This is a genomic window from Shimwellia pseudoproteus (genome assembly GCF_016415625.1).
Classification (GTDB): domain Bacteria; phylum Pseudomonadota; class Gammaproteobacteria; order Enterobacterales; family Enterobacteriaceae; genus Shimwellia; species Shimwellia pseudoproteus.
Genome location: NZ_WBXP01000025.1, coordinates 1 through 57,331 on the forward strand (window position 1 = coordinate 1; position 57,331 = coordinate 57,331).

Consider the following 57,331-nt stretch of genomic DNA (forward strand, 5'->3'; position numbering starts at 1 on the left):
TTGAACTTTTGCTTTGTCACAGGATGTCGCTACAGGGTCAGGAGTGTGGTGATCTGATCCTAATTTCGGCTAAAAGTTCGATTTATTCAACAAAGCCCTAATGACCCATTACCAGACCAGGAGAAAAAGAATAACAATGAAGACAAAATAGTTGTTACCGCCAAAACCCAGACACTTCAGGCGCCGGGCGTTTCAATTATCGATAGCCAAGCAATAAAAGAGCGCCCGATTCAACGTGATGTCTCAGAAATTATTCGTACCATGCCAGGCGTTAACCTTACAGGGAATTCTAACAGCGGCCAGAGGGGGAATAACCGCCAGATAGATATTCGCGGTATGGGGCCGGAAAATACCCTGATTATGGTTGACGGTATGCCGGTGACCAGCCGTAACTCCGTGCGCTACGGCTGGAGCGATGAACGCGATACCCGGGGTGACTCCAACTGGGTACCGCCGGAACTGATTGAGCGTATTGAAGTTATCCGTGGTCCGGCCGCCGCAGTGTACGGAAACGGTGCCATGGGTGGCGTGGTTAATATTATTACGAAAAAAGCCACTAAAGACTGGCACGGCAGCTTCAATACGTTTTTCAACCAGCCAGAACATAAATCTGAGGGCGCAACCCAACGCTATAACGCCAGTTTAATGGGTGCCCTGACGGATACACTCAGCCTGCGGATGTACGGCAACTGGAATAAAACCCAGGCCGACGCGCGGGATATTAATGAAAACCACACAATTCCCCGGATTGGGCCATACGCGGGATCTTATCCGGCTGGCCGTGAAGGCTTTATTAATAAAGATTTTAACTCCGTGTTACGCTGGGAATTTTTACCAAACCAGGCCCTTGAACTGAATGCTGGCTATAGTCGCCAGGGCAATCTGTACTCCGGTGATACGCAAAATACCAATAGCAATGCGCTGGTTAATAAATATTACGGTAAAGAAACTAACGTACTGTATCGCCAGACATTAAGCCTCAAATATACCGGGGCGTGGGATAACGGTGTCACCACCGATAACTATATTCAGTTTGAAAAAACCCGTAACCGGCGGCTTAACGAAGGACTATCCGGCGGTATTTCCGGGATATTTAGCCCCGCCAATGAAGGTTTCTCCACCATTACGCTCTATGATACCAATACCCATTCCGAGGTTAATATCCCGCTGAATTTATGGGTTAATCAAACCCTGACCCTCGGTGCGGAATTTAATCACCAGGCAATGAAGGACCCGGTATCAAATACCGAATCCACCAAAGCGAATGGCAGTATTAACGGGCTCACCGATGGCAAACGCAGCGAATACAGTTCGGCCGATATTTACGGCATTTTCGCTGAGGACAATATTGAGCTGACGGATAGCACCCAGCTGACACCCAGCATCCGTTTCAACCACCAGAGTTACACCGGCAGTAACTGGAGCCCCGGGCTGAACCTTTCCCAGGAGCTGGGGAATGATTTCACCCTGAAGCTGGGTATCGCACGCGCATGGAAAGCGCCCAACCTCTATCAAACCAACCCCAATTACCTGCTGATGAGTAAAGGCCAGGGCTGCTATAACGGCGAGCGCTGCTATTTACAGGGCAATCGGGATCTGAGTGCTGAAACCAGCGTCAATAAAGAGGTGGGGATTGAATATAACCATGATGACCTGCAGGCCGGTCTGACCTGGTATCGCAACGACTACCACAACAAAATTGAGAGCGGCTATAACATCGTCGGCCAGAGCACTCTCGGTGCCAATATCTACAAATGGGAAAATGTGCCCAAAGTCGTGGTGCAGGGGCTGGAGGGAACACTGAACTTCCCCATCACCGACGCGATAAAAATGAAAAATAACTTCACTTATATTATTGAGAATAAAAATAAAACAACCGGCGATTATTTATCCATCATTCCTAAATACACCATTAACTCAACCCTCGATTGGCAGGCGAGTAGTCAGCTTTCGGTACAGGGCACCCTGACCTGGTATGGCGCTCAAAAACCCAAAAAATATAACTACAAAGGCGAACGGACTTCGGGTACGGAAACCCGCCAGGTATCGCCTTATACCCTGGTCGGCGTCAGCGCGACGTACGACATAAATAAAAATATGTATATCACCTCTGGCATCAGCAACCTGTTCGATAAACGTCACTTCAGAGAGGGCAATGCTCAGAGCACTGGTAATGATAAAACCGGCGCTTATCTGTGGGGCGCAGGTGCCAACACCTACAACGAACCAGGACGCACGTACTACATGGATATCGGTTTACGGTTCTGACACCGGCAAACGTGGGCTGGTTCACAAAATCAGCCCGCCTTACGGCCACCAGTGTCATGACCACAAACCGACAGAAAACCGATCGCCGCCTCACGGCTCAGTGTGCGGCGTGAATTTTCAACATCATTATTCGTCAGGTGTAGAGGTATTTCCCATGCGAATTCTCTTTGTCGGACCGCCATTATATGGCTTGTTATACCCCGTCCTCTCTTTAGCCCAGGCATTTCGCGTTAACGGCCACGAAGTGGTGGTCGCCAGCACGGATAAATTTGCGCAAAAGGCCGCCCAGGCCGGTTTGGTCACCTTCGATGCCGCACCAGGTTTCGATTCTGAGGCCGACTATCGCCGGCGCGAAGCGCTACGTAAAAAGAATAATGCCGGGACCAAAATGGGGCATTTTTCATTCTTCAGTGACGAAATGGCTGATCGGCTGGTGGCGTTCACCGCCCAGTGGCACCCGGACCTGATTGTCTACCCACCGCTTGGGGTCATTGGCCCACTTTTGGCAGCAAAATTTGATATCCCCGTGGTAATGCAGTCGGTCGGATTCGCTCACAAACCCTGGCATATCAAAGGGGTGACGCGATCCCTTGCCGATGCCTACGCCCGCCACGGTGTTGTTGAACCGCCGCGTGATTTGGCCTGGATAGACGTAACGCCACCCAGTATGAGTATCCTGGAAAATGACGGTGAACCGGTTATCTCCATGCAGTACGTTCCCTACAACGGTGGCGCCGTCTGGCAAAGCTGGTGGGATCGCACGCCGGGGCGCCGGCGCCTGCTGGTCAGCCTTGGCACCCTGAAGCCGATGGTCGATGGCCTCGATCTTATCTCCTGGGTGATGGACTCCGCCGACGAGGTGGATGCCGAGATTATCCTCCATCTTTCGGACAATGCTCGCGACGATTTACATGACCTGCCGCCTAACGTCCGGCTAGTGGACTGGATCCCCATGGGCGTATTCCTCAACGGGGCGGATGGGTTTATTCATCACGGCGGCGCGGGCAATACCCTGACCGCGCTGCACGCCGGAATACCGCAAATCGTGTTTGGCCAGGGGGCGGATCGCCCGGTCAACGCCCAGGCCGTTGTCGATCGCGGCTGCGGGATCATTCCCGGCGAGCAAGGCTTAACCACCGGAATGATTAACGATTTTCTCAATACGCCTTCGTTTGGCGCTGCCGCGGCCGACGTCGCCGCCGAAATGGCCGCGCAGGATAGCCCGTCAACGGTTGCTTCGACTATCATCACCCAACTGACCCAAAAATACTCATGACTCTCCAGCCGCTTCGTTTTGTCCATCTGATTAGCCCGGGCCTCTGGCCCGGGAATACGCTCCCCGTCCTCACAGCTTACCGCAGGGAGGCATCCTGATGTCCGTGAAAAAAACGCCTTCCCCGTCGGCATCGTGGATGCTCCGCCTTGCCAGCGTATGCTGGGAGCGTAAAGCCTTAAGTCTCGTGGTGCTGCTGTCTTCAGTGGCCACGATTATTCTGGCGGCATTAGCGCCACTGCTGACCCGACAGGCGGTTAATGACGCGCTGGCGGGCTCTCCGGCAAAGCTACCGTGGTTTGCCGGCGGCCTGCTGCTCATTGGGCTGTTTGATTTTATCGGTAACTACCTGCGCCGCGGTTACGCCGGTGAACTGTCGCTGTGGGTTCAGCACACCCTGCGCCAGCGGGTTTTCGACAGCATCCAGAAGCTGGACGGCGCCGGGCAGGATGAACTGCGAACCGGGCAAGTTATCTCGCGGACCAATAGCGATCTGCAACAGATGCACACCCTGCTGCAAATGTGCCCGGTGCCGCTGGCCATTCTCACCTATTACGTGGTGGGCCTGGCCGTGATGCTGTGGATGTCGCCGCCGATGACACTTATTGTGGTCGCGGTGCTGGTTAGCCTCGCCGTGACCGGCCTTAAAGCCCGCCGACGCGTTTTTGCCCAGTCGGGAATGGCCACCGATCGGCTCGCGCAGTTAACCGAGCATATGCGCGAAGTGCTGCATCTGATTTCCATTGTTAAATCCTGCTCGGCGGAACTGCGCGAAGTAAAGTGGTTAGATAGCCAGTCGCGCCATATGATCCGTGTGCGGATCGGCGCGGCAGTCGCCCAGGCAATGCCCGGGGCGACGATGCTGGCGCTCCCGGTGCTCGGGCAGATAGTGCTCCTGTGCTTCGGTGGCTGGTCCGTAATGAACGGACGTATCGATTTGGGGACTTTTATTGCCTTTGCTGGCTTTCTCGCCATGTTGACCGGGCCTACCCGGGTGCTGGCCTCCTTTATTATCATCGCCCAGCGGACCCGGGCATCGGTAGAGCGGGTGTTCACGCTGATCGACACCCGCGCACAGATGCAGGATGGCACCCAGCCGATTGATGGCCGCATGGTGGGGCTGACACTGGAAAATGTCGGGTTCAGTTACAGTGGCAGCAGCACCCAGGTGCTGAACGATGTCTCCTTCTCGATTAACGCAGGCGAAACGCTGGCGGTAGTGGGGGCCTCCGGATCCGGTAAATCCACCCTGTTGATGCTGCTGGCACGGTTCTATGATCCCAGTACCGGCAGCCTGTGGCTAAACACCGGGCATGGACGCCAGGATATCCGCTCACTCAGGCTGAGCGAGCTGCGCCGTGCTGTGGGGGTGGTGTTTGAAGACGCGTTTCTGTTTGCCGGTACCGTTGCGGAAAATATCGCCTATGGCCACCCGGGTGCAACGGAAGAGGATATTCAGCGCGCCGCTGACGCCGCCGGGGCCACAGGGTTCATTAGCGCCCTGCCCGAGGGGTTCAAGACCCGTCTCACCGAACGTGGCACTAACCTTTCGGGCGGCCAGCGCCAGCGCATCACCCTGGCCCGGGCACTGCTTACCGCCCCTGAACTGCTGATTCTGGACGATACAACATCGGCTGTAGACGCGGGAACGGAAGCGGAAATTAATGCCGCCTTAAGCCAATATGCGGACCAGCAACATATGCTGCTGGTCATCGCCCGCCGCCGCGCAACACTGCAGCTGGCCAGTAAAATCGTGGTACTGGAAAAAGGGCGGGTTATCGATATCGGTACTCAGGAAGAGCTGGAGGAACGCTGCCCGGCGTTTCGCGCGCTGACAGCCGGCGGCGGGGATTTATTGCTGACGCCCGATGACCCCCTCGTGTCGCTGTGGCCAGCACAAACATCCCCGGCTCACGACAGCAAAGACGAGTCGCTGATGGCAAACCGGGGTATTACCCGGTGGATGAGCCATATTGCGGAAAACGCCGTGCGCATGGCGCTATCCGGTAAAGGCCAGCGGGTACAGTCACTGCTGGCACCGGTCGCCTGGATTTTTGCAGTCGCGACCTTACTTATCGCCATTGACTCCGCCGCCAGCGTCGGCGTACTCATCCTTTTACAGCGGGGTATCGATGCCGGCGTGGTGGCGGGGGATCTGTCAACCATCGGCTTGTGTGCCCTGCTTGCCCTGGGGCTGGTGATCATCAGCTGGTGCTGCTATTCAACCCAGACCGTGGTCGCCACCCTGGGCGCAGAGACCGTACAGCATACGGTGCGGCTGAGAAGTTTTGGGCACCTGCTGCGGCTCAACCTGCCCTACCACGAACAGAACGTGGACTCTCGTCTTACCCGGATGACGGTCGACGTGGATTCACTCGCGAAGTTCCTGCAAAACGGTCTGGCCAGCTCGGTCACCAGCTTAATCACCATGCTGGCGATTGCTATCACCATGTTCTGGTTCGATACAACGCTCGCGCTGGTGGCGCTAAGCGCCTTGCCGGTGGTCGTCCTGGCCACCTGGTTCTACCGCCGCTTGAGTTCACCGGCCTATGCCCAGGCGCGCATTGAGATTGGCAAAGTTAACAGTACATTGCAGGAAAAAGTGTCGGGGATGCGGGTCGTACAGTCCCACGGGCAACAGGATAAAGAGTCCGCGCGGCTCAGCGCCCTGTCGGATCGCTTCCGGGCGACACGGGTCCGGGCGCAGAAATACCTCGCCGTCTATATGCCTTTTCTGACCTTTTGCACCGAAGCATCTTACGCCCTGGTGCTGTTGGTCGGGGCCTGGCGTGTAGCTGAAGGCGAGATGACCGCCGGTGTGCTGGCGGCATTTCTGTTACTGCTGGGCCAATTTTATGGGCCGCTACAGCAGTTATCCGCGATGGTCGATGCCTACCAGCAAGCCTCGGCGAGCGGTATGCACATCAACCAACTGCTGGCCACTGAAGGCGCAGAAGAGGTCACGCCATCGCCGCCGGATGAGGTTATTCCCGTCAGGGGCGATATTACATTGCGGGATATTTCTTACCGCTACCCCGGGAGCGACAAGCTGGCGCTGGATAAACTCAATCTGACCCTCCAGGAAGGTGCGGTTATCGCCATCGTGGGGCCGAGCGGCGCAGGCAAATCTACCCTCATCAAGTTGATTGCCGGGCTTTACGTCCCCGCCAGCGGCGAAATCTACGCCGGGGATCAGCCTGTCGGGATGATGCCGCTGGCCGACTATCGCCCCCAGGTGGGGCTGGTGGAGCAGGATGTCGCGCTGTTTAGCGGCGATATCGCAGAAAACATCCGCTATTCGCGACCGGAAAGTAGTGATGAAGCGGTGGAAAACGCGGCGCGCCAGGTCGGGCTATTGCCTCTTATCCGCACCCTCCCCCAGGGGTTCCGCACGCCGGTCAACAACGGCGGCACCGGCTTATCCGCAGGCCAGCGTCAGCTTATTGCCCTCGCCCGCGCCCAGCTGGCGAATGCGCAGATATTGCTGCTGGATGAAGCCACCTCACGGCTGGATCGCACCTCAGAAGAGACGCTGATGGCCTCACTGATCGACGGGGCCCGAACCCGGGGGCATACTGCCGTGGTGGTTGCCCACCGGCTGACCACGGCCTGCCGCTGTGATGCGATAGCAGTACTGGATCGGGGGAATATTGCCGAGCTCGGCACCCATGAGGCGCTGCTGGCAGCGGGCGGAATTTACGCCCGCCTGTGGCATGACAGTGTGGGAGAGCCGCTGTTGGCATCGTCCTGACAATGACCCAACCGCGCCACGGCGCGGTGATACATAATACTAATTGGTGGAATGGCTAATGAATAATATCTCAGGCGTACCGGCTGACCAGGCCGCGCATCTTCTGCAACAGCTCAAGATGCCTGCCACCCTGGATATCGCGCAGTTCTGGCATGAGGCGGCCACAGCCAGCTTCCCGCTTATCACACCGGTAGCGAACGATAGCGATCTGCGGGAGGTTACCTTTCTGTGGCGCACAAAGGGCGCACCACAGGCGGTCTATCTGCATTTAAATCGCGTGACCGATAAAAATAACGTGGCGCAAGGCATGATGACCCCCCTGCCACTGCACGATATCTGGATACTGACCCTGCGGCTACCGGCCAGCTATTGCGGCTCTTATACCTTTACTGAAATTCCCGCGACCGCCTCCGCGGCGTCGATTTCTCTGCTGGGGACAAGGGACAGCGCCCTGCCCGGCCAGCCCGATCCGCTTAATACCTCGCCGCAGATGGCATCCAGAGACGATCTCCGCCACTCAGTTCTGGCGCTGGATCGCGCCCCCTCTCAGGCCGAGTGGGCCGATGCTCCCGATAGCTATCATGGGGTGCAGATAATCACCCGGCACGTTCTCGCAGGTAAAGAGCGCCTGGTGCGCCTCTACCTGCCCAATGTCCCGCCCAGTACGCCGCTGGGTTTGCTGGTGCAACCCGATGCTGAAAGATGGTTTGGTAGCCTCGGCCTGCCGCGCGCGATGGATAACGCCATTGCCAGCGGACGGATTACGCCGATGGCCGTGCTGGGAATTGACAACATAAACACCGCCGACCGCATTGAAACTCTCGGGGCGCGCAGTGAGCTGGTGCTGGATATCGCCGAACGGCTGGTGCCTGATATCAGGAAAACCCATGCGGATAGACAGTGGGCAGATCGCACACGCACGGTAATGGCCGGGCAAAGCCTCGGTGGCCTGACGGCACTGATGGCGGCCCGATATGCGCCGCACATCTTCGGCGGCGTTATTTCCCAGTCAGCGTCGATGTGGTCGGTGCCGGACAAAAGCCGCCGCCCGGCCGATTTCACCGTCGGGGAGCGTTCGTGGATCACCGAACATATCCTCGCCGCCCCGCCAAAAACCGTACGGGTGAGACTCAATATCGGCGCCCTGGAAGGCGCGATGGTGCCGCATACTGAGCGGTTACATCAACGCCTGCTTACCGCCGGTGTAGACAGTCAATTGGCCATCTATACCGGTGGCCATGATTATGCCTGGTGGCGCGGCGCCCTGCTGGACAGCCTGGCAACGCTTTAACCAGGATCTGCCCACGCCGGTAAAAAGCCCGCGATAATGCGGGCCTGACGGCGATGGCGATAACAAATGATACCTTTTATAAGGTTATTTATTTTTCTGAATAATAAAAAATAAAATAGCGCATTGTTCATATCGATATGTAATAGATTTACAGAGTATGTACACAGGCAATAAATTGTTACGCCACGCTATGGATTATCGTTCCTGTCGCTTGCTTAGATAAACAAATCGTACCCGCATCGCTGTTTTTATTCGATATTACTTGCTTTATTCGCCGTTAAATCCTTTTCATACAGGCGATAGCGTTTATAACTAATTGCCCCTATACGCGCTAAAATCTTACGCATACCGACGTTAGATTCCAATATCCACGACATCTCTAAGGCTTCAATTTTTCGTCTGGCGAAGGCAGCACGTAATGCTTCAATCAGCAATAACGCAATGACCGGGCCGGTACGGCTAAATTGATACTCTTCGCGGACGCCCATAAGCGGTACCCGGGTGGTATGTACGCCGCTGACTTTCAGGCGCCACAACAATTTTGCCCAGCCGAACGGCAACACTTTCCCATTAATATCCGCAATAGCTTCATTGATATTCGGCATACCGACAATAAACGCAATGGGATTACCGTCAACTTCAGCGATATATATCATATCGTCTGGTACGAGGAACTTTAGCTGATCCCCCATAATGGCAAATTCGTTTTCGGTAAACGGCACAAATCCCCAGTTATGTTGCCAGCCTGAGTTAAATATTTGCCGTAAAACCTGCATTTCCTCGTTGAATTTCTTACGATCTAAACGCCTGATAGTGACATTCTTACTCACCTGAGCCATAAGCCTGGTCAGTGAGGGAGAGAAGTGTACTTCATCAATGCGCATCCAGTAGGCCAGTAAATCGATGCCTTTCGAATAGCCTTGTTTTTCCATCGCCGCGGCGTAATAAGGCTTCCCGTGGGGCATCATTGTGGAAGGTGGCGTATCAAAACCCTCGATAAGCAATCCGCTTTCCTGATTGATATTCAGGCCGAAAGGCCCGGTAATTTTTAATGCTCCTTTTGATGTTAACCACGCCTCTGCCGCAGCAAATAAAGCACTAAAGACCTCAGGATCATCAATGGCATCAATCGTCCCAAAATGCCCGGTATCTGTGCCGTAACGTTCACGGTGCAAAATATCTATTTGTGCGGTTATTCGGCCTACGACTTTTCCCGCTTTCTTAGCAATCCATGCTTGCCATTCAATATGTTCTGTTGCTGGATTTTTCTCAGAAAAATGTTCTTTACGTTCAAGATATAACGGTTCGATCCAGCTAGAATCAGATTGATATAACGATGAAGTAAAAGCGAGGAAATCTTTCATTTCTTGTTTGCTTGTTACTTTTTCAACTTGAATCATAAAGACCTTAATTTTGAATAAAATAGCAGGACAACACTTATTGCTAAGCGTGTTTGTCTGGAGGGGTGGGCGCTTTCACCCAGGGCTCATTGGGTCATCATACTCTTTTTCTGACAACACCGATGAGGTATATCTGCTGTATCACGGTAATAGACATTTATTGCATATTGTACCTGTGACGCATTTCGAATAGATAACAGAGTGCAATGACAAACTTACCCTGGCGATGTTTCACTTATTAGACGGGAAATATTAATTTTAAGTCACATTAACCATCGCTTCGCTATTAGCGATAACACAAGTGATATCAGTCTATTTATAGTAGATACAGGCCAACCATGCGCTTTACTGCGCCTTTATAATAGCCCATAAAAAAAGCCCGCAGTCATGCGGGCTGGTGGATTTTTGTAACAACAGACGACATGACTTACATCGTCATTTGTTTTTCTTGATGTGCTTCATCAGGCGCTGACGTTTACGGATCTGGTTCGGTGTCAGGGTGTTACGTTTGTTAGCAAACGGGTTCTCCCCCTCTTTGAACTGAATACGGATCGGCGTCCCCATAACTTCCAGTGATTTACGGAAATAGTTCATCAGATAACGCTTATAAGAATCCGGCAGATCTTTAACCTGATTACCGTGAATCACCACGATCGGCGGGTTATAACCACCGGCATGGGCGTATTTCAGTTTCACACGGCGGCCACGCACCAGCGGCGGCTGATGGTCTTCTGTCGCCATGTTCATGATGCGGGTCAGCATCGCGGTGCTTACCCGGCGGGTCGCGCTGTCGTAGGCCTCGCGGATAGATTCAAACAGGTTACCCACACCGCTACCGTGCAGTGCAGAAATAAAGTGCACCCGGGCAAAATCAATAAAGCCAAGACGGTAATCGAGGGTTTCTTTCACCTGCTCTTTATCTTCCTGAGTCAGCCCGTCCCACTTGTTGACCACAATAACCAGTGAGCGGCCGCTATTGAGGATAAAGCCCAGCAGCGACAGGTCCTGATCGGAGATCCCTTCACGGGCATCGATAACCAGTAATACCACGTTGGCATCTTCGATAGCCTGTAGCGTTTTAATGACCGAGAATTTTTCCACCGTGTCGGTAATTTTGCCGCGTTTACGCACCCCGGCGGTGTCGATAAGTACGTACTCACGCTCATCGCGCTCCATCGGGATGTAGATACTGTCGCGGGTGGTGCCGGGCATATCGTAAACCACCACGCGATCTTCGCCGAGGATACGGTTAGTTAGTGTGGACTTACCTACGTTCGGCCGCCCGACAATTGCCAGCTTAATCGGCAGATCCTGGGGGTTAAATGTCTCGTCTTCCAGCGGCTCGCCTTCCGGGGTTTCGCCGTTTTCCGCCGCAACCTGTGCCCAGTATTCGGCGTCTTCATCCACCTCTTCCGGCGGGCTGGCTTCGTCCATCCACGGCATCAGCACGTGTTCAAGCAGCGAGGTCACCCCACGGCCATGGGAGGCCGCAATCGGGTGAATATCCCCCAGACCCAGCGACCAGAAATCGGACATCGCCTGGTCAGGATCAAGGCCGTCGGTTTTGTTCGCCACCAGGAAGGTGGGTTTTTCACGGGAACGCAGATGTTTTGCAATCGCGGTATCCGCCGGCATCAGGCCGGAACGGGCATCCACCATAAACAGCACCACATCAGCTTCTTCAATGGCCAGCAGCGACTGCTCTGCCATGCGGGTCTCCACCCCTTCTTCGGTACCGTCAATCCCGCCGGTATCGATACAGATAAACTCACGCCCTTCAACTTCCGCACGACCATATTTACGATCGCGAGTCAGCCCCGGGAAATCCGCCACCAGCGCATCACGGGTGCGAGTTAAACGGTTAAATAACGTGGACTTACCCACGTTCGGGCGCCCGACCAGCGCGATCACAGGTACCATGATAAAAGCCTCATAACTCAAAATTTAACGAATAAGTCGACGCAAAAACTTCGTGGCAATCTGCCCTGGTTGCATCGTTTTTTATAAACAACAAACGGCCCCTGATTAACAGGGGCCGTTTTTAATACTCACTGACAGGGCCAGTTAACGGCTGATTGAATACAGTGTACCGTCTTTTGCCTGAATCAACACCCGATCGCCCGCAATAGTCGGATCGGTCTGGAAACCAGAGCTATCGACTTTCTGCTGCGCGACAAAGCGCCCATCATCGGTGTTCATCCAGTGCATATAGCCTTCCGCATCGCCCACCACCAGATAACCGTTGAACAGTACCGGGGCAGTCAGATTACGGTGCAGTAATTTCTCCTGGGTCCACATGGTCACCCCACCGTCGGTGGTCAGTGACAATACGCGATCATTCTGATCAACCAGGAAGATACGACCCGCATCAACAATAAAGTTATTCACCGAGCCCAGTTCACGCTTCCACATGATCTGGCCAGAACGCAGATCCAGCGCCGTCAGGTTACCGTTATAAGCCAGTGCGTATACCACGCCGTTATCGACAATCGGGGTGGTGTCAACATCACTCAAACGATCGATTTCGGTGGGGCCGTTAGCCTGGGAGATACGCTGTTGCCAAATAATCTGACCTTGCTGCATCAGCACCGCGCTGACGCGGCCGTTATCGCCACCGACAATGGCTGCACCGTAGGCGGTGACCGGGGCGGATTCGCCACGCAGAGACAGAGACGGCATATCGAGGTTCGCGGTCCATTTAATAACACCGCTGGCCTCATCCAGGGCCTGTAACATGCCGTTGCTGGTATGTACCAGCACCAGACCATCGCTGACCACCGGGCGCGACACGGCTTCACCACCGACCGTGGTCTGCCAGGCAATATCGCCATTGGCAATATTCAGTGCATAAATCTGCGCTTTTTCACTGCCAACGTATACATGGCCACCGGAGACAGTTACCCCACCGGAGAGCAGCGCCGGTGCATTACGGTGAAAGAAGCCGCGATCTTCTGACAGGTCAACTTTCCAGATCTCTTTGCCATCGCTGGCGGTCATTGCTTTAACGGTACCGCGACGGTCTGCCGCATACACGTTGCCATCCTGCCATGCCGGATGCAGGTTGGAATAGAAATCACCCACACCGCTACCGACAGAGCTGCTCCACACGGTATTCGGCGTAAACTGGTTTTCTACCTCCGGTAACGGAGACATTTTTACTACGTCTTCTTCACCACTAAAGAGTGAACACCCACTGAGCAGCGTCAGAGAGATTAGCCCTGGCACAAGTAATTTACGCAATTGCATGAGTCCCTCTTAGCTGGACAAATTATTAATTTTCATCTGCATCATTTCACGCAGTGCCGGAGAGGCATCGCTGGCGACACCTTTACTCCACGCATCACGAGCACCTTGCTTATCGCCTTTGCTCAGTAATGCTTCACCGCGGATATCAGCAACAATAGCCGTCCAGCCTTCACCTTTCACGGTATCCAGCGTTTTCAGCGCGGCGTCAGCCTGTTTTTGCTGAATCTGAATGCGCGCCAGGCGCAGATTAATCAGCGACTGAAGCTGCTGGTCTTTGGCATCACCCACCCCTTTTTGCAGCTCAGCAACGGCTTTATCAAGCTGATTGCTGTCTACCAGGTGCTGGGCAACTTGCATCGCCGCCAGCGCACCATAGGTATTATTGGTGTCAGATGCAAATTTCTGTGCGGCGGCCAGGGTGTCAGGCTTATCAGACTGAATAGCCGTGGTGACCTGTTCATAGGCCAGAGAAGACTCCCGGGCCTGGTCGCTCTGATGACCATTCCAGTAACGCCATCCCACCAGCGCACCGATCCCTAATACCACCCCAACAACCAGGGCTTTACCGTTTTCGGCAAAAAAGCGTTTTACCGCATCAACCTGGTCATTTTCGTTTTCGTACATTTCCACGCAGTCCTTCTCCTTAACGAAATATTACCGGGGAAGTTATTAGCCCAGCAGCGCCTGCAGGTGTTCAGCAACCGCATCCTGTGCCACGGCTTGCTGTTCCCCGGAACGCAGATCCTTCACAACCACCTGGTGTTTTGCTACTTCATCTTCACCCAGTACCAGTGCAATATGCGCGCCCCATTTATCCGCACGGGCAAATTGTTTTTTGAAATTCCCGCCACCGTAGTTGGTCATCAGTTTGATGCCCGGTAACCGATCGCGGATCTGCTCTGCCAGTAGCATCGCGGCACACTGGGTACCCGCACCGGAGGAGATCAGGTATATATCGACAGCGGATTCTGGTTTTAATTCCGGATTAATTGCCTGTACCAGCAGCACCAGACGCTCCAGCCCCATCGCGAAACCGACCGCCGGTGTTGCCCGGCCACCCAGTTGCTCGACCAGGCCATCGTAACGGCCACCCGCACAGACCGTCCCCTGGGAACCCAGCGCACTGGTCACCCATTCGAAAACGGTGCGGTTATAGTAATCCAGGCCGCGCACCAGACGCTGATTAACGGTGTATTTGATACCCGCCGCATCCAGCAGCGCACACAGCCCGGCGAAGTGCTCGCGGGACGCGTCATCCAGGTAATCCCCCAGCGCCGGTGCATCATTTAGCAGCGCCTGGACATCCGGGTTTTTAGAGTCCAGCACCCGCAGCGGGTTGCTGTACATCCGGCGCTGGCAATCATCATCCAGCTTCTCTTTATGCTGTTCCAGGAATGCCACCAGGGCATCGCGGTAGTTGGCACGGGCTTCCAGGGAACCGATGGAGTTAAGCTCCAGATTAACATGCTCGCTGATCCCCAGCGCACGCCACCAGCGGGCGGTCAGCATAATTAATTCGGCGTCAATATCCGGCCCCTGAAGACCAAACACTTCCAGCCCCATCTGGTGGAACTGGCGGTAACGGCCTTTTTGCGGACGCTCGTGGCGGAACATCGGGCCGATGTACCACAGGCGCTGTTCCTGATTGTACAGCAGACCATGCTCAATACCGGCACGCACGCAGCCAGCAGTCCCTTCAGGACGCAAAGTCAGGCTGTCGCCGTTGCGGTCCTCAAAGGTATACATCTCTTTTTCCACAACATCGGTCACTTCACCGATGGCGCGTTTGAATAACGGGGTCTGCTCTACAATCGGCAGGCGAATTTCACTGTAGCCGTAGCTGCCGAGCACCTGTTTCAGGATGCCTTCAATACGCTGCCAGATTGCGGTTTCACCCGGCAGATAATCGTTCATGCCGCGGATGGCTTGAATATTCTTTGCCACGATTATTCTCTATTGTCTGATACAAAAAAATGAACCCGTCTGGCCAGTGCCTGACGGGTCCAGGCATATATGGGACCGAATAACCCCTGCTCACGGTATGATGCTGAGTGCCTGGCACCCGCACCATATCGGGATTGGCGTTATTTTTCCAGTTGTTGCACTGCAATACGCTGGTTTTCATCCAGCATGCTGGCTTTTGCCCGGATACGGGCCTCCAGTTGATCGATCATATCGTTATTATCGAGACGATCTTTACGTACGCCGTCTTCATACAGGCCGCTCTTCTTATTACCGCCGGTAACGCCAAGGGTTGAAACCAGCGCTTCACCCGGGCCATTCACCACACAGCCAATAATGGAGACGTCCATCGGCGTAATAATATCTTCCAGCCGCTGTTCGAGGGCGTTCACCGTACCGATGACGTCAAACTCCTGACGGGAACAGGTCGGGCAGGCAATAAAGTTGATCCCGCGGGCGCGAATACGCAGCGATTTAAGAATATCAAAACCAACTTTGATCTCTTCCACCGGGTCCGCCGCCAGCGATACGCGCAGCGTGTCGCCAATACCTTCCGATAACAACAGCCCCAGGCCAATGGCAGATTTCACTGCGCCACTGCGGGCCCCACCGGCTTCGGTGATCCCGAGGTGCAGCGGTTGATCAATGGCTTTGGCCAGCAGGCGATACGCTTCCACCGCCAGGAAAACATCCGACGCTTTGACACTGACTTTAAACTGGTCAAAGTTAAGCCGATCCAGATGATCCACGTGGCGCATAGCCGATTCCAGCAGTGCCTGCGGCGTCGGCTCCCCGTATTTTTCCTGGAGATCTTTCTCCAGCGAACCGGCATTCACGCCGATACGGATCGGGATATTTTTATCCCGGGCGCAATCCACCACCGTGCGAATACGTTCTTCGTTACCGATATTACCGGGATTGATACGCAGGCAGTCCACACCGTATTCAGCCACTTTCAGGGCGATACGGTAGTCAAAATGGATATCTGCCACCAGCGGCACATTCACCTGTTGTTTGATCAGGCGGAAGGCTTCGGCGGCATCCATGGTAGGAACAGAAACGCGTACAATGTCTGCCCCTACCCGCTCCAGTGCTTTGATCTGATTAACCGTCGCGTCCACATCCGTGGTACGGGTATTGGTCATAGACTGGACGGCGATAGGCGCGCCGTCCCCGATGGGCACATTCCCGACATAAATCCGTTTGGATTTCCGGCGTTGAATGGGCGCTTCGTTATGCATAACTACGTTCTCCAATAACCCGTTAATTACTGTGCCGCAGCCGGTTCAGCATTAACGGTCAGACGTGCAACCTGGTTAGTGCGGATAAAACGGCTCAGATCAACAGGTTTACCCTGGAACTGAACCTGTACTGCAGCAGGGGCACCGATTTTCAGTTTATACGGTGTCTGGCCAACCAGATTCAGGTTGCCACCTTTGTGCTGCAGGCCGCTGAACAGTTTTTTACCGGTCGCATCGCTCACTTCCAGCCAGCAATCTGCGTTGAAATTCATCACCAGCGCATTCGGATCCGTAGCACCTGGTGCCGCCGCACCCTGAGCAGGATCGGTCGGCAACTGGCCAGCAGTCGGTGCTGACGGTACCGCAGGCGTCGCCGGGGTAGCCGCAGTATCAACATTTGCCTGGCTCGGAGAAACCACTGCCGGTTGCTGATCCGCCGTCTGCGGTGCCGCAGGCTGGGTATCAGTCGGTGCCGGAACCGGTGCCGCGCTGCTGGTATCGGCTAACGGTGCTGAATTACCGTTATCCACCGGCGTAGCGGCGCTGCCGCTGGTATCCAGCGGTACCGACTGGCTATTACCGGCGTCGCTCAGTTCAGCAGAAGATTGATCCGCCATGGTGGAGATCTCTTCCTGCTGCGCTTTATGGTTCTGCCACCACCACGCCCCGGTCAGGCCGACAACCACAAAAAGCACCAGCCAGGTGATGCTCATCAGCCAGCCGTCACGCTTTTTACGCCGCTTACCCAGCGAAAAGCTCTGCATCGGCTGCACTTTGGCCGCTTTCAGGGGGGCCTGCTTGGCCATCATCGGCAGCAGTTCATCTTCCGGTACGTGCACCAGACGGGCATAAGAGCGGATATAGCCGCGCAAAAAGGTGGAAGCCAATTCGGCTGGCGCTTTGTCCTCTTCGATATCCCGGACGGTGGAAACCTTCAGGCATAAACGCTCAGCAACAACCTGCTGGCTAAGACCGAGTTTTTCGCGGGCCTGACGTAAACGTTCACCCGTGGTCTGTGCTGTATTCTGTTCTTGATTGGCTTCAGTATTCATTAGCTTACAACTGCTGGTACTGTGTGAATTTAGGAACCAGACACTGGTCGCCTGCCCGCAGAAGGAGGGTGGCCTGTGCCACGAATATATCTTGTACAGCAGAGTTTCCCCTGCATTTTCCACGCGACAGCGTCCTGCCTGATGCGGCACAGCTAACATATTGTTGCGCCGCCACATACTGCCTCAAAGTGCAAAAAAACGCACCGTAATTATTACCGTTCAGCCAGATTCCACAAGGCGAAAAGGCCGGTTAGCGACATAATCAGACCAGAAGCGCATCATCAGATGCGCTCCCCTGCCGGCCTTGTGCCTGAAATCAGACAGATTTCACCGCGATTTGCTCACCCTGCATCCGCTTACGCAGTGTCCGCTTCGTCCGGTCGATGACGTCACCCGCCAGCTGACCACAGGCCGCATCAATATCGTCCCCGCGGGTTTTACGCACAATGGTGGTAAACCCGTAGGTCATCAGGGTTTTGGAGAAGCGATCAATACGGCTGTTAGAGCTGCGCCCATAAGGTGCCCCCGGGAAGGGGTTCCACGGGATCAGGTTGATTTTGCACGGCGTATCTTTCAGGCACTCCGCCAGTTGATGCGCATGTTCAACCCCATCGTTAACGTGATCCAGCATCACATATTCAATGGTCACTCGGCCCTGGTTAGCATTGGATTTTTCCAGGTAACGACGGACCGCCGCGAGGAAGGTTTCAATGTTGTACTTACGGTTGATCGGCACGATTTCGTCACGGATTTCGTCGGTAGGCGCATGCAGAGAGATAGCCAGCGCCACATCAATCATGTCCCCGAGTTTATCCAGCGCCGGAACCACGCCGGAGGTCGACAGGGTAACCCGGCGTTTGGACAGCCCAAAGCCGAAATCGTCGAGCATAATTTCCATCGCCGGGACCACGTTGGTCAGGTTAAGCAGTGGCTCCCCCATCCCCATCATCACGACGTTCGTTATCGGGCGCTGCCCGGTCACTTTGGCAGCACCGACAATTTTTGCCGCGCGCCATACCTGGCCAATAATTTCGGATACCCGCAGGTTGCGGTTAAACCCCTGCTGTGCGGTAGAGCAGAATTTACACTCCAGGGCGCAACCCACCTGGGAAGACACACACAGGGTGGCGCGGTCGTCTTCCGGGATATAGACCGTCTCGACCCGCTGATCGCCAACGGCGATCGCCCATTTAATGGTGCCATCCGACGAGCGTTGCTCTTCCACCACTTCCGGCGCGCGGATTTCAGCCATCTCTTTCAGTCGGCCACGCAGCACCTTGTTGATGTCGGTCATTTCATCAAAATCATCACAGCAGTAGTGATAGATCCATTTCATGACCTGATCGGCACGGAAGGGTTTTTCCCCCATGGACTTGAAGAACTCGCGCATTTGCGGGCGGCTCAGATCCAGCAGGTTGATTTTTTCAGCTTTAGGCGAAACGGCAACAGGTGACGTCTCAGGGGTGACAATTTGCTCTGACATATTCGTTTCCGGCCTCGTTGTTACACGTTATGGCCCCAGGTAGGTTTAAGAAAAAAGAAGCGCCCCGTGAAGTATGGCATCAGGGGGCGCGACATTGTACAAATTATGCGGCACGTGCGCCATGCTCTGCGGTGAGCACGGCAAAATAAAATGTAAGTGCCGTTTACTGCTTCAGCGAATTAACGGGTGCGCGGGCACACTTCGCCTTCTGCGAAGAAGTACGCAATTTCACGGGCAGCAGAGTCAACAGAATCAGAACCGTGGGTGCCGTTTTCGGTGAAGCTGTCCGCGTAATCCGCGCGCAGCGTACCGGCCAGCGCATCTGCCGGGTTGGTCGCGCCGAGAATTTCGCGGTGACGGCGCACGGCATCTTCGCCTTCCAGGGCAGAGACCACAATCGGGCCAGAGGTCATAAAGGCAACCAGACCGTCAAAGAACGGTTTACCAGCGTGTTCAGCGTAGAAGCCCTGAGCCTGCTCAGCAGACAGGTGTACCATTTTGGTGGCAACGATTTTCAGGCCTGCGGTTTCGAAACGCGCAAAGATATTGCCAATAACGTTTTTTGCCACAGCGTTGGGCTTGATAATGGAGAAAGTACGCTCGATAGCCATGTTTACCTCTGTAATGTGTTTTATGGATTCCGGCTTTTCGGAATAACCTGGCGCGGATTATAAAGAGAGACGATGTTATTGACTATCGATCAAGATAACATTTCTTTAAAAAAATACGATAACAAGCAACATAAAGACTATACTGCTGTTTTCCCATCCCTGGTGCTGGCTATCGCCCGCGCGAATACCATAACAAACTCCCGGCGCTGGCCCAACGGCCCTTTTATTTCAATCGGTAAGTAAACCTATCCCCCGGATACCGGGCGGACGTGATCCAGGCCACTGAATGCCATGATTTGCGCCTTTTCCGCCCGCCAGTAACTTGAGAGTCCGGGGAAAAACGCCGACAATTATGCTATTGCTCATGACAAGGAACCCATCATGTCTACCACGTTCTTCGTTGCCGGTGACTGGCTGGCCGACCATATTGACGATCCGCATATTCAAATCCTCGATGCCCGTATGGCGCAACCCACCCAACATGACCGCGATATCAAGGCCGAATACCTTGCGGGCCACATTCCCGGAGCGCGTCTGTTTGATATTGAGGCCCTGTCAGATGGCACCTCGCCCCTGCCCCATATGATGCCGCGCCCGGAGAGCTTTGCCGTCGCCATGCGGGAACTGGGGATCGCCAGCCAGAAGCATCTGGTTATTTATGATGATGGTAATCTGTTTTCCGCCCCCCGGGCCTGGTGGATGCTGAAATGCGTCGGGGTGGAAAATGTCTCAATCCTCGCCGGGGGCATGGCGGACTGGCTGCGGGAAGATCTCGCGCTGGAAAGCGGTGAGCCGCAGCCCCTGGAAGGGGATTTTGAAGTGAAATTTACCCCTGGGGCTATCCGCCGCCTGCCGGAGGTGCTGGTCGCCAGCCACGAAGGCAGTGTCCAGTTAGTGGATGCCCGCCCGGCGGCGCGCTTTAACGCCGAAGCCGATGAGCCCCGCCCCGGATTGCGCCGTGGTCATATTCCCGGGGCCCGTAATGTGCCGTGGACTGAACTGGTGGAGAACGGCCAGTTAAAAACCACCGACGATCTGACGTTTATCTTCTCCAGCCACGGTGTGCGTCTAAACCAGCCGATTATCGTCAGCTGTGGATCTGGCGTGACTGCCGCCGTACTGGCGCTGGCGCTGGCCACCATCGGTATTGATGATGTGGCGCTTTATGACGGTTCCTGGAGTGAATGGGGGGCCCGGGACGATTTGCCCATCGAACCCCGCCCCTGAGCGGTGGTACTGTCTGGCCGGAAGCGGCCAGACAGGCGCTACAGAATACGTCCGGTTTTATAATCCCGCAAAAAACTGCCCCAGCGGCGCTCATAAAACGGCGTCAGATGAGCCTGCATAAAATGGCTGATCCCCGGCTCACCTTCAACGATTTCGCAGATATCCACCGGCGCATCCCCGGGTAACACGTCGGTTGCCACACTCCCGGTAGCCTGAATCACCGCCTCAGCGTCGCCGGCTATTTCAAGCCCGATCAGCAAATTCGCCTCGCTATCTTGCGGGGCTTTCACCCTTGATAACCACGCGCGTTTCACGGTCTTGAGAGAGGTAAACAGCACCGTCAGTGAATCCACCAGCGCGGCGGGGGGCTCAGTGACTTCTGACAGCAGCAGTTCGCTCTGCCCTTCCATAACCGACTGCTGGCTCAGCGGATCCCCGGTGTTCCCCAGCAAATGGCGGATTTCGCTGGGGGTGAACTCTTTGCCCACCGGCAGCCTGGCATTGAGGAACAGCGTCTCACCGGCGGTGATATCAAACAGCGTGGTGGCCGGCATCATCACCCAGGATTGTTCACCGCTGGCCGCCTGGGCCAGCGCCTGCTGAGAGCTGAAAAAAGGGATAACATCACTGCCGTTATCCCGCTCCCAGTGCTCCAGCTCAAGGCTGTGCGGATCATCCCCGTCCTGGCGCCCGGGTACCCAGACAGTGGCGCCGAGTAACGCACGGAAAAATGCCGGCCGGTGGGCGGGTTCTGTGGCGGCCTGCGCCAGCAGATCGTCAAGGGTTAGTTGCTTGTCTGACATGGTTGTTCCTGAAAATACGCCATACGGTATATCAATCGGAGCGCCCCCTGACACTGAGCCAGAGGGCGATACTGCCTTTGCCCAGTGCGCCGCTTAGCGGGTGAGCAGATTGGCCAGGGTGCGTACCCCCAGCCCGGTGGCCCCGGCAGACCACTGTTCTACCGCCCCTTTGCGGTAGGTGGCAGAGCAGTCGATATGCAGCCAGCCCTGGCGGTAATTTTCCACAAAGTGGGACAGGAAACCGGCGGCAGTGCTGGCCCCCGCAGGGAATGACGCATTAGACGTATTGTTCAGCTCCGCAAAGTTGGACGGCAACTGGTGGCGGTGGAACTCTGCCAGCGGCAAACGCCAGAACGGCTCATTTTCCGCACTGGCGCTTTCCAGTAAGCGGCCCGCCAGCGCATCATCAAAGCTGAACAGCGCGTGGTAATCGTTACCCAACGCGGTTTTGGCGGCACCGGTCAGGGTGGCGCAGTCGATCAGCAGTTCCGGGTGCTGGGCAGAGGCATCGATAAGCCCGTCCGCCAGGACCAGGCGGCCTTCGGCGTCGGTATTCATCACTTCGACATTTTTACCGTTACGGTAGCGGATAATATCCCCCAGTTTAAAGGCATTGCCGCTCACCAGGTTGTCCGCACAGCACAGGTACAGTTTGACCCGTTTGTTCAGCCCGCGGGTAATGGCAAATGCCAGCGCGCCGGTCACCAGCGCAGCGCCGCCCATGTCGGACTTCATCGAGTCCATAAACGCGCTTTGTTTCAGGCTGTAGCCGCCGGAATCAAACGTAATCCCTTTGCCTACCAGGCAGGCGAAAACCGGGGCCTGCGGGTTGCCGGTGGGGTTGTAATCCAGGGCCAGCAATACCGGCGAACGATCCGATCCGCGCCCTACCGTATGGAGGCCCATATAGTTTTGCTCGCGCAGATCTTCACCTTTAGTGATCCGGTAGCTGACGTGCTCGCCGCCCGCACTGCAGAGCAGGTCCACCGCGCGCTGGGCCAGTTGCTCCGGCCCGAGCTCCTCAGCCGGGGCGTTGATCACATCACGCACCCAGTCAATGATGGTCAGGCGGTTATCCAGCTCCTGCTGCTGTGCATCATCCAGCGCCGCCCACTCAACGCGGCGGCTGCCTTTTGGCCCGCGATAGCCCTGCCAGAAGGCCCAGCTTTTATCGACATCCCAGCCTTCCCCGGCCAGTTGAACGTGTTTCAGCCCCTGGCCATCCAGCTTACGCCCGGCGCGCTGGATAAGCCCCAGGTCATCGTTGCCGGTCAGGTGCAGGGTCACACCGTCATTATTAATGCTGTAAATCGCTTTCTCTCCCCAGCGGGCATCGGCAGGCTCGGTGCTGAGGGTAATTTTCATCGCGTCGGTTGTCATTGTTGTTTCCTTATCGTCACCGTGACAGATGAGACAAAAAGGCTGCCCGCAGGCAGCCTTTTCCGTTAGTCAGCTTCATCAAGCCATACCAGAAGAATGGCTTCAAGAATTTTCTCGTTAGAGGCGTTCGGATCGTCGTCAAATTCTTCCAGTTCACAGATCCACTGGTGCATATCTGTGAAGCGTACTGATTTTGGATCGGTATCCGGGTACGCATCGTAAAGCGCTTCGCCGATGTCGCGGCTGTCGGTCCATTTTAGTCCCATGATTCCTCCGCATTGACGCGCGCGGCTTAATGCTCCCGCGCGTGGTTAATGGTGTAACGCGGGATCTCAACCACCAGATCCTCATCGGCGACTTTGGCCTGACAGCTTAAACGGCTGTCCGGCTCCAGGCCCCAGGCCTTATCCAGCATGTCGTCTTCGTCTTCGCTGCTTTCCGCCAGGGAGTCAAACCCCTCACGGACGATGCAGTGGCATGTGGTGCAGGCACAGGATTTTTCACAGGCGTGTTCGATTTCAATACCGTTGCGCAAGGCAACATCGAGGATCGTTTCGCCAGTCTCAGCTTCCAGAACAGCACCATCCGGGCACAGGCCCTGATGAGGCAAAAATACAATCTTAGGCATAATAAATTAAACCTCGTCCACAGATTGCCCTTTCAGCGCCTGACGGATTGAGTTATCCATGCGGCGTGCGGCAAATTCCTGGGTTTGTTTGTCTACGTTTTTAATGGCTTGCTTAATAGATTCGATATCACTACCGTGCATTACCGCGCGCAGCTCAAGCATCACGGTGTCTACGGCCGCCCGCTCTTCGGCGCTCAGCAGCCCGCCATCGATGGCGAGGGCATTTTCCAGGCTTTCCATTACCCGGGCAGCCTCAACCTGCTGCTCCGCTAACATCCGGGCCTGAACGTCGTCGTCCGCAAAGGTCATCGACGCCTGGATCATCGCGGCGATCTCCCCTTCGGTAAGACCGTAAGACGGTTTCACCTGAATAGACGCCTCCACGCCGGAGGATTTCTCCATGGCGCTGACACTCAGTAAACCATCAGCATCCACCTGGAAGGTTACCCGAATATGCGCTCCGCCGGCAGGCATCGGTGGAATGCCGCGCAATACAAAGCGTGCCAGGGAACGGCAATCCTGCACCAGTTCGCGCTCACCCTGCATCACGTGGATGGCCATCGCGGTCTGGCCGTCTTTAAAGGTGGTAAAGTCCTGGGCGCGGGCCACCGGAATGGTGGTATTACGCGGGATAACCTTCTCAACCAGGCCACCCATGGTTTCCAGCCCCAGGGATAGCGGCAGCACATCCAGCAGCAGCATTTCGCTGTCCGGTTTGTTGCCCACCAGAATATCCGCCTGAACAGCCGCGCCAATGGCCACGACTTTGTCCGGGTCGATGGAGGTCAGCGGGGTGCGGCCAAAAAATTCCCCCACCCGTTCGCGCACCACCGGCACCCGGGTAGAGCCGCCCACCATCACTACTTCCAGCACCTCGCTGGCATCCACGCCGGCATCTTTCAGGGCCCGGCGGCAAGACAGCAGTGTGCGTTTGACCAGTGGTGCAATCAGCGTCGTAAACTGGTCACGGGTGACGGTTCCCTGCCAGCCCGCAACGTTAATTGCCGCTTCATCGCTGTCGCTAAGGGCGATTTTGGTGGCGATGGCGGTGTCCAGTAACTGGCGCTGCAGGCGATTGTCGTCGCGATCGCTGATCCCGGCCTGCTCGCGGATCCACTCCGCCAGAAGATGGTCGAAATCATCCCCGCCAAGGGCAGAGTCCCCGCCGGTGGCCAGCACTTCAAAAATACCCCGGCTCAGGCGCAGCACCGAAATATCAAACGTGCCCCCGCCAAGATCGTAAACCGCAATAACTCCTTCCTGGCCAGAGTCCAGCCCGTAAGCAATGGCCGCGGCGGTGGGTTCGTTAAGCAGGCGCAAAACGTGCAGGCCCGCCAGACGAGCGGCGTCTTTGGTCCCCTGACGCTGGGCATCATCAAAATAGGCCGGGACGGTAATCACCACACCGTCCAGCTCGCCGCCCAGACTCTCCCGGGCGCGACCGGCCAGCGTTTGCAAAATATCGGCGGAAATGCGCACCGGGTTGAGCACACCGGCGGGGGTGTTGATCATCGGCAGGCCATTTTCACTGGCCTGGAATTGGTAAGGTAAGTGTGGATAACGGGCCTGGATATCGGCCAGGGAGCGGCCCATCAGGCGTTTTACGGAGCTGATGGTATTCGCCGGATCGCCAGCGGCTAAAGCACGCGCTTCCCAGCCGGTTATCCGGCCATCAGCATGGTAGTTCACGACCGAGGGCAGCAGGTGACGCCCCTCATGGTCCGCCAGGGTTTCGGCTTTGCCGCTGCGGACAGTGGCCACCAGAGAGTTGGTGGTACCCAGATCGATACCCGCAGCCAGCTTACGCTGGTGCGGCGCCGCGCTGAGGCCCGGTTCGCTAATTTGTAATAAGGCCATGGTTTGCTTCCAGAATCAAAAATCGAGCAGTTTTTCTTCGAGTTGTTCTATTTGACTGCGCAGTTTATCGAGAAAACGTAATTTACGTACCGTGTCGGCGGCCTGTTCCCACTGCTGGGCGTCCAGCTCACTCACCATCGTCTGGCTGCGGGATGCCAGCATGCCGTCAACACGCCCGGAGAATGACGCCAGGCGCGATTCATCGCGCTGCTGTTCAATATCATCCAGCTCTTCGCGTAATTCCAGCTGTTCCATCAAAAAGGCCGTGTCGCGTACAGTGTGCTGTTCAGAAGACAAGTCAAAGCCGTGTAATGACAGCAGATATTCGGCCCGGGAAAGCGGATGGCGCAGCGTTTGCCAGCCCTGATTGATGGTGGCAGATTGTTGTACCGCGGCCAGTTGCTCAGCCTGCGGGCGGTTGGCGTATTTATCCGGATGGAACTGGCGCTGCAGGTCCTGATAACGGGCCGCAAGTTGGTTGGCGTCAAGCTGGTAGCTCTCCGGCAGCCCAAAGAGGGTGAAGTAATCCATAACAGTCCCGTGGTTAGCAAATATAAAGGAAAACCCCACGCGGACACGTGGCCGGTGGGGTTTTTATACGGACAGCATTAGACGTTGAAGCTTTCGCCGCAGCCGCACTCATCTTTTACGTTAGGGTTGGTAAATTTAAACCCTTCGTTAAGGCCTTCTTTTACGAAGTCCAGCTGAGTGCCGTCCAGGAAGCGCAGGCTTTTGCCGTCGATAACCACTTTGACGCCTTTATCTTCGAAGACCGTGTCATCAGCAGCAGGCTCGTCAACAAACTCCAGCACGTACGCCATACCGGAACACCCGGATGTACGCACACCAAGGCGCAGACCAAAACCTTTACCCCGGTTTTCCAGGAAGGTACTTACACGCGCGGCAGCACTGTCGCTAAGGGTAATCGACATACAACAACCTCAATAATTATTTCGCTTCACGTTTGCTTTTATAGTCCGCAATGGCGGCTTTAATGGCATCTTCTGCCAGAATTGAGCAGTGGATTTTTACCGGTGGTAATTCCAGCTCTTCCGCGATATCGGTATTTTTAATCGCTTGCGCTTCGTCCAGCGACTTCCCTTTAACCCATTCGGTCACCAGGGAGCTGGAGGCAATGGCAGAGCCACAGCCATAGGTTTTGAAGCGGGCGTCTTCAATGATACCTTCATTGTTGACTTTAATCTGCAACTTCATCACGTCGCCGCAGGCCGGTGCACCGACCATGCCGCTACCGACGTTCTGGTCGCTGTTGTCGAAAGAACCAACGTTACGCGGGTTCTCGTAGTGATCGATGACTTTTTCGCTATATGCCATGGTGAATTCTCCTTATTGCCTTACCGATTAATGATGTGCCCATTCGATGGAGTTCAGATCCACGCCCTGTTTGAACATTTCCCACAGCGGAGAAAGCTCACGCAGACGTCCAATGGATTTGCGTACCAGGTCGATGGCATAGTCAATTTCTGCTTCGGTAGTAAAACGACCTAAAGAGAAACGGATAGAGCTGTGAGCCAGTTCGTCATTCAGGCCCAGCGCGCGCAGCACGTAAGACGGCTCAAGGCTGGCAGAAGTACAGGCAGACCCGGAAGACACCGCCAGATCTTTCAGTGCCATGATCAGGGACTCACCTTCAACGTAGTTGAAGCTGACGTTGAGGATATTCGGTGCGCCGTGTTCCAGATCACCGTTGAGATACACTTCTTCGATATCTTTCACGCCGTTCCACAGACGGTCACGCAGGGCAGCCAGGCGCGCCATCTCGGTAGACATTTCTTCTTTGGCAATGCGGTAGGCTTCACCCATGCCGACAATCTGGTGCACCGGGAGGGTACCAGAACGCATACCGCGCTCATGACCACCGCCGTGCATCTGTGCTTCGATGCGGATACGCGGTTTGCGGCGCACGTACAGGGCACCGATCCCTTTCGGACCATAAATTTTATGGCCAGAGAAAGACATCAGATCCACTTTCAGGGTGCTCAGATCGATAGGCAGTTTGCCCACGCTCTGGGTGGCATCGACATGGTACACAATCCCGCGCGCCCGGCACATTTCACCGATGGCGGCGATATCCTGCACGATACCGATTTCATTGTTGACGTGCATGATAGAGACTAGGATGGTGTCATCACGCATGGCGGCTTCCAGCACCTGCAGATCGATCAGGCCATTATGCTGCGGGGCCAGGTAGGTAACCTCAAAGCCTTCGCGCTCCAGCTGACGGCAAGTATCCAGTACCGCTTTATGTTCAGTTTTGCTGGTGATGATGTGCTTGCCCTTCTTCTGGTAGAAGTTAGCCGCACCTTTGATAGCCAGGTTGTCGGATTCCGTAGCACCGGAGGTAAACACGATTTCACGCGGATCGGCGCCAACCAGCTCAGCAATCTGATTACGGGCGATATCAACCGCCTCTTCAGCCTGCCAGCCGTAACGGTGTGAACGGGATGCGGGGTTACCGAATGTCCCATCCATAGTTAAGCACTGCATCATTTTCTCAGCTACGCGCGGATCGACCGGGGTCGTTGCTGAGTAATCTAAGTAAATCGGTAATTTCATTGCTCTTTAAGCTCCGTACATCACTCAATGCTGCGGAACCAGGCGGATGGCAAATACACGCCGAAGCGTTCAGGGATGTTATCTCCCCGCCTGATCCTGAAAATGTATCCTCTTCTTCTGTTATGGGGTCCGGCAGGAGGCATAACGCAGCCTCCTGCGGCCGAAGGGTGAAGAGGTATTGTTATTTTACGCGCGCAGTTTAACGTTAATCGCGTCCTGTGCGCGCGGGGTGCGCTGGGGATCCGCATGCTGACGATCGGAAACGTCCAGCACTTCCTGGTTATTCACCAGTTCACCCAGAGTAATATTGTTCAGGAACCCGGTCAGGCGATCGCTCAGATCACGCCATAAGGCGTGAGTCAGGCACTTGTCGCCGCCCTGACATCCGCCTTTACCCTGACAGCGGGTTGCATCAACAGATTCATCAACAGCGCTGATAACTTCCCCAACGGCGATATCACCGGCATCTTTGCCCAGTAAATACCCGCCGCCTGGACCACGCACACTGGCCACCAGACCATTTTTGCGCAGACGAGAAAACAGCTGTTCGAGATAGGAAAGAGAAATCCCCTGGCGTTCAGAAATATCCGCCAGCGGTACCGGACCTGCTTCGGAGTTCAGGGCAACGTCCAGCATTGCGGTTACGGCGTAGCGCCCTTTTGATGTCAGTCTCATGTCTTACTTAACCTCTAATAGCCCCTCGTGCCGGGGGTTTATTATGTTGTCCCGTTGACTCTGGCTAACGCCTGGCGCCGCCAGAATAAGTGCAGGTAACTTGTTGTCATGGTTCCGGACAATAGCGGCAACGGCCGCCACGTGAGTGCTCGGGATTGCATATCATTCACATAGCAGCCGCAAGTCTGACATTCCTGAGTAAAATGGTCAACTATTTAACCCGGCATTTTACTCAACTATTTTTTCGTATCGTGCTGTTCCCGATTTTCAATAGAAGCGAGGATGCCGCGCAGGATGTTCAGCTCTGCGCTTTCCGGGCGGGCGCGGGTAAACAGGCGGCGTAATTTACTCATCACCTGGCCTGGGTTACCCGGGCGCATAAAACCGGTGCCAAGCAATACCTGCTCCAGGTGACCATAAAAACGCTCAAGGTCATCCACCAGCGGATAATGCAGGCCTTCTTCTTTATGTACGGCGATGTTCGCCGCACTGCCCTGCTCTTGAGCCGCCAGCCACGCCATGCGCACTTCATAAGTAATAACCTGCACCGCCATGGCCAGGTTCAGGGAGCTGTATTCCGGGTTTGCGGCAATGGCCACGTGGTAATGGCATTTTTGCAATTCGTCGTTGGTCAGCCCGACACGCTCACGGCCAAAGACCAGCGCTACCGGGGCATTAGCCCCTTCAGCAACGCTTTTCAGCCCGCATTCACGGGGATCAAGCATTGGCCAGGGCAAGGTACGGGAGCGTGCGCTGGTACCCACCACCAGGCTGCATCCGGAAATCGCTTCATCAAGAGTATCGACAATCTGCGCGTTACCGATGACGTCACTGGCACCGGCGGCCAGGGCGATGGCCTGAGAGTCTGGCTTCACCAGCGGATTAACCAGCCACAGGTTAGTTAACCCCATGGTTTTCATGGCGCGGGCCACAGAGCCCATATTGCCGGTATGGGAGGTTTCTACCAGCACAATGCGAATATTTTCTAGCATAGCTCACTACGACGACAGGAATAATATTGCCCGATGATACCATATTCCCAAGACAGAGTCCGAACGCTCTGATATACTCCGCGCCGATTTCCCCCGTTCTTTAACATCCAGTGAGAGTAACCCATGCATCCGATGCTGAACATCGCAGTGCGCGCTGCGCGCAAGGCCGGTAATATTATTGCTAAAAACTACGAAACGCCGGACGCCGTAGAAACCAGCCAGAAAGGCACCAACGATTTCGTTACCAACGTCGATAAAGAAGCAGAACGCGCCATTATTGATGTGATCCGCAAATCTTATCCTCAGCACAGCATCATCAGCGAAGAAGCCGGCGAACTGCCCGGTGAAGACAGCGATGTTCAATGGGTTATCGATCCCCTGGATGGCACCACCAACTTCGTAAAACGTTTACCTCACTTCTGCGTCTCTATCGCCGTACGCATCAAAGGCCGTACTGAAGTTGCGGTGGTATATGATCCAATGCGTAACGAACTGTTCACGGCAACCCGTGGCCAGGGTGCTCAGTTGAATGGTTATCGCCTGCGCGGCAGCAATGCGCGCGATCTGGATGGCACTATTCTGGCCACCGGCTTCCCGTTTAAAGCCAAACAGCACGCCACCGCCTATATGAATATCCTCGGCAAACTGTTTACCCAGTGCGCGGACTTCCGCCGCACCGGTTCTGCTGCTCTGGATCTGTGCTACGTCGCCGCTGGCCGCGTTGACGGCTACTTCGAAATCGGCCTGCGTCCGTGGGACTTCGCGGCTGGCGAGCTGATTGCCCGTGAAGCAGGGGCACTGGTCTGTGACTTCGTCGGTGGCCACGGCCATATGCTGAACGGCAATATCGTTGCCGGTAACCCGCGCGTTGTTAAAGCCATGCTCTCCAGCATGCGCGAAGAGCTGAGCGAAGCGTTAAAACGCTAATTACCTGGCGATATCGCTATCAGAAAGTGGGGCTGCTATGCCCCACTTTTTTTTGCTTAAAAAGGCCGCAACCCGCGCGCCGGCATCATCGCCCCCTGCCACATGATAAATGCCGCCACCATCAGCACCATTCCCCCGGCCATCGCCAGTGCAGGCCACATGACCTGGCGCCACAGCGGCGGCGTATGCTGGTTTGCCAGGCGCTGAGCCGCCCAGCGGAAACTGTGTACCAGCACCGCAAAACCTGAAATGGTCAGCGAGGTGCCGGCAGACATTGCCAGTGCGGCCGCCATTCCCCAACTGAAAATCCCTATCACTTTGCTGAACAGCAGCACCATGATCGCGCCAGAACATGGCCGCATCCCCATTGCCGCCACCAGCATCGCCTTGCTGCGCCAGTCCGTGGCGCTGTCCAGGGCATCCGCCGCGGGCACATGATGATGCCCGCAGCCACAGGTTGCGCTATGGACATGGGGCTGGGTGAGCGTGAAACGTCGAAAACGCGGCGAGCGGCGCAACAACAGACGTAAGCGCCGCAGCGCCCGCCAGCACAGCATCGCACCCAGCACGCCAACCAGCAGATAACTGCCCTTCTCCAGCCAGTAGCCGCTGAGGTGTAACTGCCGGGCGGGTAACTGTAATAAGGTTAACACCAGGGTCACCAGGCCAATGGCCACCAGCCCCTGTAACAGAGATGCCGCAAACGTCAGCCGCAGGCTCTCCCCCAGCCGCGCAGGATGTGTCGCCAGCCAGGTGGTGATAACCACTTTACCATGGCCCGGCCCCAACGCATGGAGGACACCATACACAAAACTGAACAGCAGCAATGGCCCACCGGCCACCAGCGGCTCCGCCGCTACATCGCGCAGCAACTGGCTGAGCTGAAGGTTAATCGAACGCTGCCATGTCGCGCTCTCAAGCAGAACCACCGGCCAGTAATACCACAGAAGCAGGCCACCGCCCGCCATCAGAACCAAGGCCCCGGCCAGGGGCCAGAATGCCAGCCAGTGGCGCTGTTGCCCACGCCGGGCGGGAGGGATAATCACTGACATTGTAGCGCCACCTGCTGGGCAAACTGTTTACCAAGCTCCATATCCTCTGGCGGCGCATCGGCTTTATCCAGCGCCAGCGCAAAAGCCTGGGTTGCTTCTGAGGGCTCCGGCGTAACCAGCGTCACTTTACAACGCGACTGTAGCACCGGGGGTAACTGGAGATCGCTGTCGTGTTGATAGCGCATATCCACAAAATAGGTGGGATCAAAAGTCGAAAACCGGTAGCGCTGCCCCGCCAGGGGCTGGGGATGAGCCAGCGGCAAAACAAAACTGAGCACCGCCTGATGGCCGTTGCGCGTCAGGCTATAACGCGGCGGCACGGTGCTAAACTTCACTTTATCCTTCCCGTGCCAGAACTCGGTAAAGTAGTGCTGGACAATAACATTAGCCATCACCTCGGCGGCCAGCTTTTTCCAGACTTCCGCCCCCGGGGGGCATCCCCGGCATCATACAAAAGATCTGCCGAGGTCATTTCATCCATCGTCCAGTCCATTGACAGCCCGGTGAGTTGGTCATTTTCCACTACCGGCTGGGCTTTGATATCAATAAAACTGTGGGGATGGGCGCTGGCCGCAGCACTGCCCAGCGCCGTCATTCCCGCTATCCACAACCAGCCTCTGGGCACCATTTTCAGCATCCTTTCCTCATGATGATAATTGTGTGAGCCAGCCGAAATTACGTAATTAAAGCGGCCAACGCAACAAACACAGCAGAATGTATTGGCTATTCTTTAGCTAAAACCTTAACGGGATACCAGATGATGACTTTACTCTGCCCTCCACCATCTGCGCTTTCCAGCCCGCAACGACGCTGCCACCTGTTATTACTGCTCTATCTGCCGGGGCAAACAGTAACACCAGAAGTCATCGGGCGGGTAAACGGCGTTGACGACGATATTGCCAGACAAGATATTGCGCAAACCGCGCAAGAAGTCCAGCGTGTTCACCGGCTCAACCTCATCACCCAACAGGATGGCAGTTATCGGCTTGAAGGGTGCCCACTGGATAACCGCTTATGCCTGTTTCACTGGCTGCGCCGGGCTATTCGCCTGTGCCCGCACTTTGTCAGCCAGCAGTTTATCCCGGCGCTTAAAAGCGCGCTGAAACGCCAGCGGGTGGCCAAAGTACTCTATGACGATACCAATTTACGCGCCCTGATCAACCTCTGTTCACGGCGTCTGGTGCGCCAGTTCGACCAGCGGGACAGCCAGTTTCTGGCCCTCTATTTGCAATATTGCCTGCTGCAACATCAATCTGGCCTGGTGCCCGCGTTCACCCACAGCCAGCAAGCCTGGGCCCAGTCACACGAGGAGTTTAGCGCGGCGGCAGAGATTGTGCGCCACTGGCGGCGTCGCGCTCTGGCGCCCCAATATGAAAACGAAGAGCATCTGTTCTTAACTGTGCTGTTAATGCTGCTGCACACGCCGGACCCCCAGCGAGATCCGCAACCGCAGTCCCGGCGCCTTAGCCAGTCAGTACAACAGCTGATCGCCCATTTCCGCCAGCTTTCGGCCATGGCATTCAGCAATGAGCAGGGCCTGGAATGGCAATTATATATTCACCTTAGCCAGGCCCTGCACCGCCGGCAATTTGATATTGGTATCGATAATCCATTACTGGACGATATCCAGCGGCTCTACCCGCGCCTGATACGCACCACCCGTGAGGCGATACAGCCCTTTGAGCAATGCTATGGGGTGACCTTTCCCGACAGCGAACTGGGGCTTATCGCGGTTATTTTTGGCGCCTGGCTGATGCATGAAAAAGACCTTCATGAAAAACAGGTTGTGATGTTAACCGGCAACAATACTCAGCTGGAGCAGGCGCTGGAGCAGCAGATCCGCGAGCTGACCCTGCTGCCGCTCAATATCAAATACCTGACCCTGCACACCTTTCAGCATGAAGGCGCCCCCAGGGAGGCGGCACTGATTGTCACTCCTTACCCCACCAGCCTCCCTCTGCTGTTCGCCCCGCCATTGATTCACGCCACCCTGCCGCTGGCAGAGCATCAGCAGCGCTGTATCCGCACCATTCTGGAAAGCTAATGTGCCGCCCGGGCTGCCGGGCGCAGCAACAGGGCGGGCAGCGCTACCAGCGCCATGACCGTAAACAAGCCGTGGCCAAGGTGCTGATACAAATAGCCGCATACCATGGTCATTAATGCAATACTGCCCCCCATGGCCACCGCCGAATAGACCGATTGCAAACGGATAATTTCACTGCCGTGGCGGGCCGAGATATAACGCATCGCCGCCAGATGGCAGACGGTAAAGGTGCCACAGTGCAGGATCTGAATAACAATCAACCAGGGGAGCGCCGTGGTCCAGCCCATTAACCCCCAGCGCACCACACCACAGATTGCGGATAGCAGCAGCAGATCACGGGCGGACCAGCGGCGAAAAATTTTATTGCTCAGGGCAAAAATCACAATCTCCGCCACCACCCCGAGGGACCATAAATACCCGACGGTCGATGCCGGATAACCGGCCCCCTGCCAGTAAATAGCGCTGAAGCCATAATACGCCGCGTGGGCGCCCTGTAGCAGCGACACACAGCCCAGAAAGCGCCAGTGGGTCACCAGTAGCTTACGCCACGCGGGCCATCCGGCCCCTTCCCGGTGATGAATATCCCCGGCAGGCATGACCGACGGGCGTAGCAGCATACCCAGCAACATAGAGGCAACCCCAAGGGTAAGGATAATCAGCACCGACTGATAACCGAACAGGGTCACCAGTTTCCCGGTCAGCGCAGATGAGATAACAAATGCCAGGGAGCCCCACAGCCGTACACGCCCGTAGTCCATGGTGATTTGCCGTTGCCATGTTCCCGCCAGCGCATCGGTTAACGGTACCAGCGGGGAGAAAAACAGGTTGAACCCCACCATGGCCGCCAGTAGCCATGCCGCCGAGTGGCCAACCCAGAACGCCGCCGCAAACAATAAGGTCAGCAGCGCCAGTAAACGCAGGGCCAGGATAAGACGTGAGGGATCTGTAACGCGTGGCGCCAGTAATAGGCTGCCCAGGAAACGAGCCACCAGCCCGGCCCCTAATAGCAGGCCAATGGTTTGTGGCGGTAGACCATTACCCGCCAGCCAAACGCTCCAGAAAGGAAGGAAAATGCCGTAACTAAAAAAATAGGTGAAATAACTTAACGCCAGCCAGCGCGTAGACTGCAATACCATGCTTCCCTCATTAGCCAGCCCTACCGAGTTGCCCCGGAAGCTGGCGGTATAACGATAACGTTTGCCAGGTGGCCTGGATATTATCACTTCATCTTGCACGGTATTAGCTAAATTTGCCGCCGATATCCCTTAACTCGCGGGGGTTATCCCGGTTTATGGGAAATAAACAGCCACCCGCCGGGATATTTCCCACGATAACTGTTTAATAATATTTTACTATATAGTGGATTTGCTCCACGCGTTTTGTCTGGATACCATTATCCAGCTCAGCGGTAATCAGGTAGCAAACAGTAGGATTATAGCGTTCATCATAAACGCATTTTTTTACCGACTGAAAAACGGGCTTGCCGTCATTAAGCCCTTCAGTAATAAAATCCCATCGTTCATTGAGCGTTTTTTTCGGCTCGGTAATAATCAAAAAATCTTTTTCATCACCATAATAGACAACACTCTTCGGCATACCTTCCGGGGTATAAAAATATTCTTTATAGACCCAGGCATCTTTATGGCCTTTCACCTTCACCAGGAAACCGTGCTGATCATAAATATAATCTTTTACCGTTCCGGCATCATCATCGGTGCTGGTCACCTCACAGCGATCATTAAGGTGAATAACCCGCTGCGGATCATAAGCAGAGATCAGGGTATTGTCCGCCGTATTACGGGTTAACTTAATTTTCCCGTTATTCACCCCATCAATCTTTTCATAGCTCATCAGGCAGCCCTGGCGGTCGAACTCCCCTTTGGCGTACATCACCGGCGTGTCGCTGTTATCATACAGCGCCTGCTCAAAACTTTTGACCCGCCCGCGCAATGCATCAAACTCCAGCTCATTAGAGAAGCTGGCCATGATCGGGTTAAACGGCTCGGGCTTCAGTACCGCCCCGGCCGGTAGCGCAATAGCCTGCATCACAAGGCTGGCGACCATCCCCTGCACAATGCGTAGACTCACTTTCATTTACCCTTCCTTTTTTCTTCAGCCGGGCGATGGCTCCCGCATTGTGCCGCGCTGCAATACCACAACCGCGTGGCGCAGACCCGCATTGCATAGCGTTATTATAATCGCTTTCCAGGTTCCGTAGGGCGGCTCCCTGCTTAAGTAAGGATCAGGGCGCGACATTTCGCCATATCTGACACAATCCCCCCCACGATGCCGGCCCGGTGGCGCCAGGCCGATCACTATGTTGTGACAGCAGTGGTTCAACAATAGCCGCTACCCGCCATGAGCAAATGGCTAAGGCCATTAGCTTATCAATGCCTATGAGAGGAGATGAGAAGACAATATAAAAATAAATAAGACTTCAGTAGTCATAATTCGTCAGAAAACGCGAGGATGCACTAGCGCCCGGGTGGGTATATCCCCGGCGATAACGCGCAGTCTTGATATACAACTTACGATAACAGGAATAGACAATAATAAATTATTCCCGACACAAGCGTCCCAGACTATGTAGAGTGAAAGAATTATGGCCACTGTTATGATACTGGATGACCACCCTGTCGCCCGGTTTGCTATCAGAAAACTGCTGGATGATGAAGGACACCAAATTATTGCCGAAGGCGATGATGGCATGCAGGGACTGCTGGCGATTCGTCAGCAACAGCCCGATGTCGTGATCGTCGATATCGATATTCATTCCCTTAACGGGATTGATTTAACTGAGCGACTCCGCCACCAGGGGTATACCGGACGGGTACTGGTGTTCAGCTCCCGGGATGCCAGACATTATATTAGCCGCTGCCGCCAGGCCGGTGCCAATGGCTTCTTAAGTAAGCGTAATCACCTGGAACAACTGACTGATGCCGTCAAAGCCCTGCTCCGGGATTATGCTTATTTCCCGTTCAGCACAGACAGCCACGAAGATAGCCCCGAAGAACACCTTATCGCCATGCTGTCCGGCAGAGAGTTCCAGGTATTAACCTATCTGGCCAGAGGAATGCGCCTGGTTGATATCGCTGGCCATATGCACGTCAGCACCAAAACGGTTAGCACCTATAAAAGCCGCCTGTTGCAGAAACTGGCGCTGAATCAAACCATCGAATTGATTAACTTCGCCCACCGGCACAATATCAATTAAACAGACTCTGGGCCAGGAGATGCTATTACCTCATCAGGAATGACATTCCCCCGGCGACGGTCCGCAGTTAAACAATAATCCCCTGAGAGAACGCATAGCGAATAAGCTCGCTATTAGTTGTGATCCCCAGCCGGCGCATAGCGCTCCACTTTTGTGTTGAAACGGTACTGATCGTCCGGTTCTGGCGATCGGCAATTTGCGACAGGGTGTAGCCAGACGCAAATAACCGTACCACTTCCAGCTCCTTGGCTGTGAGCATACTGGACTTCGGATGGTTATCGCTGTTGTCGAGGATGGTCTGAATCCCCGGGGATAAATATACGCGCTTTTGCTCCATTATCGTAAAGCAGGCTTTCTCCGCCTCTTTTACCGGATCGTTTTTACTGATTACCGCCATTGCGCCATGCTCAAGTAGCATTTTAAAAATACCGGCATTTTTTAAAGATGTGAGCACAATAACTTTCACATCCGGGTATTTTTTACGCAAAATAGTTAAGTTAGTAAACCCGGTCAGATTGCGATCAATCGTATTAACAGAAAAATCCGCAATAATAATATCTGGCTGGCGTAACAAAAGACACTTCATTAACACATCACCAGAATTAGTAATGTTTAAAACCTGAAAAGAAGCTGCCTCAGAGAATATATTCTCAAGTGAATCGAGGATATATGAATTCTCTGATAAGATAGATACCGTCCATTTTTCTCTCATAACCTTATCCTATATAAAACATAATTTATGGTGGTTTTACTCCATAAAATAGCTTCCAGCTCACAAGGCAAAAAGTAGCAAGATAAAATCTAAAACTAGAAATAAATCTAACGAGACTCATATTATTATCAGTGCTAAGGGATGCCTATCAGAATGGTGGCCCTTCGGGCCGTCAGTCACCTTTTTGCAGTGACAGATAAGGATGACAAAATGGCTAAATTGTAAGGCTCCCCCGCGGCAGTTTGGGGGTCGTACAGGCCAAAACGGGGATATAAAAAAACCGCCGCGGCACGCCGTGGCGGTTTCAGGTATGGTGCGTCACATCATGCGGCCGCAGCCGCCATGTGGCTTAGCGCTTATGCATAAACCGGGTAACGGGCGCAGATATCCAGCACGTTGCCTTTAATGCGTTCAATAGTGGCTTCATCATTGATGTTGTCCAGCACGTCACACATCCAGCCAGCCAGCTGCTGCACTTGTGCTTCTTTGAAACCGCGGCGGGTCACTGCCGGGGTACCCACGCGGATACCGGAGGTCACAAACGGGCTCTTCGGATCATTCGGTACGCTGTTTTTGTTTACCGTGATGTTAGCCCGGCCCAGAGCGGCATCGGCTTCTTTACCGGTCAGATTTTTATCCACCAGATCCAGCAGGAACAGATGGTTATCAGTACCGCCAGAAACCACGTTATAACCGCGGCTCAGGAACACCTCAACCATGGCTTTCGCATTCTTAGCAACCTGCTGCTGATAGACGGTGAACGCGGGTTCCATTGCTTCTTTCAGCGCGACCGCTTTACCGGCAATTACGTGCATCAGCGGGCCACCCTGGCCCCCCGGGAACACAGCAGAATTCAGTTTTTTATACAGCTCTTCGCTGCCACCTTTGGCCAGGATCAGGCCGCCACGCGGGCCCGCCAGCGTTTTGTGGGTGGTGGTGGTCACGACGTGTGCGTGCGGTACCGGGTTCGGGTACACACCTGCCGCAACCAGGCCGGCCACGTGCGCCATATCGACAAACAGGTAAGCGCCAATGCTGTCGGCAATTTCACGCATTTTTGCCCAGTCAACCACACCGGAATAAGCAGAGAAGCCGCCGATGATCATTTTAGGTTTATGGGTTTGCGCCTGTTTTTCCAGGTCGGCGTAATCGATATGACCAGAAGCATCAATGCCGTAAGGAACGATATTGTACAGTTTACCGGAGAAGTTAACCGGGGAACCGTGCGTCAGGTGGCCACCGTGGGCCAGGTTCATCCCCAGTACCGTGTCGCCCGGCTCCAGCAGCGCGGTGTATACCGCGAAGTTAGCCTGGGAGCCTGAGTGCGGCTGAACGTTAGCGTAGTCGGCACCAAACAGTGCTTTCGCGCGGTCGATAGCCAGTTGCTCAACGATATCCACATACTCGCAACCGCCGTAATAACGCTTACCCGGATAACCTTCAGCATATTTGTTTGTCAGCTGAGAACCCTGAGCCTGCATAACGCGCGGGCTGGTGTAGTTTTCGGAGGCGATCAGTTCGATATGCTCTTCCTGACGTACTTTTTCTTGCTCCATGGCCTGCCACAGTTCGGCATCATAATCGGCAATGTTCATTTCTCGCTTTAACATCCGCATCTCCTGACTCAGCTAACGGTAAATTTGTACAACGTCTTACCCGATTCCCCGCACAGTACAGACATTCAATCAAAACAACAACTGCTCATCATATTGATTTTATATCAATTTGTGGCGGCAACTCGTAAGTTACCTGCGGGATAACAGTATGACATTATTCAGCGGGCCACAGTGTAAACCGGGAAGCAGGTTCTTGCCAAAGGTTTTTACGCAAACGTTTGGCTATCTATTATTAGCGAATTTATACGCCATATTGCCTATCAGAGGCAGCGATATTTTTTCACGATTATCATGCAGTTTCCTCACGGGCTCGTAAAACCCACAAATGTTAAAAATAAAAACCATTTACAGGTTAATGTTAAATTAATAAGATGTATTTTAAATGCATTATTACGATAATATAAAAGGTGAGTGCTATGTTAGATCCCTAGACTATCGCAACCGTGAAATCCACCCTCCCCTTACTGGCCGCCACCGGGCCGAAGCTGACCGCGCATTTTTATGATCGGATGTTCCGTCATAACCCTGAGCTGAAAGATATTTTCAATATGAGCAATCAGCGTAATGGCGCACAGCGGGAAGCGTTATTCAACGCCATCGCCGCCTACGCCAGCAACATTGATAACCTGCCTGCGCTACTGCCGGCGGTGGAAAAAATCGCCCAGAAGCACACCAGCTTCCAGATCAAACCAGAGCAGTATCAGATTGTGGGCAAACATCTGCTGGCCACCCTGGACGAGCTGTACAGCCCGGGCCAGGAGGTTCTGGATGCCTGGGGAAAAGCCTATGGTGTGCTGGCCGACGTTTTTATTAATCGCGAGGGGCAAATTTATCAGCAGACGGCCGAAAAGACCGGCGGCTGGACCGGTACTCGCCCTTTCCGGCTGGTGAACAAAACCCCGCGCAGTAACGTTATTACTAGCTTCGAGTTCGAGCCGGTTGATGGCGGCAGCGTGGCAGACTATCAGCCCGGCCAGTTCCTCGGGATTTGGTTAAAACCCGCGGGTTTTACCTGGCAGGAAATCCGCCAGTATTCCCTGACCCGTAAACCAGACGGTAAAGGCTACCGGATTGCCGTGAAGCGTGAAAATGGCGGCCTGGTCTCTAGCTGGCTCCATGACCACGCCAACCCCGGCGATGTGGTCAACCTGGTGGCCCCGGCAGGGGATTTCTTTATGCAGGTTGCCACGGATACCCCAGTGACGCTGATCTCAGCAGGGGTTGGGCAAACCCCAATGCTGGCGATGCTGGATACCCTGGCCAGTAGTGGGCATCAGGGCCAGGTCAACTGGCTGCACGCAGCGGAAGATTCAGCCAGCCATGCTTTTGCCGATGAGGTCGCCGCTCAGGGAGCAACCCTGGCGCATTTCACCAGCCACCTCTGGTACCGCCAGCCGGATGAACAGGCTAACGCTACCCACCGGGGATTGATGGATATCGCGGTACTTGGCGAGCAATTACACAACCCGGAGGTGCAGTTCTGGATGTGCGGGCCCATGGCCTTTATGCAGATGGTCGCCGGGCAGCTTACCGCGGCAGGGGTCGATGCCGCACGGGTTCATTATGAGTGCTTCGGCCCCCATAAAGTGATGTGATAGTATGATCGGACAGGCGGGGTGCTCCCGCCTGTATTACTGACTGCGCGACGCGGTGGAATTAGATAGCCGCGTCGTCCTCTTCGCCAGTACGTATACGGACAACCCGGGCAACGTCAAAGACGAAAATTTTACCGTCGCCAATCTTGCCGGTCTGGGCTGTACGAATAATAGTATCGACGCAGGTGTCAACGATATCATCCGGCACCACAATTTCAATTTTCACTTTCGGCAGAAAATCCACCATATACTCCGCACCGCGGTACAGTTCGGTGTGGCCCTTCTGACGGCCAAAACCTTTCACTTCAGTGACGGTCATCCCCGTAATGCCGACTTCCGCCAGCGACTCACGCACATCATCCAATTTGAAGGGCTTAATTATCGCATCAATTTTTTTCATGGTGGATCCTTAAAAACTGCCCTCAGGCTGACAGCGGGCAGAAGAACGCAGCTATGGGCGCACAAATTATCATATTCTGATCAACTTTGCGGCAACAAACTACTCTTTAAAATCGTTGGCATCCAGTTCATGGCGCGACAGCAGCTTGTAAAACTCGGTGCGGTTTCGCCCCGCCATTCTGGCGGCCTGGGTCACATTACCTTTGGTTATCTGTAAGATCTTACGCAGGTAGTTAAGCTCAAACTGGTTACGCGCCTCGGCGAAGGTGGGCAACACAGTGTTTTCCCCTTCCAGCGCCTGCTCTACCAGAGCGTCATTAATCACCGGTGCCGAGGTCAGCGCCACGCACTGCTCAATCACGTTCACCAGTTGGCGCACATTGCCCGGCCAGGAGGCGGCCATCAGACGCTTCATCGCGTCGGTGGAAAAACTGCGCACAAATGGCTTACTGCGGTCGGCAGTCTGGCGCAGTAAATGGTTAGCCAGCAGGGGAATATCCTCCGCGCGCTCCTGCAATGCAGGCAGTTTCAGGCTGACAACGTTTAACCGGTAGTAAAGATCTTCACGAAATTCATTACGCGCCATCGCTTTGGGGAGATCCCGGTGGGTGGCAGAGATAATCCGCACATCAATATCAATATCGTGATTGCTCCCCAGCGGACGGACCTTACGCTCCTGGAGGACCCGCAGCAGCTTCACCTGCAGCGCGGCGGGCATATCGCCTATCTCATCGAGGAACAGCGTCCCCCCCTGGGCGGTCTGGAAAAGCCCTTCACGGCTGCTTACCGCACCGGTAAACGCGCCCCGGGCGTGGCCAAACAGTTCGGACTCCAGCAATTGCTCCGGGAGTGCGCCGCAGTTAATGGCGACAAACGGTTTTTTGTTACGTGGGCTGGCGTGGTGGATTGCCCGGGCCAGCACTTCTTTACCCGAGCCACTGGCACCAGTGATCAGCACGCTGACATCGGACTGGGCCACCAGCCGGGCCTGTTCCAGCAGGCGCAGCATTACCGGGCTGCGGGTCACGATACTGCCGTGCCACTGCTCATCTCCGCCGGTTGCCGTATGGGCCAGCGCATCATTGATTGCACTGTACAGCGCGTCTTTATCCACTGGCTTGGTCAGGAAGCCAAATACCCCCTGCTGGGTGGCGGCCACTGCATCAGGAATCGACCCATGCGCCGTGAGAATAATCACCGGCAGGCCGGGCTGCAGTTTCTGGATCTCACTGAACAGCTGCATGCCGTCCATTTCATCCATCCGCAAATCACTGATCACCAGATCAATTTGCTCACGGCCCAGCACCCGCAGGGCATCCATGCCGCTGGGGGCCGTGGTGACCAGGTAGCCTTCGCTCGTCAGGCGCAAGCCCAACAGCTTCAGCAGGCCAGGATCATCGTCCACCAGTAACAGGCGGGCTGATTTTGCAGGGGTCATGGTTTCTCCTTCACGGAATGGCTATCGCCAGTGGGCGCTATGCTATCGGCAGCGCTGTCAGCATCCGACACTTTTCCACTGTGGCCGCTGTCTGGCGGGTAACTCGTCGCAGGCTTACGGGTGGACAATTGCCGCTCGACATCGGTCAGATTTTGCAGCTTGCGGGTGGTGGTTTCCAGCTGGGCCTGTAAATGGGTTTGTTGCTGGTGCAACCCTTCCAGTTCGGTATCTGTGGTCTGGCGCAGCTTATTATAACGCCCGCGCTCAGCCACCAGCTTCATTTGCAGTTGCTGGCTGGACAGCCAAACCCGGTACAGGGATTGCACAGGGGGAGGGATACTGGCAGAGGTTGCATCCAGCACTGTCATATAGCGCTGACGCTCCTGGGGCGTAATACGCGCATCCGCCAGCAGTATTCCGCGGCGAAACGCCTCCTGCCAGGTGTCATTCTCATGACGATGGGCAATCACCCGGGCCTCTGCCGGGGACAGCCCCCGTGCGCAGTCCATGGCCCGTAGCCAATAGAGCGGGTTCGCCTCTGCGCCGGGGCCTTCAAGCTGCCAGATATTGGTACAGCCAATGGTAAAATAGTCATCAAGCTGGCGCTCCGGCTGGGGCGTCTCGTTTTTCACATTAACAAGGCTGTGAACACCACCGGAGGTACAGCCGGTTACCAGCAGCGAGACCGCAACCGTGGCCCCGACCGTGATAACCCGTTGCCACGCCAGTTGCAGGCGCGACAAAACAGAAAATATGGGTGTCATTTTTTTTCATTCCCGAGGTAAACAGGCAGCAGGATCCGGAAGCAGACATCAGCATCATCGACATCAACCAGCGCGAGCTCGCCGTGCATGCGGCGCACACAGTCTCTGGCAATACTCAGCCCTAAGCCACTCCCCTTGACCGCCCCTTTACGTTGTTGGCTTCCCTGGAAAAAAGGCTCAAAAATCATCTCTTTTTCAGCATCAGGGATCGGATTTCCCGTATTGGTAATCTCAATCTGTAACAGATTACCCGTCACCCGACTGCGGATGCCGATGGTACCGGATTCACGGCCATAGTGCACCGCATTGGAATAGAGATTATCCAGCACGCTAAGTAATAATTGTGGTTCCGCCAGGCACGGCTCTGGCGCCAGTTCACACTGGGTGTGCATCATTTTTGCCCGGGCGGGCAAACTGTGAGCGGCAATAACCTGGTCGGTAAGCGGCGCTAATACTACCGGCTCCAGTTGTACCGCGCCATTGGCTAATTTACGGTTGTAGTCCAGCAATTGCTCAATCAACTTTTGCAGGTTGCGGCTGCTCTCATCCAGGATATCGACCACTTCTTTTTGTTCGGGGGTTAATGGGCCAACCACTTGATCAACCAGCAGTTCTGTTCCTTCCCGCATACTGGCAAGCGGGGTTTTCAGCTCATGGGAGATATGGCGCAAAAACTGGTGGCGCTGGGCCTCCAGCCAGGCCAGGCGCTCCCCCAGCCAGATGATACGCTTGCCCACGGAGCGCAACTCACGGGGGCCTTTAAAATGCATATCCAGGCCAAGGGACTCCCCTTCCCCCAGCCGGTTGATCATGGACTCAATGGCTTTAACCGGGCCGATAATCATCCGGGTGAACAGCATCACCAGCCCAAGGGTTATCAGAAACAACACCAGCGCCTGCCAGCCAAAAAACTGACCGCGCTCCGCAATGGCCTGCTGTAGCTGCTGGCCGTGGGAGTAAACCACTGCCCGCATCGCCTGCACCATCTGGGCGTTGGTGTCGGCAAAATGCTCCAGTTGGGCCGCTGCTGCGGGTGTCGGGATACTGTTAACGCACTTAACCTCGGCCAGGCTATCCAGGTTGTCACGCAGGGTCTGCCAGATGTGGTTATCCGGTAGCACGCCGGCCTGGGCATCCAGCATCTGAGCGTAGTGGCGGCGCTGATCCTGATAAACCCTGGCCAGGGTAGCATCATCCAGCACACAATACTGCCGATAGCTGCGCTCCATCTCCAGCGCGGCATTGGTCATCGCCTCACTGCGCCGGGCTTCTACCAGGGTCATCCGGTTGGTCTGTGCGGCCTGATCGCTCAGGGAGTTAAGGCTTTGCCATGCCTGCCATGCCAGCACCAGTAACGGTGCCAGCACCAGAATAAACGCCATCATGACGACCTGGCGCAGCGATCGGGGGAATAACGACCAGCGTTTCAAGACCACAGCCTCTGTGAGTAGGACAGAATGATGCTAACCGGGTGACCGGAAAGAGAAAACGCAGGAATAATAGCAGAAATAATAAAGGCAGCGCCTCTGCGCTGCCTTTATTATGGAATCAGGCGGTGCCTTACTCAACGTTTCGCCCGATGGCTGATAAACCGGTTATCAGAAGCTGGACGGCAGGCACCTTTGAGTGCGTCATTCGGTGTTTTATGTAGCAATAACCGGGCGTTCCGGCGCTGACATAAGGAGGTGAATGAGCCACTGCACTGGTTAATGCACGTAGCGTGCCATCTTTTTATATTTATTTAATCAATTGATTTTTAAACAATTAATATCAGTCCGTTCTGCGCCCCGCCCGCCACCACTGTCGCCATTTAGAGACACCTCAGGCAATAATTCAATAATCCCATATATTTCATGTAATTAAATGTCTCCAAATAACGACACCGCAAAACAGGCCTGTCGCCAATATAAGACAATCTGCGGGCATAAAAAAGCACGCCGCAGCGTGCTTGTTATTTCATCAGGCGGGCAACTTAGCCCAATTGTTTGCGGGCGTTACGGAAAATCCGCATCCACGGGCTGTCCTCACCCCACTCCGCCGGATGCCAGGAGTTACTTACCGTACGGAACACGCGTTCCGGGTGCGGCATCATAATAGTAACCCGGCCATTTTCGGACGTGACGGCGGTAATACCGTTTGGTGAACCGTTCGGGTTCGCCGGGTAGTTCTCGGTCACGTGGCCAGCATTATCCACGTAGCGCAGCGCCACCAGCCCCTTGCTCTCCAGCGCCGCCAGATGGGCGGCATCACGCACTTCGACGCGGCCTTCCCCGTGGGAGACGGCGATAGGCATCCGCGAGCCTTCCATCCCCTGCAGCAGCAGAGACGGGCTGGCCGCCACCTCGACCAGGCTGAAGCGCGCTTCAAAACGGTCAGACGTGTTGCGTACAAAACGCGGCCACAGATCACTGCCCGGGATCAGCTCCCGCAGGTTGGACATCATCTGGCAGCCATTACATACCCCGAGCGCCAGGGTCTGCGGGCGATGGAAGAAGGTTTCGAACTCATCACGCACCCGGTTGTTAAACAGGATGGATTTTGCCCAGCCCTCCCCGGCCCCCAGCACATCCCCGTAGGAGAAGCCGCCACAGGCGACCAGTGCCTGGAAGTCGGCCAGCCCACGCGCACCGGAGAGTAAATCACTCATGTGAACGTCAATGGCATCAAACCCGGCACGGTGGAACGCTGCCGCCATTTCAACATGGGAGTTAACCCCCTGCTCACGCAGGACCGCCACCCGGGGACGGGCGCCGGTAGCAATAAACGGTGCCGCCACATCCGCGCTGATGTCATAGGTCAGCGCCACATTGAGTCCTGGATCCTGCTGATCTTTCTTGGCGTCGTGCTCCTGATCGGCACACTGCGGATTGTCCCGCAGGCGCTGCATCTGCCAGGTGGTTTCTGCCCACCAGATACGCAGGGTGCTGCGGCGCTCGCGGTACAGCACCTGTTCCCCGGCGCGGACGGTGAAATTATCCCCGGCAACGGCGTTACCCAGCCAGTGGCAGCAATCCCCCAGGCCATGATCCTGAAGCAGCTGCATGACCTGTTCACGATCCTGTCCGGCAACCTGGATAACCGCACCCAGCTCTTCATTAAACAGCGCCGCCAGATGATCATCACCCAGCCCGGCAATATCAACCTCAATGCCGCAATGGCCGGTAAAGGCCATTTCTGCCAGGGTCACCAGCAGGCCGCCGTCTGAGCGGTCGTGGTAGGCCAGCAGTTTCTGTGCCGCCACCAGCGCCTGGATAGCCTCGTAGAAACCTTTTAACTGCGCGACATCACGCACATCGGCCGGTTTCTCACCCAGTTGCCGGTAGACCTGCGCCAGCGCGGTCGCCCCAAGGGCGTTATGCCCCTTACCAAGATCAATCAGCAATAAGGCGTTATCGGCAGTAGAAAGCTCAGGGGTCACGGTGCGGCGCACGTCGTCCACCCGGGCAAAGGCGGAAATCACCAGCGACAGCGGTGACGTCATCTCCCGCTGTTCTTCACCCTGCTGCCAGCGGGTTTTCATCGACATCGAATCTTTACCCACCGGGATTGTCAGCCCCAGCTGCGGGCACAACGCTTCACCTACGGCCTTCACCGCGGCGTACAGGCCCGCATCTTCTCCCGGGTGCCCGGCGGCGGCCATCCAGTTAGCGGATAACTTAATCTGTTTGATATCGCCAATCTGTGTCGCGGCAATATTGGTCAGCGCCTCTCCCACCGCCAGGCGGGCAGAGGCAGCAAAGTCGAGCAGCGCAACCGGCGCCCGCTCACCGATTGCCATGGCCTCACCATAATAGCTGTCGAGGCTGGCCGTTGTGACTGCGCAGTTCGCGACCGGGATCTGCCACGGTCCGACCATCTGGTCCCGGGCCACCATACCGGTTACCGAACGGTCACCGATGGTTATCAGGAAGGTTTTTTCCGCCACCGCCGGCAGGTGCAGCACGCGGTTCACCGCGTCAGCCAGGGAGATCTCCTCCCGGTGCAGGGGCTGGCCCTTCGCTTGCAGACGCTCAACATTACGCGTCATTTTCGGGGTTTTGCCCAGTAACACATCCAGCGGCATATCGATGGGCTGATTGTTAAAGTGCTGGTCATTCAGGGTCAGATGCAGCGCTTCAGTGGCTTCACCGATAACCGCATAGGGAGCGCGCTCCCGGCGGCATAACGCATCAAACAGCGCCAGTTGCTCCGGCGCCACCGCCAGGACATAACGCTCCTGGGATTCGTTACACCACACTTCCAGCGGGCTCATTCCCGGCTCATCACTAAGAATGTCGCGCAGTTCGAAGCGCCCGCCGCGCCCGCCATCGCTGACCAGCTCCGGCATGGCGTTGGACAGCCCCCCCGCCCCCACATCGTGAATAAACAGGATAGGGTTGGCATCACCCAACTGCCAGCAGCGGTCAATCACTTCCTGGCAACGGCGTTCCATTTCAGGGTTATCGCGCTGTACCGACGCGAAATCCAGATCGGCATCGGACTGGCCAGAGGCCATTGAGGACGCGGCGCCGCCCCCGAGGCCAATGTTCATTGCCGGCCCACCCAGCACAATCAGTTTCGCACCAACGGAAATCTCGCCTTTCTGAACGTGTTCCGCGCGAATATTCCCGATGCCGCCCGCCAGCATAATCGGCTTATGGTAGCCGCGCAGTTCGCTGCCGTTGTGGCTGTCCACCCGCTCTTCATAAGTCCGGAAATAGCCGTTAAGGGCCGGACGGCCGAATTCGTTGTTAAACGCCGCCCCACCCAGCGGGCCTTCCGTCATAATATCCAGGGCGGAAACAATACGGTCCGGTTTGCCAAAATCTTCTTCCCAGGGCTGTTCAAAGCCCGGGATGCGCAGGTTAGAAACCGAGAAGCCCACCAGCCCGGCTTTCGGTTTCGCGCCGCGCCCGGTGGCGCCTTCATCACGGATCTCACCACCGGAGCCGGTAGCGGCCCCCGGCCACGGGGAAATGGCGGTCGGGTGGTTGTGGGTTTCCACCTTCATCAGGATATGGGCGGCTTCCTGATGGTAGTCATAGCGCTGCCCGTCGTGCTGAGCAAAAAAGCGCCCTACCTGTGAGCCTTCCATCACCGCGGCATTGTCTTTATAGGCAGACAGCACGTGGTCCGGGGTTTTCTCGAAGGTGTTTTTAATCATTTTAAACAGCGATTTAGGCTGCTGTTCGCCGTTGATGACCCAGTCGGCGTTAAAAATTTTGTGACGGCAGTGCTCAGAGTTCGCCTGGGCAAACATATAGAGTTCGATGTCGTTCGGATTGCGACCCAGGGAGGTAAATGCCGCCAGCAGGTAGTCAATTTCGTCTTCGGCCAGCGCCAGACCCAGACGCAGGTTCGCGTCAACCAGTGCCTGTCGGCCCTGCCCCTGGATATCAACTGCCTGCACCGGCGCGGGCTCGCGGTGGCTGAACAGTTGTTCCGCCTGGGACAGAGCGCTAAATACGCTCTCCATCATCCGGTCATGAAGCATGCCACTCACCTGCTGCCACTGCGCGGTGGTCAGCTCAGGGGCGTCCACATACCAGGCCACGCCGCGTTCAAGGCGTGTAATCTGGTTAAGCCCGCAGTTATGGGCAATATCCGTTGCTTTTGAAGACCAGGGAGAAATCGTACCCGGACGGGGGGTAACCAGAATAAGCCGGCCATCAGGCGTATGTTCCGCCAGGTGCGGGCCGTACTTCAGCAAACGCTGTAATCGGGCATACTCTTCTGGTGTTAAGGCACCCGCCAGATCGGCAAAGTGCATGTATTCAGCGTAAATTGCAGTTACCGGAAGATTGGCGGCCTGGAAACTGGCCAGCAGCTTGTTAATACGGAAAGCAGACAAAGCGGGCGAACCACGCAGAATTTCCATCATCAGATCTCTCGTCTTCAGGGCGCCAGGGGACGCTCACAGGGGCGCAAGGGGGAAAACGAGCGCCATTATAGAGAATACTGCGCCGCGACGAAACCGTTTGCGTAGAAATAAAATCACTCTGGCACGTTAAGCTATCTGTGCACTCATTTCCGCAAACAGTTGCCAGATGTAGCAAAATTAAGCAAAATGCCGTCCATTCGTGCCAGTACCCCCATTATTCCCCGGGTCGGCAATGTGCGGGTTCCGTCAACGCGCCCCTGATTTTGGCGCTTCTCTGAAATACGCCCCCGCGAATAACAGATACCATCCCCCTGTACCTCTCGTTATCAATCAGGACAGTTGCCAGGCAGAGATTACCCAAAGTGAAAACACGTAAAGCGAATTATCTGCTGACTGGTGTCATTGCCGTGCTGCTGGCGCTTGCGCTATGGCCTGCGGTGTCCTGGATGACCCCGGACGATAACCGCATCGCGGCAATACAGTCCCGGGGGGAGCTGCGCATCAGTACCATCAATACTCCCCTGACCTGGTCCCGGCAACCCAATGGCGATATTGCCGGCCTGGATTATGAGCTGGCACAGCAGTTTGCCCGCTGGCTGGGGGTGAAACTCAAGGTAACGGTACGGGATAATATCTCCCAGGTGTTTGATGATCTGGACAGCGGTAACGCCGATATGCTGGCCGCCGGTCTGGTCTATAACCACGAACGCAGCCGCCATTATCGCCAGGGCCCGGCGTTTTATTCCGTCTCTCAACAGGTGGTGTATCGGGTGGGCAATAAGCGCCCCCGCTCACTGGCAGATATCGCACCGGGCCAGTTATCCGTGGCCCCGGGGGTGTCAGTCATCAGCCAGCTCAACCGCCTGCAGGCAACCAAATACCCGGATTTACGCTGGCAAGTTGCGCACGGGGGCGGTGCCAACCATTTGCTACAGCACGTGGCTGATGGCGAGCTGGACTACACCATTGCCGATTCCGTGGCGATTGCTATCTTTCAGCGCATTCACCCGCAAATCGCTGTAGCCCTTGATGTCACCGATGAGCAGCCCGTCACCTGGTTCAGCCGCCGGGATAATGACGACAGTCTGAGCGCCGCCCTGCTGGGATTTTTCAACAACATCAATGAAAGTGGCACCCTCGCCAGGCTGGAAGAGAAATACCTTGGCCATGTCGGGGAGTTCGATTATGTCGATACCCGCACTTTTTTACGCTCTGTTGATACCGTATTACCGGAGCTGCAACCGCTGTTCGAGAAATACGCCACCCATTTTGACTGGCACCTGCTGGCGGCGATGTCATACCAGGAATCCCACTGGGATACCCAGGCCTCTTCCCCCACCGGGGTCCGCGGGCTGATGATGTTAACCCGCAACACCGCCCAAAGCCTGGGCGTGGCTGACCGGCTTGATGCAGAAGAGAGTATTCGCGGCGGGGCGCAGTATTTGCAGGATATGATCAACAAAGTGCCGGACACGGTACCCGAAAGCGAACGCATCTGGTTTGCCCTGACCGCCTACAATATTGGCTATGCCCATATGCTCGATGCCCGGGCACTCACCGCGAAGCTAAAAGGTAACCCGGATAGCTGGGCCGATGTGAAGACCCGGCTGCCGCTGCTGAGCCAGAAAAAATGGTACAGCAAAACCACCTATGGCTATGCCAGAGGGCATGAAGCTTACGACTATGTGGAGAACATCCGTAAATACCACCAGAGCCTGGTGGGATACTTGCAAGAACGCCAGAAAAGGGCCAGCGCTAACCGGCAGCTGGCCAATAGCTATCCGGTGGTCAGCCCTGATGAGTTATTGGGCCAGGATCGCGATTCGCTATTTTCAGTGCTTTTTTCTCCTTACGTCTCATTCGGAAAAAATCACTCAATAACGCCGAACACTCGGTCGCCATCACGCCCTCAATAACCTCAACCTGGTGATTCATCCCCGGGTGATTCAGCACATCCATTAATGACCCTACCGCCCCGGTTTTCGCATCCCTGGCGCCAAAAACCAGGGTGCCAATGCGGCTGTGCACCATGGCCCCGGCACACATCACACAAGGCTCGAGGGTGACGTAGAGCGTGGCCTCCAGCAGGCGGTAATTTTGCAAAATCATCCCCCCCTGGCGCAGGGCCATAATTTCCGCATGGGCGGTAGGATCGTGTTTGCCTATCGAGCGGTTCCAGCCCTCGCCAATCACCTGGTTGTTATGGACCAGCACCGCGCCCACCGGCACCTCTCCCTCTTGCCAGGCACGCTGTGCCAGGGTAAGGGCGTGGTTCATCCAGTATTCATGGGAAAAAGTCGGCGTTGTCACGTTGGTCACTCTCAGCTAGGGCAATTACCAGGCCGCGCATTATATATCGGGCCCGGTAAAATGGTAGCAGAGGTTATTTGGTTTGGGTGAGCTCGCCCTGGGGGGAGACACGCCAGCAGTGTTCGCAGTAGGCCATCAGCGGGTTATCGTGGTTGCTGTCGCTATAACCGCTGTATAACCGTAAGGGGGAGCCGATACGCCGTTCAAGCTGGGCGACTTTCTCATGACCAAAACAGCGCAGCGGCAGGGCCCAGCCACCGTTGCAGCGGGCCATCTGGCTGGTTATCACTTTCACCCGCGGTAGCCAGGCGGTGTCCCGGTAGACCCCTCTTACCAGCGGTTCTGGTGAACCGGTAATCAGCCAGACATCTGCATCGGTACTGTCCAGATACGCCATCAGGCGCGCCTGTACTGCGGGGAAGGTCACCACCTGGCTGCGGAACCAGGCTATAAACGCCTCCTGCCGGGCATTCAGCCAGGCATCGCTGTGCCCAAAGGTGGTGGCCCACAACAGCAGACTGATGGGCCAGCGCGCCGCGACCCCGCCCATCAGTAGCCCGATAAAAATGATCGGTAGCAAAAACAGCACCAACAGGCTATTCAGCGGCGAGCGCCGTAACAACCACCAGATAAAAGAACCGAGCATATCCTGGCGGTGCAAAGTCCCATCAAGATCAAAAAAAACCACCCGCCGCGTCTGTTGCGCCAACTGCTACTCCTCCGGATCGGTGAACCCTATTACCCAGGTAAAGATAAACCCGGCAATCACTGCCGCCAGATAGCCTACCAGATATGGCAGCACTTTTCCGGCCGCAATGGTCAGCGCCATCGGCAACCCGGACAGGCCAAAGGTAATCACCGTCGCCACCTTCCAGTAGCACACCAGCGCCCCGCCAACGGCGCCCCCCAGGCAGGCGGCAATAAAGGGTTTGCCCAGCGGCAGGGTAACACCGAAGATCAAGGGCTCGCCGATCCCCAGCAGGCCCACCGGGAGCGCCCCTTTAATCACGGTTTTCAGCCGTTGGTTACGGGTTTTCAGTAAAATAGCCAGCGCCGCGCCAATCTGCCCGACACCGGCCATGGCCAGGATAGGCAGCAGCGGGTTCATGCCGTGGGCCTGTACCAGTTCAACATGAATCGGCACTAACCCTTGATGCAGCCCTGTCAGCACCAGCGGCAGGAAGGCCGCTGACAATACCGCCCCCATCATTGCCCCACCCTGATTAATCGCCAGGTTAGCGCCGTGGGTTATCACATCGGAAATCCATCCCCCCAGCGGTTGCAGAACAACAATCGCCAAAGAGGCGGTAATCAACGTGGTCAGAAGTGGGTTAAGGATCAGCTCAAGGGACTCCGGCAAGCGGGCGCGGAACCACTTTTCGATGTAGCACATCATGGCCACCACCAGCAGTACGGCAATAACCCCGCCCCGCCCGGGTTGCAGCGCTTCACCAAATAGCGTGATGGAGGACAGTTGCGGGCTGGAGAGTATCCCGGCCATCACGCCCCCCATCGCCAGCGAGCCGCCGAAGACTTTAGCGGTATTGACCCCCACCAGAATGTTCATAATGGCAAATACCGCACTGCCGAAAACGGCCAGCAAGCGCAGCAAATTCGGGTAATCGCCAGCAAAGCTGCCGACCACATCCTCCCTGCTCAGCAAATTCACAATCCCGGTGATCAGACCCGAGGCGATAAACGCCGGAATAAGCGGAATAAAAACATTGGCCAGTTTACGCAGCGCATCGCTCATCGGCGCTTTGTAGCGGGCTTTAGCGGCATCCCGTACCCGGGAGGCATCCCCGGTCGCTATCGGTGCGACAGGGTTGCTTTGCAGCAGCGCCCGCATACTGTCCACCACTTTGGCGGCCTTACCCGGCCCCACAATAAACTGGTGCTGCTCCCCTTGTTTCACATAACCACTGATGCCCGGTAAGGCTTTCAGGCGAGGGATATCCAGTTGAGCGTCATCATGCAGTTCGATCCGCACGCGGGTCATACAGTTTTCCAGCCGGGAGATATTGCCATTCCCCCCGATACCGCACAGAATTTCACTCGCCAGTGTCGTATTTTTATCCATCGCCTGCTCCTTTACTCGCTTATTGCGGCACGCAGAAAGCCATCATGGCGGGCAAGACGTTCGCGCGCCATCTCGGCATCCAGGCCGGTTAATACCATCAGAATGGCCGGTTTCACGGCAAAATCAGTCTGTTTCAGCGCGGCTTCAGCCTCGTCGCGGCTTACCCCGGTGGCCTGAATGACCATTCGGCAGGCGCGATCCACCAGCTTGAGATTGGTGGCCTGCATATCCACCATCAGGTTTTGATACACTTTACCGCTCTTCACCATTGCCCCGGTTGAAATCATATTGAGCACCAGTTTTTGTGCCGTACCGCTTTTCATCCGGGTGGAACCGGTCAGTGCTTCTGGCCCCACCACCGGAGAGATGGCAATGTCCGCCAATTGCGCGATGGCGGAGCCGGGGTTACAGGAGATGGCCACCGTCGGGCAACCGATGCTGTGGGCATATTTCAGGCCGCCGATAACATAGGGGGTACGGCCAGATGCCGCCAGGCCAACCACCAGATCCTGGGCCGTCAGGTTAAGATCGCGCAGATCCCCCTCCCCCAGCGCTTCACTGTCTTCGGCCCCTTCAACTGCTTTAAGCATCGCGCCCGGGCCACCGGCAATCAGGCCCACCACCAGACCATGGGGCACCCCAAACGTCGGTGGGCATTCAGAGGCATCGAGAACCCCAAGCCGGCCACTGGTACCGGCCCCCATATAGATAAGGCGGCCCCCCTGTTTTATCGCCTGAGCGGCCGCATCAACCGCACGGGCAACATCGGGCAGGGTGGCTTTTACCGCCCCGGCCACCAGTGCATCCTGCTGGTTAAAACGCTCCACCAGTGCCAGAGTAGACAACGCATCAAGATCCATCGTGTCCTGGTTGCGGGTTTCAGATATCAGTGAGCCAAGATTCATTTTGCACCTTTGAATATTTAATTCATAATCAGGCAGTATAATGGAATATAAAATTAATCATGGCGAGAACATTTCCGCCAATCAGCCACCAGGATCACGTAACTGACTTTCCGGAGAATGAAATGAACTGCCTGACACGTATCCGCCAGCGTTTTTCTTCACTGACGCAAAGTGACCGAAAACTGGCTAAATATGTGCTGGATAATCCGGTACAGGCACTGCACATGAGCTCACAACAGCTGGCGAATGCCGCGGATGTCAGCCAGTCCAGCGTGGTGAAATTTGCCCAGAAGATGGGCTATAAAGGCTACCCGGCTCTGAAAATATCCCTCAGCGAGGCGCTCGCCACCGCCCCGGCCACGCCGTCTGTCTCGGTGCATAACGCTATCCTTGGTGACGATCCACTGCGGGTAGTGGGTGAAAAGCTGATCAAAGAAAACATCGCGGCAATGCACGCCACCCTCGACGTGAATAGCGAAGATAAACTGCTGCATAGCGTCGCCATGATCCGTCATGCCCGCCGTATCCTGCTGGTTGGGATCGGCGCTTCCGGGTTGGTTGCCAAAAACCTTGCGTGGAAACTGATGAAGATTGGCGTTAACGCCGTCGCTGAACAGGATATGCACGCCCTGCTGGCGACCGTCCAGGCCATGAGTAGTGACGATCTGTTACTGGCAATCTCCTACAGTGGGGAGCGCCGGGAGATCAATCTGGCAGCGGATGAGGCCAGCAATGTCGGCGCGCAGATTCTGGCGTTAACCGGCTTCCATCCTAATGCGCTACAGCAGCGGGCCACCCATTGCCTGTACACCATTGCCGAGGAGCAGGCCACACGCAGCGCGGCTATCTCTTCTACCAGCGCCCAAATGATGTTAACCGATCTGTTATTTATGGCGCTGATCCAGCAGGATCTGGATCATGCCCCGGAACGTATTCGCCACAGCGAGGCATTAATGAAAAAGCTGGTTTGATAACGGATAGGCCTGGGGGGTGTCCTGTTGGTGAAAGCCGCGTATAATACCGGCCCTGTTTCGCGTTACTGAGATTTCCCCATGGCACTGCTGATTACCAAAAAATGTATTAATTGTGATATGTGGAACAAGAGCGATAAACAACAATAATTTCAATGCAATAGGATTGTGTGTTATTGATTGCGTTGCTGGATTTTGAGAGGGAAAATTTTCAATAAAAGCCCAGCAACACAAAATCTTAAAGAGATTCAGCTACCGGAAACTTCTTGTACAGCGTTGATATTCCTATTCCGTATACACCAGAAACATATTGTCTGCTCGCACCATCTGCGATTAGCCTCCCCATTTCTTCCCATTGTTCATTGGTAAATTTCGGACGCCGTCCACCGACACGACCTTTTGATCTAGCTACAGCCAAGCCCGCTAAAGTGCGTTCACTATTAAGGTCGGATTCGTATTGTGCCGCAGAGAGGATGTTGCGAAAGTTATAGCGACCACTGGCTGTTTTGAGATCAACACCATCGGTAATACTTCGGAAGTTAATGCCCTTCTCCTGTAGTTGCTGAAACATCAGCAGCGCATGTAAAACGTTACGCCCAATCCTGTCCAGCTTCCAGACCACCAACTCATCTCCCGTATGCATAGCCGTAATTAGGCGCTTCAGTACGGGCCGGTTTGATTTTCTACCGCTGGCATGCTCTTCCATTATTTGTTCGCACCCTGCTGATTCGAGCGCGATTCGCTGAAGTTCGGTGTCCTGGTGGTTTGTTGATACTCGGGCATAGCCGTAAATCATGGGTATTTCTCCTGTTGTGAAAACAGGAGAAACGGCGAGAGATCGCCAGATACTTGAGGGTTTTAAAAAGGTTGGTTTGGGAACAGGGCTTACCGGCATTGTTGGGCAGTCCAGAAATGCGGCGATGAGAATAACTGCTGCCAGCTCTACAGCAACATGGACAGCAGACGAGTTAGTCGTTGAAACAGCGATTGGTGGCACTCAGTACAGACTGAATAATTTATCTCTGTCGATTAATCTTGCCACGACTGGCGCTGGCGGTATGGATACCGGAGCAGCTCCGGCATCGGGTTTTGTCGCAATTTATGCAATCTATAATCCGACAACGAAGACAACTGCTGCCCTTGCGGTTAACGTAACATCAGCAAAAGCTCCGGAAGTGTATGGCGGATCAAATATGCCTGCTGGTTACACAGCCAGCGCACTTATTGCTGTATGTGGCACCAATTCCAGTGGGCAACTCCTACCTGGTCTGTTGACTGATAGAACATGGATGACGCCTCGCACCATTGTTCTAAATGTGACTGTACAGAATTCATCGTGGACATCAATGACGCTTGCCGCGATGGTTCCGCTTAACGCAAAGCGTGTTATGGGCGATCTGGCTGGAGCGACTAACTTAGGAAATATTACAATGGGGGGGGCCGGAGATTCTACAAATGCAATCGGCGCATCATGGCCTACCTATTATTTAATTGGGCAATGTCCATTTGATGTTGAGCTATCCAGCCCACAGACGATGTACTATTTAAACACTATGGCTTCAGGTTCAACAATTTCATTTCAAGTTTTTGTCAAGGGTTATGTTTTTTGAGGAACATTTTATGTCAAAAGTGGCTTTGTTGAATAAATCAGATTTCGGGTAAGTCTCCCCCGTAGCGGGTTGTGTTTTCAGGCAATACGCACACTTTCAGGCATACCTGCTTTCGTC

General features: G+C 55.3%; 46 protein-coding genes and 4 pseudogenes. 14 read left to right on the plus strand and 36 right to left on the minus strand.

From position 1 onward, the window contains the following. The first annotated feature begins 84 nt into the window (after positions 1-84). From F9C28_RS12100 to F9C28_RS12115, 5 genes and pseudogenes are all read left to right on the plus strand, one after another. A complete protein-coding gene (locus F9C28_RS12100) occupies positions 85-2,268 on the plus strand; it encodes a TonB-dependent siderophore receptor (protein WP_199015667.1) in 2,184 nt (727 codons plus the stop codon). A gap of 154 nt (positions 2,269-2,422) precedes the next feature. After that, positions 2,423-3,544: a glycosyltransferase gene (locus F9C28_RS12105; protein ID WP_199015623.1), complete on the plus strand. Its 1,122-nt coding sequence runs from the start codon at positions 2,423-2,425 to the stop codon at positions 3,542-3,544. A gap of 97 nt (positions 3,545-3,641) precedes the next feature. Continuing rightward, positions 3,642-5,400, plus strand: a pseudogene (locus F9C28_RS20550) (ABC transporter ATP-binding protein); the annotation flags it as partial. Between the two features lie 119 nt (positions 5,401-5,519). Further along, positions 5,520-7,292: pseudogene (locus F9C28_RS12110) on the plus strand (ABC transporter ATP-binding protein); the annotation flags it as partial. A 58-nt stretch (positions 7,293-7,350) separates the two neighbouring features. After that, positions 7,351-8,583 carry an alpha/beta hydrolase-fold protein gene (locus F9C28_RS12115; protein WP_199015625.1) on the plus strand — a complete coding sequence of 411 codons (1,233 nt, stop codon included), beginning with the start codon at positions 7,351-7,353 and terminating at the stop codon, positions 8,581-8,583. Positions 8,584-8,831: 248 nt separating this feature from the next. On the opposite strand, the gene F9C28_RS12120 is transcribed toward F9C28_RS12115, so the two are convergent. The 9 genes from F9C28_RS12120 to ndk all read right to left on the minus strand — a co-directional run bounded on the left by F9C28_RS12120 (position 8,832) and on the right by ndk (position 19,578). Then, positions 8,832-9,983: an N-acetyltransferase gene (locus F9C28_RS12120; protein ID WP_199015626.1), complete on the minus strand. Its 1,152-nt coding sequence runs from the start codon at positions 9,981-9,983 to the stop codon at positions 8,832-8,834. A 435-nt stretch (positions 9,984-10,418) separates the two neighbouring features. Beyond that, positions 10,419-11,903, minus strand: a complete 1,485-nt coding sequence (der, locus tag F9C28_RS12125) for a ribosome biogenesis GTPase Der (RefSeq protein ID WP_199015627.1) — start codon at positions 11,901-11,903, stop codon at positions 10,419-10,421. 144 nt (positions 11,904-12,047) lie between these two features. Next, positions 12,048-13,229, minus strand: coding sequence for an outer membrane protein assembly factor BamB (gene bamB, locus F9C28_RS12130; RefSeq protein WP_199015628.1), 1,182 nt, complete (start codon positions 13,227-13,229; stop codon positions 12,048-12,050). A gap of 9 nt (positions 13,230-13,238) precedes the next feature. Continuing rightward, positions 13,239-13,859, minus strand: coding sequence for a YfgM family protein (locus F9C28_RS12135; RefSeq protein ID WP_199015629.1), 621 nt, complete (start codon positions 13,857-13,859; stop codon positions 13,239-13,241). A 39-nt stretch (positions 13,860-13,898) separates the two neighbouring features. Further along, positions 13,899-15,173, minus strand: a complete 1,275-nt coding sequence (gene hisS, locus F9C28_RS12140; protein ID WP_199015630.1) for a histidine--tRNA ligase — start codon at positions 15,171-15,173, stop codon at positions 13,899-13,901. Positions 15,174-15,313: 140 nt separating this feature from the next. Continuing rightward, a complete protein-coding gene (gene ispG, locus F9C28_RS12145; RefSeq protein WP_199015631.1) occupies positions 15,314-16,432 on the minus strand; it encodes a flavodoxin-dependent (E)-4-hydroxy-3-methylbut-2-enyl-diphosphate synthase in 1,119 nt (372 codons plus the stop codon). Between the two features lie 26 nt (positions 16,433-16,458). After that, entirely contained in the window at positions 16,459-17,484 is a 1,026-nt protein-coding gene (gene rodZ / locus F9C28_RS12150; protein WP_199015632.1) for a cytoskeleton protein RodZ, read from the minus strand. A gap of 316 nt (positions 17,485-17,800) precedes the next feature. After that, positions 17,801-18,967, minus strand: a complete 1,167-nt coding sequence (locus tag F9C28_RS12155) for a bifunctional tRNA (adenosine(37)-C2)-methyltransferase TrmG/ribosomal RNA large subunit methyltransferase RlmN (RefSeq protein ID WP_199015633.1) — start codon at positions 18,965-18,967, stop codon at positions 17,801-17,803. A 179-nt stretch (positions 18,968-19,146) separates the two neighbouring features. After that, positions 19,147-19,578 carry a nucleoside-diphosphate kinase gene (gene ndk / locus F9C28_RS12160; protein ID WP_199015634.1) on the minus strand — a complete coding sequence of 144 codons (432 nt, stop codon included), beginning with the start codon at positions 19,576-19,578 and terminating at the stop codon, positions 19,147-19,149. 72 nt (positions 19,579-19,650) lie between these two features. Here ndk and F9C28_RS12165 point away from each other — a divergent pair, with 72 nt between their 5' ends. Continuing rightward, positions 19,651-19,821, plus strand: coding sequence for a hypothetical protein (locus F9C28_RS12165; RefSeq protein WP_199015635.1), 171 nt, complete (start codon positions 19,651-19,653; stop codon positions 19,819-19,821). A 138-nt stretch (positions 19,822-19,959) separates the two neighbouring features. Next, positions 19,960-20,805, plus strand: coding sequence for a 3-mercaptopyruvate sulfurtransferase (gene sseA / locus F9C28_RS12170; RefSeq protein ID WP_199015636.1), 846 nt, complete (start codon positions 19,960-19,962; stop codon positions 20,803-20,805). A 38-nt stretch (positions 20,806-20,843) separates the two neighbouring features. Here sseA and sseB read toward each other — a convergent pair whose 3' ends face one another. The 11 genes from sseB to trmJ all read right to left on the minus strand — a co-directional run bounded on the left by sseB (position 20,844) and on the right by trmJ (position 29,717). Continuing rightward, positions 20,844-21,608: an enhanced serine sensitivity protein SseB gene (gene sseB, locus F9C28_RS12175; RefSeq protein ID WP_199015637.1), complete on the minus strand. Its 765-nt coding sequence runs from the start codon at positions 21,606-21,608 to the stop codon at positions 20,844-20,846. A gap of 93 nt (positions 21,609-21,701) precedes the next feature. Next, positions 21,702-22,988, minus strand: coding sequence for an aminopeptidase PepB (gene pepB, locus F9C28_RS12180; protein ID WP_199015638.1), 1,287 nt, complete (start codon positions 22,986-22,988; stop codon positions 21,702-21,704). A gap of 65 nt (positions 22,989-23,053) precedes the next feature. Next, complete coding sequence (iscX, locus tag F9C28_RS12185) at positions 23,054-23,254, minus strand: Fe-S cluster assembly protein IscX (RefSeq protein ID WP_199015639.1); 201 nt, start codon at positions 23,252-23,254, stop codon at positions 23,054-23,056. 26 nt (positions 23,255-23,280) lie between these two features. After that, positions 23,281-23,616, minus strand: a complete 336-nt coding sequence (fdx, locus tag F9C28_RS12190; protein ID WP_199015640.1) for an ISC system 2Fe-2S type ferredoxin — start codon at positions 23,614-23,616, stop codon at positions 23,281-23,283. Positions 23,617-23,622: 6 nt separating this feature from the next. Then, complete coding sequence (gene hscA, locus F9C28_RS12195; RefSeq protein WP_199015641.1) at positions 23,623-25,473, minus strand: Fe-S protein assembly chaperone HscA; 1,851 nt, start codon at positions 25,471-25,473, stop codon at positions 23,623-23,625. A 15-nt stretch (positions 25,474-25,488) separates the two neighbouring features. Continuing rightward, complete coding sequence (gene hscB, locus F9C28_RS12200) at positions 25,489-26,004, minus strand: co-chaperone HscB (protein ID WP_199015642.1); 516 nt, start codon at positions 26,002-26,004, stop codon at positions 25,489-25,491. Positions 26,005-26,081: 77 nt separating this feature from the next. Next, entirely contained in the window at positions 26,082-26,405 is a 324-nt protein-coding gene (gene iscA / locus F9C28_RS12205; RefSeq protein WP_199015643.1) for an iron-sulfur cluster assembly protein IscA, read from the minus strand. A 16-nt stretch (positions 26,406-26,421) separates the two neighbouring features. Next, a complete protein-coding gene (gene iscU / locus F9C28_RS12210; protein ID WP_199015644.1) occupies positions 26,422-26,808 on the minus strand; it encodes a Fe-S cluster assembly scaffold IscU in 387 nt (128 codons plus the stop codon). 27 nt (positions 26,809-26,835) lie between these two features. Beyond that, positions 26,836-28,050 (minus strand): cysteine desulfurase, encoded by a 1,215-nt coding sequence (iscS, locus tag F9C28_RS12215; protein ID WP_199015645.1) that lies wholly within the window; start codon positions 28,048-28,050, stop codon positions 26,836-26,838. A 186-nt stretch (positions 28,051-28,236) separates the two neighbouring features. Beyond that, entirely contained in the window at positions 28,237-28,725 is a 489-nt protein-coding gene (iscR, locus tag F9C28_RS12220) for a Fe-S cluster assembly transcriptional regulator IscR (RefSeq protein WP_199015646.1), read from the minus strand. A gap of 236 nt (positions 28,726-28,961) precedes the next feature. Beyond that, positions 28,962-29,717: a tRNA (cytosine(32)/uridine(32)-2'-O)-methyltransferase TrmJ gene (trmJ, locus tag F9C28_RS12225; protein ID WP_199015647.1), complete on the minus strand. Its 756-nt coding sequence runs from the start codon at positions 29,715-29,717 to the stop codon at positions 28,962-28,964. A gap of 123 nt (positions 29,718-29,840) precedes the next feature. Between trmJ and suhB the strand changes: the two genes are divergently transcribed. Beyond that, the gene (gene suhB, locus F9C28_RS12230) at positions 29,841-30,644 is read left to right on the plus strand and encodes an inositol-1-monophosphatase (protein WP_199015648.1); all 804 of its coding nucleotides are present in this window, start codon (positions 29,841-29,843) and stop codon (positions 30,642-30,644) included. Between the two features lie 56 nt (positions 30,645-30,700). On the opposite strand, the gene F9C28_RS12235 is transcribed toward suhB, so the two are convergent. Continuing rightward, the gene (locus F9C28_RS12235) at positions 30,701-31,696 is read right to left on the minus strand and encodes a nickel/cobalt transporter (RefSeq protein ID WP_199015649.1); all 996 of its coding nucleotides are present in this window, start codon (positions 31,694-31,696) and stop codon (positions 30,701-30,703) included. Continuing rightward, positions 31,687-32,324 (minus strand): annotated as a pseudogene (locus F9C28_RS12240) (DUF1007 family protein). The gene F9C28_RS12235 and the pseudogene F9C28_RS12240 overlap by 10 nt, the downstream one beginning before the upstream one ends. Before the next feature lie 129 nt (positions 32,325-32,453). On the opposite strand from F9C28_RS12240, the gene csiE reads away from it, so the two are divergent. Next, positions 32,454-33,740 (plus strand): stationary phase inducible protein CsiE, encoded by a 1,287-nt coding sequence (gene csiE / locus F9C28_RS12245; protein WP_199015650.1) that lies wholly within the window; start codon positions 32,454-32,456, stop codon positions 33,738-33,740. Here the strand turns inward: csiE and F9C28_RS12250 are convergent. Continuing rightward, positions 33,737-34,876 carry a 3-phenylpropionate MFS transporter gene (locus tag F9C28_RS12250; RefSeq protein ID WP_199015651.1) on the minus strand — a complete coding sequence of 380 codons (1,140 nt, stop codon included), beginning with the start codon at positions 34,874-34,876 and terminating at the stop codon, positions 33,737-33,739. The two genes, csiE and F9C28_RS12250, sit on opposite strands and share 4 nt — an antisense overlap. A gap of 202 nt (positions 34,877-35,078) precedes the next feature. Then, on the minus strand, positions 35,079-35,834 hold the full coding sequence (locus tag F9C28_RS12255) for a YnfC family lipoprotein (RefSeq protein WP_199015652.1): 756 nt from the start codon (positions 35,832-35,834) through the stop codon (positions 35,079-35,081). Positions 35,835-36,342: 508 nt separating this feature from the next. Here F9C28_RS12255 and F9C28_RS12260 point away from each other — a divergent pair. Then, positions 36,343-36,954: a response regulator gene (locus F9C28_RS12260; RefSeq protein ID WP_199015653.1), complete on the plus strand. Its 612-nt coding sequence runs from the start codon at positions 36,343-36,345 to the stop codon at positions 36,952-36,954. Positions 36,955-37,021: 67 nt separating this feature from the next. Here the strand turns inward: F9C28_RS12260 and F9C28_RS12265 are convergent, their stop codons facing one another. Then, positions 37,022-37,666 carry a response regulator gene (locus tag F9C28_RS12265; RefSeq protein WP_199015654.1) on the minus strand — a complete coding sequence of 215 codons (645 nt, stop codon included), beginning with the start codon at positions 37,664-37,666 and terminating at the stop codon, positions 37,022-37,024. 356 nt (positions 37,667-38,022) lie between these two features. Then, the gene (gene glyA / locus F9C28_RS12270) at positions 38,023-39,276 is read right to left on the minus strand and encodes a serine hydroxymethyltransferase (RefSeq protein ID WP_199015655.1); all 1,254 of its coding nucleotides are present in this window, start codon (positions 39,274-39,276) and stop codon (positions 38,023-38,025) included. A gap of 440 nt (positions 39,277-39,716) precedes the next feature. Here glyA and hmpA point away from each other — a divergent pair, with 440 nt between their 5' ends. Next, the gene (hmpA, locus tag F9C28_RS12275) at positions 39,717-40,877 is read left to right on the plus strand and encodes an NO-inducible flavohemoprotein (protein WP_332909417.1); all 1,161 of its coding nucleotides are present in this window, start codon (positions 39,717-39,719) and stop codon (positions 40,875-40,877) included. 61 nt (positions 40,878-40,938) lie between these two features. Here hmpA and glnB read toward each other — a convergent pair whose 3' ends face one another. From glnB to purL, 5 genes are all read right to left on the minus strand, one after another. Then, a complete protein-coding gene (gene glnB / locus F9C28_RS12280) occupies positions 40,939-41,277 on the minus strand; it encodes a nitrogen regulatory protein P-II (protein ID WP_199015656.1) in 339 nt (112 codons plus the stop codon). A 99-nt stretch (positions 41,278-41,376) separates the two neighbouring features. After that, positions 41,377-42,714, minus strand: coding sequence for a two-component system response regulator GlrR (gene glrR, locus F9C28_RS12285; protein WP_199015657.1), 1,338 nt, complete (start codon positions 42,712-42,714; stop codon positions 41,377-41,379). Next, positions 42,711-43,478 (minus strand): two-component system QseEF-associated lipoprotein QseG, encoded by a 768-nt coding sequence (gene qseG, locus F9C28_RS12290; RefSeq protein ID WP_199015658.1) that lies wholly within the window; start codon positions 43,476-43,478, stop codon positions 42,711-42,713. The genes glrR and qseG overlap by 4 nt, the downstream gene beginning before the upstream one ends. Beyond that, a complete protein-coding gene (locus F9C28_RS12295) occupies positions 43,475-44,908 on the minus strand; it encodes a sensor histidine kinase (protein WP_199015659.1) in 1,434 nt (477 codons plus the stop codon). Before F9C28_RS12295 ends, qseG begins: the two co-directional genes overlap by 4 nt. Before the next feature lie 542 nt (positions 44,909-45,450). Beyond that, positions 45,451-49,338 carry a phosphoribosylformylglycinamidine synthase gene (purL, locus tag F9C28_RS12300; protein ID WP_199015660.1) on the minus strand — a complete coding sequence of 1,296 codons (3,888 nt, stop codon included), beginning with the start codon at positions 49,336-49,338 and terminating at the stop codon, positions 45,451-45,453. Positions 49,339-49,700: 362 nt separating this feature from the next. Between purL and mltF the strand changes: the two genes are divergently transcribed. After that, a complete protein-coding gene (gene mltF / locus F9C28_RS12305) occupies positions 49,701-51,254 on the plus strand; it encodes a membrane-bound lytic murein transglycosylase MltF (protein ID WP_332909416.1) in 1,554 nt (517 codons plus the stop codon). On the opposite strand, the pseudogene tadA reads toward mltF, so the two are convergent. The 4 genes and pseudogenes from tadA to murQ form a co-directional block, all read right to left on the minus strand. Then, positions 51,148-51,615: pseudogene (gene tadA, locus F9C28_RS12310) on the minus strand (tRNA adenosine(34) deaminase TadA); the annotation flags it as partial. The gene mltF and the pseudogene tadA sit on opposite strands and share 107 nt — an antisense overlap. A gap of 106 nt (positions 51,616-51,721) precedes the next feature. Next, positions 51,722-52,357 (minus strand): phosphatidylglycerophosphatase C, encoded by a 636-nt coding sequence (gene yfhb / locus F9C28_RS12315; RefSeq protein ID WP_199015662.1) that lies wholly within the window; start codon positions 52,355-52,357, stop codon positions 51,722-51,724. Positions 52,358-52,360: 3 nt separating this feature from the next. Further along, complete coding sequence (locus tag F9C28_RS12320; protein WP_199015663.1) at positions 52,361-53,728, minus strand: PTS transporter subunit EIIC; 1,368 nt, start codon at positions 53,726-53,728, stop codon at positions 52,361-52,363. Between the two features lie 11 nt (positions 53,729-53,739). Beyond that, positions 53,740-54,633, minus strand: a complete 894-nt coding sequence (murQ, locus tag F9C28_RS12325; RefSeq protein WP_199015664.1) for an N-acetylmuramic acid 6-phosphate etherase — start codon at positions 54,631-54,633, stop codon at positions 53,740-53,742. A 122-nt stretch (positions 54,634-54,755) separates the two neighbouring features. On the opposite strand from murQ, the gene F9C28_RS12330 reads away from it, so the two are divergent. Then, positions 54,756-55,604: a MurR/RpiR family transcriptional regulator gene (locus F9C28_RS12330; protein WP_199015665.1), complete on the plus strand. Its 849-nt coding sequence runs from the start codon at positions 54,756-54,758 to the stop codon at positions 55,602-55,604. 238 nt (positions 55,605-55,842) lie between these two features. On the opposite strand, the gene F9C28_RS12335 is transcribed toward F9C28_RS12330, so the two are convergent. Further along, positions 55,843-56,400, minus strand: a complete 558-nt coding sequence (locus F9C28_RS12335) for a recombinase family protein (protein ID WP_199015666.1) — start codon at positions 56,398-56,400, stop codon at positions 55,843-55,845. Here F9C28_RS12335 and F9C28_RS20145 point away from each other — a divergent pair. Further along, entirely contained in the window at positions 56,399-57,214 is an 816-nt protein-coding gene (locus tag F9C28_RS20145; protein WP_233149047.1) for a hypothetical protein, read from the plus strand. The genes F9C28_RS12335 and F9C28_RS20145 overlap by 2 nt on opposite strands. Positions 57,215-57,331 lie beyond the last annotated feature (117 nt).

What these genes read in the sequence shown, in the direction of transcription:
- F9C28_RS12105 (WP_199015623.1), top strand. Translation starts at nt 2,423, where the DNA reads ATGCGAATTCTCTTTGTCGGACCGCCATTATATGGCTTGTTATACCCC.
- F9C28_RS12115 (WP_199015625.1), top strand. Translation starts at nt 7,351, where the DNA reads ATGAATAATATCTCAGGCGTACCGGCTGACCAGGCCGCGCATCTTCTG.
- F9C28_RS12120 (WP_199015626.1), bottom strand. Translation starts at nt 9,983, where the DNA reads ATGATTCAAGTTGAAAAAGTAACAAGCAAACAAGAAATGAAAGATTTC.
- der (WP_199015627.1), bottom strand. Translation starts at nt 11,903, where the DNA reads ATGGTACCTGTGATCGCGCTGGTCGGGCGCCCGAACGTGGGTAAGTCC.
- bamB (WP_199015628.1), bottom strand. Translation starts at nt 13,229, where the DNA reads ATGCAATTGCGTAAATTACTTGTGCCAGGGCTAATCTCTCTGACGCTG.
- ispG (WP_199015631.1), bottom strand. Translation starts at nt 16,432, where the DNA reads ATGCATAACGAAGCGCCCATTCAACGCCGGAAATCCAAACGGATTTAT.
- rodZ (WP_199015632.1), bottom strand. Translation starts at nt 17,484, where the DNA reads ATGAATACTGAAGCCAATCAAGAACAGAATACAGCACAGACCACGGGT.
- F9C28_RS12155 (WP_199015633.1), bottom strand. Translation starts at nt 18,967, where the DNA reads ATGTCAGAGCAAATTGTCACCCCTGAGACGTCACCTGTTGCCGTTTCG.
- ndk (WP_199015634.1), bottom strand. Translation starts at nt 19,578, where the DNA reads ATGGCTATCGAGCGTACTTTCTCCATTATCAAGCCCAACGCTGTGGCA.
- F9C28_RS12165 (WP_199015635.1), top strand. Translation starts at nt 19,651, where the DNA reads ATGTTATTGACTATCGATCAAGATAACATTTCTTTAAAAAAATACGAT.
- sseA (WP_199015636.1), top strand. Translation starts at nt 19,960, where the DNA reads ATGTCTACCACGTTCTTCGTTGCCGGTGACTGGCTGGCCGACCATATT.
- sseB (WP_199015637.1), bottom strand. Translation starts at nt 21,608, where the DNA reads ATGTCAGACAAGCAACTAACCCTTGACGATCTGCTGGCGCAGGCCGCC.
- pepB (WP_199015638.1), bottom strand. Translation starts at nt 22,988, where the DNA reads ATGACAACCGACGCGATGAAAATTACCCTCAGCACCGAGCCTGCCGAT.
- iscX (WP_199015639.1), bottom strand. Translation starts at nt 23,254, where the DNA reads ATGGGACTAAAATGGACCGACAGCCGCGACATCGGCGAAGCGCTTTAC.
- fdx (WP_199015640.1), bottom strand. Translation starts at nt 23,616, where the DNA reads ATGCCTAAGATTGTATTTTTGCCTCATCAGGGCCTGTGCCCGGATGGT.
- hscA (WP_199015641.1), bottom strand. Translation starts at nt 25,473, where the DNA reads ATGGCCTTATTACAAATTAGCGAACCGGGCCTCAGCGCGGCGCCGCAC.
- hscB (WP_199015642.1), bottom strand. Translation starts at nt 26,004, where the DNA reads ATGGATTACTTCACCCTCTTTGGGCTGCCGGAGAGCTACCAGCTTGAC.
- iscA (WP_199015643.1), bottom strand. Translation starts at nt 26,405, where the DNA reads ATGTCGATTACCCTTAGCGACAGTGCTGCCGCGCGTGTAAGTACCTTC.
- iscU (WP_199015644.1), bottom strand. Translation starts at nt 26,808, where the DNA reads ATGGCATATAGCGAAAAAGTCATCGATCACTACGAGAACCCGCGTAAC.
- iscS (WP_199015645.1), bottom strand. Translation starts at nt 28,050, where the DNA reads ATGAAATTACCGATTTACTTAGATTACTCAGCAACGACCCCGGTCGAT.
- iscR (WP_199015646.1), bottom strand. Translation starts at nt 28,725, where the DNA reads ATGAGACTGACATCAAAAGGGCGCTACGCCGTAACCGCAATGCTGGAC.
- trmJ (WP_199015647.1), bottom strand. Translation starts at nt 29,717, where the DNA reads ATGCTAGAAAATATTCGCATTGTGCTGGTAGAAACCTCCCATACCGGC.
- suhB (WP_199015648.1), top strand. Translation starts at nt 29,841, where the DNA reads ATGCATCCGATGCTGAACATCGCAGTGCGCGCTGCGCGCAAGGCCGGT.
- F9C28_RS12235 (WP_199015649.1), bottom strand. Translation starts at nt 31,696, where the DNA reads ATGTCAGTGATTATCCCTCCCGCCCGGCGTGGGCAACAGCGCCACTGG.
- csiE (WP_199015650.1), top strand. Translation starts at nt 32,454, where the DNA reads ATGATGACTTTACTCTGCCCTCCACCATCTGCGCTTTCCAGCCCGCAA.
- F9C28_RS12250 (WP_199015651.1), bottom strand. Translation starts at nt 34,876, where the DNA reads ATGGTATTGCAGTCTACGCGCTGGCTGGCGTTAAGTTATTTCACCTAT.
- F9C28_RS12255 (WP_199015652.1), bottom strand. Translation starts at nt 35,834, where the DNA reads ATGAAAGTGAGTCTACGCATTGTGCAGGGGATGGTCGCCAGCCTTGTG.
- F9C28_RS12260 (WP_199015653.1), top strand. Translation starts at nt 36,343, where the DNA reads ATGGCCACTGTTATGATACTGGATGACCACCCTGTCGCCCGGTTTGCT.
- F9C28_RS12265 (WP_199015654.1), bottom strand. Translation starts at nt 37,666, where the DNA reads ATGAGAGAAAAATGGACGGTATCTATCTTATCAGAGAATTCATATATC.
- glyA (WP_199015655.1), bottom strand. Translation starts at nt 39,276, where the DNA reads ATGTTAAAGCGAGAAATGAACATTGCCGATTATGATGCCGAACTGTGG.
- glnB (WP_199015656.1), bottom strand. Translation starts at nt 41,277, where the DNA reads ATGAAAAAAATTGATGCGATAATTAAGCCCTTCAAATTGGATGATGTG.
- glrR (WP_199015657.1), bottom strand. Translation starts at nt 42,714, where the DNA reads ATGACCCCTGCAAAATCAGCCCGCCTGTTACTGGTGGACGATGATCCT.
- qseG (WP_199015658.1), bottom strand. Translation starts at nt 43,478, where the DNA reads ATGACACCCATATTTTCTGTTTTGTCGCGCCTGCAACTGGCGTGGCAA.
- purL (WP_199015660.1), bottom strand. Translation starts at nt 49,338, where the DNA reads ATGATGGAAATTCTGCGTGGTTCGCCCGCTTTGTCTGCTTTCCGTATT.
- F9C28_RS12320 (WP_199015663.1), bottom strand. Translation starts at nt 53,728, where the DNA reads ATGGATAAAAATACGACACTGGCGAGTGAAATTCTGTGCGGTATCGGG.
- murQ (WP_199015664.1), bottom strand. Translation starts at nt 54,633, where the DNA reads ATGAATCTTGGCTCACTGATATCTGAAACCCGCAACCAGGACACGATG.
- F9C28_RS12330 (WP_199015665.1), top strand. Translation starts at nt 54,756, where the DNA reads ATGAACTGCCTGACACGTATCCGCCAGCGTTTTTCTTCACTGACGCAA.
- F9C28_RS20145 (WP_233149047.1), top strand. Translation starts at nt 56,399, where the DNA reads ATGGGTATTTCTCCTGTTGTGAAAACAGGAGAAACGGCGAGAGATCGC.
- F9C28_RS12335 (WP_199015666.1), bottom strand. Translation starts at nt 56,400, where the DNA reads ATGATTTACGGCTATGCCCGAGTATCAACAAACCACCAGGACACCGAA.